54 protein-coding genes, 1 tRNA gene and 1 riboswitch (2 of these 56 only partly in view) are annotated in these 57094 nt (G+C 57.8%); of the genes, 34 read left to right on the plus strand and 21 right to left on the minus strand.

Translation table 11 applies throughout. The features are described from left to right. On the plus strand, positions 1-1720 hold the 3' portion of the coding sequence (gene ligA / locus LG294_RS04035) for an NAD-dependent DNA ligase LigA (protein WP_404291637.1). Its footprint begins 524 nt before the window's first position; 1720 of the gene's 2244 nt are visible here — the last part of the coding sequence; the start codon falls outside the window, past its left edge; its stop codon occupies positions 1718-1720. Then, positions 1721-2518: an inositol monophosphatase family protein gene (locus tag LG294_RS04040; RefSeq protein WP_404289745.1), complete on the plus strand. Its 798-nt coding sequence runs from the start codon at positions 1721-1723 to the stop codon at positions 2516-2518. A gap of 105 nt (positions 2519-2623) precedes the next feature. Here the strand turns inward: LG294_RS04040 and LG294_RS04045 are convergent, their stop codons facing one another. The 3 genes from LG294_RS04045 to LG294_RS04055 all read right to left on the minus strand — a co-directional run bounded on the left by LG294_RS04045 (position 2624) and on the right by LG294_RS04055 (position 5216). After that, on the minus strand, positions 2624-3193 hold the full coding sequence (locus LG294_RS04045; protein ID WP_404289747.1) for a hypothetical protein: 570 nt from the start codon (positions 3191-3193) through the stop codon (positions 2624-2626). Between the two features lie 724 nt (positions 3194-3917). Beyond that, complete coding sequence (locus LG294_RS04050; protein WP_404289749.1) at positions 3918-4361, minus strand: SRPBCC family protein; 444 nt, start codon at positions 4359-4361, stop codon at positions 3918-3920. 48 nt (positions 4362-4409) lie between these two features. Continuing rightward, positions 4410-5216, minus strand: a complete 807-nt coding sequence (locus tag LG294_RS04055) for a glucosamine-6-phosphate deaminase (RefSeq protein ID WP_404289751.1) — start codon at positions 5214-5216, stop codon at positions 4410-4412. A 565-nt stretch (positions 5217-5781) separates the two neighbouring features. Here LG294_RS04055 and LG294_RS04060 point away from each other — a divergent pair. Further along, positions 5782-6318, plus strand: coding sequence for a GNAT family N-acetyltransferase (locus LG294_RS04060; protein ID WP_404289753.1), 537 nt, complete (start codon positions 5782-5784; stop codon positions 6316-6318). A 72-nt stretch (positions 6319-6390) separates the two neighbouring features. Beyond that, on the plus strand, positions 6391-8304 hold the full coding sequence (locus LG294_RS04065) for a penicillin-binding transpeptidase domain-containing protein (RefSeq protein WP_404289754.1): 1914 nt from the start codon (positions 6391-6393) through the stop codon (positions 8302-8304). Between the two features lie 13 nt (positions 8305-8317). On the opposite strand, the gene LG294_RS04070 is transcribed toward LG294_RS04065, so the two are convergent. Further along, positions 8318-8920 carry a GNAT family N-acetyltransferase gene (locus LG294_RS04070; RefSeq protein WP_404289756.1) on the minus strand — a complete coding sequence of 201 codons (603 nt, stop codon included), beginning with the start codon at positions 8918-8920 and terminating at the stop codon, positions 8318-8320. Between the two features lie 129 nt (positions 8921-9049). Between LG294_RS04070 and LG294_RS04075 the strand changes: the two genes are divergently transcribed. The 4 genes from LG294_RS04075 to gatB all read left to right on the plus strand — a co-directional run bounded on the left by LG294_RS04075 (position 9050) and on the right by gatB (position 13045). Further along, entirely contained in the window at positions 9050-9601 is a 552-nt protein-coding gene (locus LG294_RS04075; RefSeq protein WP_404289758.1) for a hypothetical protein, read from the plus strand. 86 nt (positions 9602-9687) lie between these two features. Then, positions 9688-9984, plus strand: coding sequence for an Asp-tRNA(Asn)/Glu-tRNA(Gln) amidotransferase subunit GatC (gene gatC, locus LG294_RS04080; protein ID WP_404289760.1), 297 nt, complete (start codon positions 9688-9690; stop codon positions 9982-9984). Further along, the gene (gatA, locus tag LG294_RS04085) at positions 9974-11527 is read left to right on the plus strand and encodes an Asp-tRNA(Asn)/Glu-tRNA(Gln) amidotransferase subunit GatA (RefSeq protein ID WP_404289762.1); all 1554 of its coding nucleotides are present in this window, start codon (positions 9974-9976) and stop codon (positions 11525-11527) included. Before gatC ends, gatA begins: the two co-directional genes overlap by 11 nt. A gap of 9 nt (positions 11528-11536) precedes the next feature. Further along, a complete protein-coding gene (gene gatB, locus LG294_RS04090) occupies positions 11537-13045 on the plus strand; it encodes an Asp-tRNA(Asn)/Glu-tRNA(Gln) amidotransferase subunit GatB (RefSeq protein ID WP_404289764.1) in 1509 nt (502 codons plus the stop codon). A gap of 73 nt (positions 13046-13118) precedes the next feature. On the opposite strand, the gene LG294_RS04095 is transcribed toward gatB, so the two are convergent. After that, positions 13119-13340, minus strand: coding sequence for a hypothetical protein (locus tag LG294_RS04095; protein ID WP_404289766.1), 222 nt, complete (start codon positions 13338-13340; stop codon positions 13119-13121). Positions 13341-13595: 255 nt separating this feature from the next. Here LG294_RS04095 and LG294_RS04100 point away from each other — a divergent pair, with 255 nt between their 5' ends. Beyond that, on the plus strand, positions 13596-14519 hold the full coding sequence (locus LG294_RS04100; RefSeq protein WP_404289768.1) for an aminoglycoside phosphotransferase family protein: 924 nt from the start codon (positions 13596-13598) through the stop codon (positions 14517-14519). Here the strand turns inward: LG294_RS04100 and LG294_RS04105 are convergent. Then, positions 14516-14962, minus strand: coding sequence for a MarR family winged helix-turn-helix transcriptional regulator (locus LG294_RS04105; RefSeq protein ID WP_404289770.1), 447 nt, complete (start codon positions 14960-14962; stop codon positions 14516-14518). The genes LG294_RS04100 and LG294_RS04105 overlap by 4 nt on opposite strands. 114 nt (positions 14963-15076) lie before the next feature. On the opposite strand from LG294_RS04105, the gene LG294_RS04110 reads away from it, so the two are divergent. Both LG294_RS04110 and LG294_RS04115 read left to right on the plus strand, forming a co-directional pair. Continuing rightward, a complete protein-coding gene (locus LG294_RS04110; protein WP_404289772.1) occupies positions 15077-16267 on the plus strand; it encodes an MFS transporter in 1191 nt (396 codons plus the stop codon). Positions 16268-16309: 42 nt separating this feature from the next. Next, positions 16310-17140: an aldo/keto reductase gene (locus LG294_RS04115; RefSeq protein ID WP_404289774.1), complete on the plus strand. Its 831-nt coding sequence runs from the start codon at positions 16310-16312 to the stop codon at positions 17138-17140. A gap of 92 nt (positions 17141-17232) precedes the next feature. Here LG294_RS04115 and LG294_RS04120 read toward each other — a convergent pair whose 3' ends face one another. Next, on the minus strand, positions 17233-18138 hold the full coding sequence (locus tag LG294_RS04120; RefSeq protein ID WP_404289776.1) for a LysR family transcriptional regulator: 906 nt from the start codon (positions 18136-18138) through the stop codon (positions 17233-17235). 134 nt (positions 18139-18272) lie between these two features. Here LG294_RS04120 and tdh point away from each other — a divergent pair, with 134 nt between their 5' ends. From tdh to hutI, 3 genes are all read left to right on the plus strand, one after another. Then, a complete protein-coding gene (gene tdh, locus LG294_RS04125) occupies positions 18273-19319 on the plus strand; it encodes an L-threonine 3-dehydrogenase (RefSeq protein ID WP_404289778.1) in 1047 nt (348 codons plus the stop codon). A gap of 10 nt (positions 19320-19329) precedes the next feature. Further along, the gene (locus LG294_RS04130; RefSeq protein WP_404289780.1) at positions 19330-20529 is read left to right on the plus strand and encodes a glycine C-acetyltransferase; all 1200 of its coding nucleotides are present in this window, start codon (positions 19330-19332) and stop codon (positions 20527-20529) included. Positions 20530-20851: 322 nt separating this feature from the next. After that, positions 20852-22051 carry an imidazolonepropionase gene (hutI, locus tag LG294_RS04135; RefSeq protein WP_404289782.1) on the plus strand — a complete coding sequence of 400 codons (1200 nt, stop codon included), beginning with the start codon at positions 20852-20854 and terminating at the stop codon, positions 22049-22051. Here hutI and LG294_RS04140 read toward each other — a convergent pair. After that, a complete protein-coding gene (locus tag LG294_RS04140; protein ID WP_404289784.1) occupies positions 22035-22667 on the minus strand; it encodes a class I SAM-dependent methyltransferase in 633 nt (210 codons plus the stop codon). The genes hutI and LG294_RS04140 overlap by 17 nt on opposite strands. Before the next feature lie 132 nt (positions 22668-22799). Between LG294_RS04140 and tpx the strand changes: the two genes are divergently transcribed. The 3 genes from tpx to LG294_RS04155 all read left to right on the plus strand — a co-directional run bounded on the left by tpx (position 22800) and on the right by LG294_RS04155 (position 24811). Further along, positions 22800-23300, plus strand: coding sequence for a thiol peroxidase (tpx, locus tag LG294_RS04145; protein ID WP_404289786.1), 501 nt, complete (start codon positions 22800-22802; stop codon positions 23298-23300). A gap of 294 nt (positions 23301-23594) precedes the next feature. Then, positions 23595-24347: a CPBP family intramembrane glutamic endopeptidase gene (locus LG294_RS04150; protein ID WP_404291639.1), complete on the plus strand. Its 753-nt coding sequence runs from the start codon at positions 23595-23597 to the stop codon at positions 24345-24347. A gap of 56 nt (positions 24348-24403) precedes the next feature. After that, positions 24404-24811 (plus strand): GNAT family acetyltransferase, encoded by a 408-nt coding sequence (locus LG294_RS04155; protein ID WP_404289788.1) that lies wholly within the window; start codon positions 24404-24406, stop codon positions 24809-24811. A gap of 96 nt (positions 24812-24907) precedes the next feature. On the opposite strand, the gene LG294_RS04160 is transcribed toward LG294_RS04155, so the two are convergent. Further along, positions 24908-25552: a VOC family protein gene (locus tag LG294_RS04160; RefSeq protein ID WP_404289790.1), complete on the minus strand. Its 645-nt coding sequence runs from the start codon at positions 25550-25552 to the stop codon at positions 24908-24910. 173 nt (positions 25553-25725) lie between these two features. Continuing rightward, a riboswitch (SAM riboswitch) is annotated at positions 25726-25843 on the plus strand. 90 nt (positions 25844-25933) lie between these two features. On the opposite strand from LG294_RS04160, the gene LG294_RS04165 reads away from it, so the two are divergent. Together LG294_RS04165 and LG294_RS04170 are read left to right on the plus strand one after the other, a co-directional pair. Then, positions 25934-27277 carry a bifunctional o-acetylhomoserine/o-acetylserine sulfhydrylase gene (locus LG294_RS04165; RefSeq protein ID WP_404289792.1) on the plus strand — a complete coding sequence of 448 codons (1344 nt, stop codon included), beginning with the start codon at positions 25934-25936 and terminating at the stop codon, positions 27275-27277. Positions 27278-27279: 2 nt separating this feature from the next. Then, positions 27280-28425 (plus strand): homoserine O-acetyltransferase, encoded by a 1146-nt coding sequence (locus tag LG294_RS04170; RefSeq protein WP_404289794.1) that lies wholly within the window; start codon positions 27280-27282, stop codon positions 28423-28425. A 96-nt stretch (positions 28426-28521) separates the two neighbouring features. On the opposite strand, the gene LG294_RS04175 is transcribed toward LG294_RS04170, so the two are convergent. Beyond that, entirely contained in the window at positions 28522-29391 is an 870-nt protein-coding gene (locus tag LG294_RS04175; protein WP_404289795.1) for an SGNH/GDSL hydrolase family protein, read from the minus strand. A gap of 51 nt (positions 29392-29442) precedes the next feature. Further along, entirely contained in the window at positions 29443-29847 is a 405-nt protein-coding gene (locus LG294_RS04180; protein WP_404289797.1) for an SHOCT domain-containing protein, read from the minus strand. Between the two features lie 222 nt (positions 29848-30069). Between LG294_RS04180 and LG294_RS04185 the strand changes: the two genes are divergently transcribed. The 3 genes from LG294_RS04185 to LG294_RS04195 all read left to right on the plus strand — a co-directional run bounded on the left by LG294_RS04185 (position 30070) and on the right by LG294_RS04195 (position 32240). Next, entirely contained in the window at positions 30070-30726 is a 657-nt protein-coding gene (locus LG294_RS04185) for an alpha/beta hydrolase (RefSeq protein WP_404289799.1), read from the plus strand. Between the two features lie 105 nt (positions 30727-30831). Beyond that, the gene (locus tag LG294_RS04190; RefSeq protein WP_404289801.1) at positions 30832-31893 is read left to right on the plus strand and encodes a hypothetical protein; all 1062 of its coding nucleotides are present in this window, start codon (positions 30832-30834) and stop codon (positions 31891-31893) included. Next, positions 31890-32240, plus strand: coding sequence for a GntR family transcriptional regulator (locus LG294_RS04195; RefSeq protein WP_404289803.1), 351 nt, complete (start codon positions 31890-31892; stop codon positions 32238-32240). The genes LG294_RS04190 and LG294_RS04195 overlap by 4 nt, the downstream gene beginning before the upstream one ends. A gap of 33 nt (positions 32241-32273) precedes the next feature. On the opposite strand, the gene LG294_RS04200 is transcribed toward LG294_RS04195, so the two are convergent. After that, positions 32274-32501: an RNA-binding S4 domain-containing protein gene (locus LG294_RS04200; RefSeq protein WP_404289805.1), complete on the minus strand. Its 228-nt coding sequence runs from the start codon at positions 32499-32501 to the stop codon at positions 32274-32276. Positions 32502-32775: 274 nt separating this feature from the next. On the opposite strand from LG294_RS04200, the gene LG294_RS04205 reads away from it, so the two are divergent. From LG294_RS04205 to LG294_RS04215, 3 genes are all read left to right on the plus strand, one after another. Beyond that, on the plus strand, positions 32776-34161 hold the full coding sequence (locus LG294_RS04205; protein ID WP_404289807.1) for a glycine--tRNA ligase: 1386 nt from the start codon (positions 32776-32778) through the stop codon (positions 34159-34161). A gap of 5 nt (positions 34162-34166) precedes the next feature. Further along, positions 34167-35093 (plus strand): GNAT family N-acetyltransferase, encoded by a 927-nt coding sequence (locus LG294_RS04210; RefSeq protein WP_404289809.1) that lies wholly within the window; start codon positions 34167-34169, stop codon positions 35091-35093. Positions 35094-35175: 82 nt separating this feature from the next. Beyond that, on the plus strand, positions 35176-36162 hold the full coding sequence (locus LG294_RS04215; RefSeq protein WP_404289811.1) for a DMT family transporter: 987 nt from the start codon (positions 35176-35178) through the stop codon (positions 36160-36162). Positions 36163-36531: 369 nt separating this feature from the next. Here the strand turns inward: LG294_RS04215 and LG294_RS04220 are convergent, their stop codons facing one another. From LG294_RS04220 to LG294_RS04245, 6 genes are all read right to left on the minus strand, one after another. Then, entirely contained in the window at positions 36532-37521 is a 990-nt protein-coding gene (locus LG294_RS04220; RefSeq protein WP_404289813.1) for an ABC transporter substrate-binding protein, read from the minus strand. Positions 37522-37603: 82 nt separating this feature from the next. Next, positions 37604-38470 carry an ABC transporter ATP-binding protein gene (locus tag LG294_RS04225; RefSeq protein ID WP_404289815.1) on the minus strand — a complete coding sequence of 289 codons (867 nt, stop codon included), beginning with the start codon at positions 38468-38470 and terminating at the stop codon, positions 37604-37606. A gap of 17 nt (positions 38471-38487) precedes the next feature. Further along, positions 38488-39570: an iron-enterobactin ABC transporter permease gene (gene fepG, locus LG294_RS04230; protein WP_404289817.1), complete on the minus strand. Its 1083-nt coding sequence runs from the start codon at positions 39568-39570 to the stop codon at positions 38488-38490. Further along, positions 39567-40712 carry an iron chelate uptake ABC transporter family permease subunit gene (locus tag LG294_RS04235; RefSeq protein WP_404289819.1) on the minus strand — a complete coding sequence of 382 codons (1146 nt, stop codon included), beginning with the start codon at positions 40710-40712 and terminating at the stop codon, positions 39567-39569. Before LG294_RS04235 ends, fepG begins: the two co-directional genes overlap by 4 nt. A gap of 395 nt (positions 40713-41107) precedes the next feature. Then, on the minus strand, positions 41108-42760 hold the full coding sequence (locus LG294_RS04240; protein ID WP_404289821.1) for a DUF5671 domain-containing protein: 1653 nt from the start codon (positions 42758-42760) through the stop codon (positions 41108-41110). 2 nt (positions 42761-42762) lie between these two features. After that, positions 42763-43233, minus strand: a complete 471-nt coding sequence (locus LG294_RS04245; RefSeq protein ID WP_404289823.1) for a hypothetical protein — start codon at positions 43231-43233, stop codon at positions 42763-42765. A gap of 102 nt (positions 43234-43335) precedes the next feature. On the opposite strand from LG294_RS04245, the gene dusB reads away from it, so the two are divergent. The 4 genes from dusB (at position 43336) to LG294_RS04265 (ending at position 47929) form a co-directional block, all read left to right on the plus strand. Further along, a complete protein-coding gene (gene dusB, locus LG294_RS04250; protein WP_404289825.1) occupies positions 43336-44532 on the plus strand; it encodes a tRNA dihydrouridine synthase DusB in 1197 nt (398 codons plus the stop codon). Positions 44533-44569: 37 nt separating this feature from the next. Beyond that, a complete protein-coding gene (locus LG294_RS04255) occupies positions 44570-45853 on the plus strand; it encodes a deoxyguanosinetriphosphate triphosphohydrolase (protein ID WP_404289827.1) in 1284 nt (427 codons plus the stop codon). Positions 45854-45921: 68 nt separating this feature from the next. Continuing rightward, entirely contained in the window at positions 45922-47802 is a 1881-nt protein-coding gene (gene dnaG, locus LG294_RS04260) for a DNA primase (protein ID WP_404289829.1), read from the plus strand. A gap of 54 nt (positions 47803-47856) precedes the next feature. Further along, positions 47857-47929 (plus strand) — tRNA-Asn (locus tag LG294_RS04265). Positions 47930-48009: 80 nt separating this feature from the next. Here LG294_RS04265 and LG294_RS04270 read toward each other — a convergent pair. Both LG294_RS04270 and LG294_RS04275 read right to left on the minus strand, forming a co-directional pair. Further along, positions 48010-48882 (minus strand): hypothetical protein, encoded by an 873-nt coding sequence (locus tag LG294_RS04270; RefSeq protein WP_404289831.1) that lies wholly within the window; start codon positions 48880-48882, stop codon positions 48010-48012. 315 nt (positions 48883-49197) lie between these two features. Continuing rightward, positions 49198-50430, minus strand: coding sequence for an ROK family protein (locus LG294_RS04275; RefSeq protein ID WP_404289833.1), 1233 nt, complete (start codon positions 50428-50430; stop codon positions 49198-49200). A gap of 486 nt (positions 50431-50916) precedes the next feature. Between LG294_RS04275 and xylA the strand changes: the two genes are divergently transcribed. Then, positions 50917-52104: a xylose isomerase gene (gene xylA, locus LG294_RS04280; RefSeq protein WP_404289835.1), complete on the plus strand. Its 1188-nt coding sequence runs from the start codon at positions 50917-50919 to the stop codon at positions 52102-52104. A gap of 101 nt (positions 52105-52205) precedes the next feature. Then, positions 52206-53597, plus strand: a complete 1392-nt coding sequence (gene xylB / locus LG294_RS04285; RefSeq protein WP_404289837.1) for a xylulokinase — start codon at positions 52206-52208, stop codon at positions 53595-53597. 98 nt (positions 53598-53695) lie between these two features. Here xylB and LG294_RS04290 read toward each other — a convergent pair whose 3' ends face one another. Next, entirely contained in the window at positions 53696-54268 is a 573-nt protein-coding gene (locus LG294_RS04290) for an NADPH-dependent F420 reductase (protein ID WP_404289838.1), read from the minus strand. Between the two features lie 304 nt (positions 54269-54572). On the opposite strand from LG294_RS04290, the gene LG294_RS04295 reads away from it, so the two are divergent. The 3 genes from LG294_RS04295 to LG294_RS04305 all read left to right on the plus strand — a co-directional run. Next, a complete protein-coding gene (locus LG294_RS04295) occupies positions 54573-55382 on the plus strand; it encodes a DUF4190 domain-containing protein (protein ID WP_404289840.1) in 810 nt (269 codons plus the stop codon). Between the two features lie 254 nt (positions 55383-55636). Then, positions 55637-55828: a hypothetical protein gene (locus LG294_RS04300; RefSeq protein WP_404289842.1), complete on the plus strand. Its 192-nt coding sequence runs from the start codon at positions 55637-55639 to the stop codon at positions 55826-55828. Beyond that, positions 55821-57094: the 5' portion of an ATP-binding protein gene (locus LG294_RS04305; protein ID WP_404289844.1), read on the plus strand. The gene runs 253 nt beyond the window's last position; the window shows 1274 of its 1527 coding nt (coding positions 1-1274); it begins with the start codon at positions 55821-55823; its stop codon lies beyond the right edge, outside the window. The genes LG294_RS04300 and LG294_RS04305 overlap by 8 nt, the downstream gene beginning before the upstream one ends.

Raw genomic sequence — 57094 nt, forward strand, 5'->3', positions numbered from 1 at the left:
TGAAGTTCGCGGTGAGGTATACATTGCCACCAAGGACTTCAACGCCTACAACGAGATGCTGATCGCCGAAGGCAAAGCACCATTGGCGAACCCAAGAAATGCGGCTGCGGGCTCACTGCGGCAAAAAGATCCGCAGCAGACCGCAAAGCGTCCGCTGCGCATGTTCGTGCACGGGCTGGGGCGCAGCCGAGACTTCGCGATGACGCACCAGTCCGAAGCCTACGAACTGATGCGCGATTGGGGACTTCCGGTTTCGCCTTATGGCCGTGTAGTCACCTCGCGTGCGGAGGTTACTGAGTTCATTGCCGAGAATGGCGCAAAGCGACATGAACTGATCCATGATATCGACGGGATTGTCATCAAAGTTGATGACCTGGTCACTCAGGAACAGCTTGGTTATACCTCCCGCGTTCCACGCTGGGCGGTCGCCTATAAATACCCGCCCGAAGAGGTGCACACCAAACTACTCGACATCCAGGTGCAGGTCGGACGTACCGGACGGGTGACCCCCTTCGGCGTCATGGAACCGGTGCTCGTGGCCGGCTCCACCGTAGCCCGGGCAACCTTGCACAACCAGGAAGTTGTAAAGGCAAAAAACGTGCAGATCGGTGACACGGTCATTCTGCGCAAAGCCGGTGACGTCATCCCAGAAATCGTCGGCCCAGTCCTCGCATTGCGTGAAGGCGATGCTGACCTGCGAGACTTCGTTATGCCGACCGAATGCCCGTCATGCGGCCAGCCGCTGGCTCCGGCCAAAGAGGGCGATGTGGACATCCGTTGCCTCAATGCCGAATCTTGCCCGGCTCAGCTCACCGAACGCGTGGCCTACCTAGGAGGGCGCAGCGCCCTGGACATTGAAGCGCTCGGCTACGAAGCCGCCGCTGCATTGACCAGCGGCCCCGGAGAAGACCCAGCCACCCAGGGCGGTGTCATCCTCCCGGCAGGGCCCGGCCCGCTGCGCAATGAAGCAGGGCTTTTTGACTTGAAGGACAAGCTTGAGCAGCTGTCCGAGGTTAAAGTGTGGCGCGAGAAGCGCGCCAAGGGTGAGGGCACCGGGAAATTTGAACTGGTCCCTTATTTCTTCACTAAGGCCACCGCCAAGAAGCCGTCCGTTGCCACCAAAAGCACCGAGAAGCTCTTTGACGAACTGGAAAAAGCCAAGAGCAATCCGCTCTGGCGCGTACTGGTCGCTTTGTCGATCCGTCATGTGGGGCCCAACGCTTCGCGCGCCATCGCTACCCGTTATGGATCCATGGACGCGGTTCTTGAAGCGCTCGACTCCACTAATGCGGTGGAGGAACTTAGCCAGATCGACTCAGTGGGTTCAATTATCGCCGAGGCGCTGGTGGAGTGGTTCAAGGTTGACTGGCACCGTGACATTGTCACCAGTTGGCAGGCCGCCGGAGTGAAGATGTTCGACGAACAAGATGAGAACGTCATCAAGCACCTAGAAGGTCTGGCCATCGTGGTCACCGGAACGCTGGAGAACTTCTCAAGGGACACCGCCAAGGAAGGCATTATCATCCGCGGCGGCAAGGCGACCGGAAGTGTGTCAAAAAAGACCGATTTCCTCGTGGCCGGTGAAGCCGCCGGATCAAAGCTAGATAAGGCGCAGTCGCTCGGGGTGCCAGTATTGGACGAATCAGGTTTTGTAGTCCTGCTCGAACGGGGCCCGGACGCGGCACGCGAAGTTGCGCTGACACCAAATGAAGGAGCCTAGGTGGAGAACAATAAGGCCGCGCACGACCCACTGGTGCTCGTAGCCCGCCGCGCAGCGGCAGCCGGTGCTGAGGTGCTATCCAAACGTGACGTGGAAAAGTTCAACGTTGACGAAAAATCTGCGGCGGGGGACTGGGTCACCGATTTTGACCGAGCCGCCGAAGAAGCTATTCGGGCCACGATTACCACCACGCGCCCCAACGACGAGCTGACCGGCGAAGAGTATCCGAGCCAGAAGCCGGCTAATCCCAGCGGCTACCGGTGGAGCATAGATCCGCTGGACGGCACGACGAACTTCGTTCGGAACATCGCCTACTATTGCTCATCGGTAGGCGTGTGCCAGAAGCAAGAGGATGGAACCGATCTGTGGTTGGCAGCGGCCATTGTCGCTCCGGCCTTGCAAGTCGAATACTTCGCAGGCCGTGGACTTGGAGCGTGGAAGCACGATCTGCGCACGAAGAAGCTCACCCGACTCACCGGGCCAGTTGAATCCGACGCTAAATTGCTGGGTACCGGTTTCGGCTACGACGCGGAACGCCGCGGTTTCCAAATTGGGGTTCTGCAGGAACTGCTGCCAGATTTCGTGAATATCCGTCGAATTGGCTCCGCAGCTTTGGATCTGTGTTTGGTCGCCGAGGGCTCCTTAGACGCGTACGCGGAATTCGGCACCCAGGAATATGATTGGGCGGCTGGCGCTTTGATTGCAGAAGAAACGGGCACCCCGGTGGGTCGTCCCGAGGGATATCCGGGGTGGCAGTACGCCGGACTTGTAGATACCGATAAGCTAGTCAACCCCTAGCGCATCGCTCACCACGCGATCCTCTCGATTCATTCAGCTCAAACTGGCTTGGTTTACCGCTCATAAAATGGGCGGCAGACCGAGCCAGTAGCATCATGCGGTCAACTATCCGAGCAGAGCTAACTGGCTACTGACGAAGCTGATCACCACACCCACAATGACTCCACCGCACACCTGAGAAGCAGTGTGCTGATTGCTTCGGATGCGCGACCAAGATAACAAGGCAATGAACAATATCGCCGGGGCGAGGAAAGCATCGCTTGTGGAAATGTGAAGCACCACGTAGCAACCCACGGCCAGATGTACCGAGACTTTCCACCACAGGTTGATCAAGGCCACTGTGAGTAGCCCCGCCAAAATGGACAGCACCTCGATAAACATTGTGGAGCTTGCCCCTAACCAGCCGAGCAGAGCCAGTCCACAAAGGATCGACACGGCGGTCAGAGCGAAGATCTTGTGCCGTTGATGGCGTTGGGTGACGTGCAGATCGCTTACGCCGCCGCGGAACTTCGACAATAAAAGAAATAGCCAAGGAATAATCACAGTGAACGCCGCGGCGACTACCGCGTCTACCCAGGAGGTCTCGTTGTGTCGCAGGGGAGTGCAAATCAATAGCAAGCTGACTAGCAAGACAGGTGAGAGGACATGGGATAGTCCAAGGGCAACTCTTCCCATCAGTGAATCTGTGGCCGCTGGCGCTTGAGCTCTGGTAGTAATGAGGAAAATCCTTGATCATTGCATCTGACGAGTTAGTCGCAGGCGGTCAGCCTTTTGACCTCTTCAAGCCTAGCGAGCTGCGGAAAGAAAATCTTCTCGCGTCGGTGTTGAATAGATCTTTGTTGCTAATAATTAGTCGAAGCCAGGCGCTAGTCCCATTCTTTATTCCTATGGTGATCTTAGGTAGGCATCGTTGCGGAACTGGCTCAGGGTAATATTTTCGTCCGCTGAAACTAGTTTTCTGGGTGTGGTTGAGACGGTGACTAGTACTATCGAGGAAAGGTCGTGTGAAAAGCTCTGTCCTCAGATCAAAGTTCTTGCACTGCTGAATCCAATGCTAAGCAGTACGAGCAGAGCCACACGGCAAACTCAATGATTCCCAGCGCCCTTGTCGGTTTCTTCTCAAGTGATCAAACTGGGGGAAAATCCAAGTACCCGGCGACAGTGCCAAAGGCGGTTCGCTTCCAATTGAAATCGAGGTTCCTTCGACATTTTCTGCGGGTATGACAACGATTCTTGCTTTGAGCAACCGTATGGACGAGTGCCATGACCCGTACGCATGTGCAAGTTATGGACTTCCCTTCAAAGTAGGAAAGTCCATGCACGATTCAGTGCAGTGAGACAAGGCTGAAGGCGCTGGTAGCGTGTGCGAATTATTTATTCACTCAGCATCAATAGAGAACTATCCGTGCAGGAGAAATTTATTACGCTGCCGGATGAGCCGGGGCATGTACCAGCCTAGGACCAACCGCTCGGCCAACCATCCAAGCGGGCCGAACGGTGCCGCGAAACTAACCCGATCAATCATCAACGTCTGACCGCCGAGATCATAGAACTCATGAACGTGATGAAAAGATTTAAACGGACCACGGAGCTGTTCATCTATGAACATCTCCGAGGGTTTCATCTCGGTAATTTGCGTCGTGAGGCGAAACGAGAGCCCGAAATGTCGGGCCTTCCACGTAACTTGCTCGCCGAGCGAGATGAGTCCACTCGTCACACCGGCTATCGCTTGTTCTTGAGAGCTAGCCATAGAGTCGCGATGAACGTCGATGCTCCTCGAACGGTCAAAAATTTCGACTCGATCCATCGGGGTGCGAGTTACGCATTCAAAGTAGACAGCCATATTTCCCAGTATCGCAGTTCGGATTTCGAGAAGCTGTAGTGGAATTGCTTAGTGCACCCGTAGGTTCTCCAAGCTGATTCCTTCGGCTGCATCGTCATAGTACGAACGCTTCTTCAAACCGGCCGCCGCTGCCTCGTCGAGGATCACCACAACGTCCTGATGCAGCTGCAACACCGAGCCAGGACACGATGCCGACACCGGTCCTTCCACGGCTAAAGCAATCGCTTCGGTCTTCGATTCACCGGTAGCCACCAGCACCAAACGACCGGATTCCAACACCGTGCCAAGGCCTTGGGTGACGCAGTGGGTTGGGACATGCTCGATTCCGTCGAAGAATCGCGCATTGTCGATGCGAGTCTGTGCAGCCAGACGCTTGATCCGGGTACGGCTACGCAAGGCGCTGCCTGGCTCGTTGAAGCCGATATGGCCGTTGCTGCCGATTCCAAGGATCTGAACCTGTATACCGCCTGCATCCTTGATCGATTGGTCATAGGCGCGTGCGTTGGCTTCGATTTCCTCTACGGAATCGGCCATTCCCTGAGGGGTGTGTAGCCCGCTGACTGGCATTCCAAAGGTATTGCAAACCTCGGTGATCAGTGTCTGGCGGTAGGACAGTTGATGGGTGTCTGGAATGCCGATGTATTCGTCGAGGGCGAAGCCCTGAGCCTTGGAAAAATCTGCGCGTCCTTCGGCTACTGCCACACTGAGCTCGCGGTACAGGCCAAGAGGCGATGAGCCGGTGGCGACTCCGAGCACAGGGTTTTTCCCTTTTCCATGGTGAGCCAGCCCCGCGAGGACGTTATCTGCAGCGATACGGGCAACATGCTCCGGGGACGAACCAATGAGAACGCGCAAGTCGTTCACTCTCCGATCTATTAGTGAAAAAGAGCCTTAGTTGGGCAGGCTGTGAGCCGTGCCCCTCATCGCTGGATGTAAACCAGCGCGCGGCCCTTTGCAATACGAATTAATGGGTATGTGGCCGAATCCTTGAGTGGAGTTCAGGATCCCGGTCGTAGCCGAAAATCATCCTGAGAACTACAGATGAAAGGAGCTGAATGGGTTCCTCGGCTGAGTCCTCGGGCTGGGCGTTCACAACACTGTGAATATCGAGGACCATTGCTAGAACTGCGGCAATTCTTGTTAGTTTACTGGTTGCCGGCCAGAGAACGCACCTGCAATATTTATTATTGCCTTGAAAATCGGATTGATTCCCTTATCAGCTTGCGAGAATTGAGTTGTCGACTTTATTCAGTATTCGGCTCGTCATTCACGATCTGAGGCAGCTGGTACGAGGCAAAGTAGCAGGTCAAAATCTTCACGATTTAGCTTTCACAAGGCGATAGAGCGAACTCGGTGAAAATTCGGCGTACGACTCACAGACTTATCGCGGGCAGGGCATCGATGGCAAACTGGTAGAACCATGTCTGAAGTTGATGATTTCCAAGTAACCAAGGGTCAGCTGCGCATCGAACCAGCGACCGCCGCCGACTACGAGCGAATCGGTGACCTCACCGTTGATGCGTACCTGCAGGCAGGGCACTTTGAAGATCCACAACATGAATACCTCAATTTTGTGCGTCAGGTTGCGCAGCGCGATGCCCAGTGCGATATTTTCGTGGCACGCAAAGACGGCCACACCATCGCCTCGATGACCCTGACCCAAGCGGGTAACGAATACGCTGACATTGCCCTCGAAGGTGAACTCGAAATCCGTATGCTCAGTGTGGATCCAGCCGTGCAACGCTCTGGCGCGGGTCGAGCCATGGTGCTGGCGGCAATCGAATATGCCCGGCAGCTACCGGAGATACACACCGTGTCCCTCACCACGGGTGGTCACTGGAGCGCAGCCCGTAAGCTGTATGAATCTCTGGGCTTTATCCATCGACCCGAACGAGACTGGGTTGTTCCGGATACCGACATTCGCCTCGTGGTTTACACGCTACTGCTAGATGGTTAGCGAATCTGCCTAATGCAGACTTGTGGCGAGCCATTCTGGCTTGCCGCACTCGCATTTGAATAGACTGGCGCCATGCGTCGTTTCCCTCGAAGTGTTGTTGCCCTGTCCGTTGCCGCACTGGTTGCTGGTTCTTTGACCGCTTGCAGCGCAGCGACACCTGACCCAATGCCCTCGGCCGAAGCTCTCGCCGCCGCGCTTAGCTCCGGCGACTTCTCCGCGGTGCCACTAGCCGGAGGCGACCCGGGCGCGGTGACGAAGAGTCTGGAAACCGCGTATGGTCCGATGGGCGACATCAAACGCAACCACACGGTGCTCAGCGCCGCCGAGGACGAAGAATCCCAAGATGGGGTGAAAACCGCCACCGCGACCTTGCAAACCACGTGGGACGTTGACTCCAGCGATACCGATCTGACCTATGACACCCGAGCGGTCATGGAATTTGATGAAGACGCTGAGCAGTGGAAGCTGCGCTTTGATCCGAAAATTCTCGCTCCTGACCTTGAATCCGGTGAATATCTCGATGCGCGCTTCAGCGAAGCTGCACGCGGGCAAATCCTTGGCGGCAACGGCAACGCGCTGGTGAAAAACCGTCCGGTGGTGCGAGTGGGAATCGATAAGACCCGAGCAGAATCCGGCGAGTGGGAAGCCTCCGCCCGTAAATTAGCCAAACTCGTGGGCATTGACGAAGATTCCTTCGCAAATCGCGTGGAAAAAACCGGCGCGAAGGCGTGGGTTCAAGCCATCGTGTTGCGCGATGATGCGGACCGCGAAGTGACCGACGAACAAATTGCGAAGATTCCAGGAGCCGTCGGGCAATCCGATGAGATGCCATTGGCTCCGACTCGAACCTTCGCTCGTCCTATCCTTGGAAGCGTCGGCCAAGCGACCGCCGAAATTATTGAAAAATCTGAAGGAAAGATTCAGGCCGGTGACCAAGTTGGCCTCTCCGGCCTTCAGTCCACACATAACAACACTCTGGCGGGTACTGCTGGAGTAACCGTGTCGCGATATAACGCGCAGGGCGAACCAGTGGCCGAATTGATGGACACCGAATCGATAGCTGGCGAAGACCTCAAGCTCTCTTTGAATGAAAAACTACAGACCATCGCGGAGTCCTTGGTCTCAGAATCCGATTCTGCCTCATCCATCGTGGCTATCCGACCTTCCGACGGGCAAGTGCTGGCGGCATCCTCCGGGCCAGAAACCAATGGGCTGAATACCGCGCTTAAGGGTCGGTACGCTCCAGGGTCCGTCTTCAAAGTAGTCAGCGCCCTTGCGATGCTTCGCGATGGGGAAACTCCGAAGAGCGAGGTGCAATGCCCGACGAGTACCGAGGTGGATGGCAAGAGCTTCAAAAACTATGATGGATACCCATCCAGTGCCCTTGGCGCGATTCCACTCGCCGAGGCCATTGCCGAATCCTGCAATACGGTGTTCGTCAATGCAGGAAATGAATTGGGCGCTAAATCCGTAGCCTCGGCTGCCAGCGCGCTGGGGCTAGTCGCCGAGGACGGCACCGGAGCCGAAGCGTTTATCGGATCTGTTCCTGAGGAATCGGAAGGAACCGAGCTGGCGGCCAACATGATCGGCCAAGGCGTGGTCGAAGCTTCCCCGCTGGGTATGGCCACCGTCATGGCCTCAATTGCCAAGGGAAGCACCGTGCAGCCAAAGCTGGTACTGAGCCCCGAGCCGAAGGAACCAGCAAAGGCGAAGGACGGACTGACCGAAACGGAAGCCGCCCAGCTGCAGGAAATGATGGCTGGGGTAGTGGACCATGGCACACTGAGCGACTTGAAGTCGGTGCCGGGTGCCAAGATTATTGGCAAGAGCGGCACCGCAGAATACGATGCGGAACGCAACGCGCACGCCTGGGTGATTGCCTCCCAAGGTGACCTTGCGGTGGCGGCCTTTGTCGAAGACGGCGACGGGGGAGCGCAGACTGCCGGTCCGCTGGTTGCCGATTTCCTCACCAACGCCGGCAAGTAAACCCGGCGGGAGACTAGGACTGCCCGGTGGCGAAGTGCTCGCGGGCAAGGATGCTCAAAACGAGCTGGTCATGGAATTGGCCTTGGTGGAAATACACCTCCCGTTCTCGGCCTTCGAGGCTGAAGCCGGCTTTCTCATAGGCACGCAGGGCGCGCGTGTTGTACGCCGCGACCTTTAATCCGATGCGGTTCAGGCCCATCTCATTGAAGCCGTAGCCGTTCATCAGCCGAACCGCACGGGTTCCGAAGCCGCGGTTTACATGCTCGCCGCCGAGCATAATGGCTAACTCCGCTGCGCGGTGCGGCAGCGCGCCGCCGGAGAGCGTGGCATGCCCAATCAGATTTCCATGCAGCTTTTCGAAGATGCTGAATCCAGCAGCTCCGCTATTCGGATTGTTCTCGCTCCACGCGGCCATCATTTCCATCACCGACAGCGCTGGCCGGGGCTTGACGATTCGTTGTTGGAGGACCGCCCACTGGGGGTCGTTCCACCACGCCGCCAGCTGAACCAGATCCTCTGGCTCCACCTCGCGCAGGCAAACCTGTTCATCCTGCAATAGGGCTTCGCCGTAGCTTTGGGCTTGGGCGGCCTGGTTCCACTGAGCATCGGTTGTCATGGAACCCATGCTAGCGATAACAAGCGGCGGCGAGAGCTGTGAAGGAAAATGAACTTTTGGTCTGCGAGCCATGCGCAACACGAGGGTTAGGCTCTTGTGCGCTCGGGGCTGACTTGGCAGACTGAGCGCATGGGAATCGTCTACAACACCTCAATGTCGCCAACCAAGAATGAGTTGGTGTCCGCTTGGTTGATCAAGCAGGACTTCTATTCCGGTCAGGGCGTTCCGAAGCTTGAACACATCGGTGGTTTCCGGCTTGAGGACCCCAACGGGAAAGTCGGGGTGGAGCTGCGCATCTATGCAGATCATGCAGACACCTCCGAGGTGATTTACCACGTACCGCTGAGCTATCGAGAAGCACCCCTAGAAGGCGGCGAAAAGTATCTGGTGGGCATCAGCGAGCACGCCATTCTGGGGCCGCGCTATGTCTACGACGCGAGCGGAGACCCGGTGTTCGAGGATCAGGCGCGCGAACTGCTCGCGGGCAAGGCCATCGCACAGCATCACACCGAATCGTTCACCGATGATGCACGGATCACGCTCACCGGCGAGACCAACGGGAAGAAGGCCGTCATTATCCGCAAGCCGGTTGCCGGCAAAGCCAACGCCGCCGGAGTCATCGGCTTCTGGGAGAATGCGCTGGGCCAAGAGCTGAGCGGTTTGGTATTGCGCACAGCATAACGTCCCGAGGACTTTTACGACCTAGTTGAGGGCGGGCAAGGGATAGACTTGTCTGTGAAACCCATCCGCCCACTTTAGGGAGATATATGTCTGCCATCAGCCGTGAGGACCTCGTGCACTTGGCACGATTGGCCCACATCGAGATGAGCGGCGCAGAGCTGGACAAGATGACCGGTGAGCTCGGCGTGATCGTCGATGCCATCGCATCCGTCAGCGAAGTCGCCTCCTCCGATATCCCAGCCACCAGCCACCCAATCCCGTTGACCAACGTATTGCGTGAAGATGTGGTGGGACAGACGCTGAGCATCGATGAAGTTCTGCTCAACGCACCTGACTCGGACTCGAACCGCTTCAAGGTCCCGGCAATTCTGGATGGTGAATAACTCAGTGTCAGATCTGATTCGTCTTTCCGCCACCGAGCTTGCAGCAAAGCTGCGCGCTGGCGAGGTAACTTCCGTAGCAGCGGTCCAGGCTCACCTGGATCGCATCGCCGAAGTTGATGGTGCATTGAACGCCTTCCTGCATGTGAACGCCGAGGAAGCGCTCGCCGTCGCCGCCGAGGTGGACGCGATCCGCGCCGCCGGCGGTGCTGAAGCCGAAGCGCTGCACCCGCTGGCCGGTGTGCCCATCGCCATCAAGGACTTGATCGTCACCAAGGGCCAGCCGACCACCGCAGCATCGAAGATGCTCGAAGGCTGGATGAGCCCATATGACGCAACCGTCATCGAGAAGATCCGCGCCGCGAAACTTCCCATGCTGGGCAAGACCAACCTGGATGAGTTCGCCATGGGTTCCTCCACCGAGCACTCCGCCTACGGCGTGACCCGCAACCCGTGGAACCTGAACCGCATTCCCGGAGGATCCGGCGGCGGCTCGGCCGCGGCCGTAGCCTCCTTCGAAGCGCCACTGGCTCTGGGAACCGACACCGGTGGCTCGATCCGCCAGCCCGGTGCCGTCACCGGCACCGTAGGCGTGAAGCCGACCTACGGCGGCGTCTCGCGCTACGGTGCGATCGCCATGGCTTCCTCGCTGGATCAGATCGGCCCGGTTTCCCGGACCGTGCTCGACTCGGCACATCTGCAGGAACTGATCGGTGGCCACGATCCAAAGGATTCCACCTCCCTGCCTAAAACTCTTGAAGGCCTGGTAGCTGCCGCAGAATCCGGCGCCACCGGTGACCTGAAGGGCCTGCGCATCGGTGTTATCACCGAATTGCAGGGCGAGGGCTACCAAGCTGGCGTGCAGGCACGCTTCGAGGAGTCCCTTGAGCTGCTCAAGGGTGCGGGCGCAGAAATCGTCGAAGTTTCCTGCCCTAACCTGAAGTACGCACTGGGTGCCTACTACCTGATCATGCCTTCGGAAGTTTCTTCCAACCTGGCTAAGTTCGACGGTGTCCGCTTCGGCAACCGGGTGCTTCCAGAAGACGGTGCACTGACCATCGAACGCGTTATGGGTGCTACCCGTGCCGCCGGTTTCGGCGACGAAGTCAAACGCCGCATTATCCTGGGCACTTACGCATTGAGCGCCGGTTACTACGACGCCTACTACGGTTCGGCGCAGAAGGTCCGCACGCTGATCCAGCGTGATTTCGACGCCGCGTTTGCGCAGGCCGACGTACTCATTTCGCCGACCGCGCCAACCGTTGCCTTCGAGCTGGGCGCCAATGACAACGACCCGCTGGCCATGTACCTCAACGACGTGGCCACCATCCCGGCAAACCTCGCCGGCATCCCGGGCATCACGGTGCCCGGCGGGTTGTCCGAGGATTTGCCGGTGGGCATCCAGTTCCTGGCTCCTGCTTTCGAGGACGCCCGCGTCTATCGTGCAGGCGCTGCATTGGAAGCACTGCTGGAAAAGAGCTGGGGTCACACCCTGATCTCGCAGGCACCTGCCATTGATTCCGCGTCGATCGCGCCAAAGGCCTAAGGGGAGCACATGTCTAACTACACCGATGAACTCGTCGACTTTGATGTGGCACTGGATAAGTATGATCCGGTGCTCGGCTTCGAAGTCCACGTTGAGCTGAACACCAAGACCAAGATGTTCTCGGACGCCCCGAATGCTTTCGGCGACGCCCCCAACACGAACGTCACCCCGGTGGATCTGGGTCTGCCAGGCGTGCTGCCGGTGGTCAACAAGACCGCCGTGGAGTACTCCATCCTGATCGGCCTGGCGCTGAACTGCAAGATTGCCGAGCGCTGCGGTTTTGCCCGGAAGAACTACTTCTACCCGGACACCCCGAAGAACTTCCAGACCTCCCAGTACGATGATCCGATCGCGTATGACGGTTGGATCGATATCGAGCTGGAAGACGGGGAAATCTTCCGCGTGGAGATCGAACGCGCCCACATGGAGGAAGACGCCGGAAAGCTGACCCACATGGGTGGTGCTTCCGGACGCATCCAGGGTGCGGACTACTCGCTGGTGGACTACAACCGCGCCGGTGTGCCGCTGGTTGAAATCGTCACCAAGACCATCGAGGGCGCCGGCAAGCGGGCGCCGGAGCTGGCCAAGGCCTACGTGGCCGCCATCCGTGAAATCGTGAAGAACCTCGGGGTTTCGGATGCGAAGATGGAGCGCGGCAACGTGCGTTGCGACGCAAACGTTTCGCTGATGCTCAAGGGCGCAGATAAGTTCGGTACCCGTACCGAAACCAAGAACGTCAACTCGTTGCGCGCCGTGGAGCACGCAGTGCACTTCGAAATTGAACGCCACGCAGCGGTGCTCGATTCCGGAGCGAAGATCGTTCAGGAAACCCGTCACTGGCACGAAGATACTCGCAGCACCACCTCGGGCCGCCCGAAGTCGGATGCCGATGACTACCGTTACTTCCCTGAGCCGGACCTGGTGCCGATCGTCACCACCGCCGAATGGGTTGAGGAACTGCGTTCGCGTCTTCCCGAGCCGCCGGCAGATCGCCGCAAACGACTGAAGGCCGACTGGGGTTATGCGGACAAGGAATTCCGTGACGTGGTCAATGCGGGCGTGCTCGACGAGATCGAGGCGACCATTGCCGCCGGTACTTCCGCTGCGGTAGCCCGCAAGTGGTGGATGGGCGAGATCGCCCGTCTGGCCAAGGCTGCGGACAAGGAGATCGCGGATCTGGGTGTCACCCCGGCGACCATCGTTGAGCTGAACTCGCTGATCACCTCGAAGAAGATCAATGACAAGATCGCCCGCCAGGTGCTGGAATTTGTGGTTGACGGCGAAGGAACTCCAAGCGAAATCGTTGAGAAGCGCAGTCTAGCTGTGGTCAACGACGATGATGCGTTGGGCAAGGCCGTGGATGAAGCCATGGCCGCCATGCCAGACGTGGTCGAGAAGATCAAGGGTGGCAAGATGCAGGCCATCGGCGCACTGATGGGACCGGTTATGAAGGCCACCCGCGGTCAGGCTGATGCCGGTCGCGTGCGCGAAATCGTGATCGAGAAGCTGGGTCTGTAAGATTCTCGCTTCGGTTCTAGAACAGCGAACCCCGAATTCCCGTATAGGGAATTCGGGGTTCGCTGTTTTTCAGCTAGTTGTCGACCGCGTTCGTGTTCGACGTATCCTCTTCGCCGCGGGCTAGGGCGTGTTCCGATATGAGTGAACCAATGAGAAGTGTGCCTGCGGCACATAATCCGGGCACATAGGTTGCAAAGCCGGAGCTGCCGCTCAGAAGCCAGTGAGTTAAGGCAAAAACCGCAAATGCCAGTGCTAGGCAGAGAAGCAGGGATCCCCATTTGGTTTTTTCGCTCACGCCGTTAAATGGTGCTTGCGATACTTTTTTGGACTTTCCGTCCAAGCCAAACCAAGCACGCATGTAATTCACGAAGCCCTTCAGTGAATGTCAATTAATCCAATCTGGACGAGAAACTGACTCGTATCTATTAGATCTACCATCTCTACAATACGTTGCATTGGAGACCATTGCTATCGTCAATTTGGATGAGTCAACGCTCCAGTGGCGGGGACTGTCTGCCTCCAATTCGTGGAACCCAACTAACATGACCACATGAGCCAAAATGTCCCGATGCCGACGGGTGCGCCACAAGCAGAAGTCGAAATTGACCAAGGGCTCGTTCGCAGGCTCGTGACTTCCCAATCACCAGAATTCTCGGGAATGCCGATCAGCTATCTGGCGACGGGGTGGGATAACGAGGTCTACCGATTGGGCGATGAGCTTTTGATTCGCTTACCGCGCCGTGAGCTGGCCGAAATCCTGGGTGCACGTGAACGCCAATGGCTACCTATCTTGGCTGCTGAAACTGGTCTGGATCTTGGAGTGCCAGTGTTCTGGGGGCGACGCACCGTCGAGTATCCATTTACCTTTTCAATCTGTCGCTATGTTCATGGTGTCAGCGCAGCGACACTCACCCGAGGCGAGCGTGACTGGTACGCCTCGCAGTTCGTTATCTATCTGCAACGACTGCATCGCCCAGCGCCGACGGGCGCTCCGCTCAGCGAATTCCGGGGTCTGGATTTGGCCAATCTCGACACGCGAACCAGAGGACAGATCGACCAGCTTCCACGAGGCTTTCAAGAAGCGGCACAGGTTATTTGGAATGACGCAATGGCCGCCGAAACATACGCTGGCACTCCGCTGTGGCTTCATGGAGACCCTCATCCGCACAACACCATCGCGACCGAGAAGCCAGGTGGCTGCACCCTCGCTGGCCTCGTGGACTTCGGGGACTTGTGCAGCGGGGACCCGTCGTCTGACTTGGGCATGCTCTGGTTGCACTTCACGCCAGGCATTCGCGACAGTGCCTTGCGAGTCTATGGTTCGCAGGTTGGCGACTCCACCTGGCGACGGGCGCGAGGCTGGGCGCTGCGCTACGCGATGATCATCAGCGGCCTCGGTGCAAGCGATCCGCTGGGAATCATCGGCAGGGAAACTCTGGAATTGATGTTTGCTGAATTAAATTTGAAAAATTAGAGCGCTGGCATTTGCTGCAGGATGCCAACTACCGGCGCCAGTTCAGGACGGTCGGCAGCCTCGGTCAAAACTCTCTGAAGGGTTGCATCGTGTACGGGTTTGGCTTTTTGAAAAAGCTCCATGCCTTGCTCGGTGAGTTCGGTATAAATTCCGCGACGATCATCGGCGCACAGTATTCGAGTGAGCAAGTGACGGTTCTCCAGCCGTGTCACCAGCCGTGTGGTGGCGCTTGGACTCAGTGCGGTGGCCCGCGCTAGCTGCGACATCCGCATATGCCAACCATCTTGGCGGCTCAGCGCGTCAAGCAGTGTGTACTCCACCACAGATAGATCTGCGGTCGCGGCAAGGTCTTTTTCCAGTGCAGCGTCGATAATTCCGTGCAGGGCCGCCAAAGTTCGCCAACCTTGAGCACGGATTTCAACCGCATCATCGGCAATTCCCACAGGCACCTCCAAAATAGTTGCTTGCGCTGTTTAGTTGCGTGTGCAACTATTTAACTCGCCAGCGCAATAACAAGCGTCTGCAAATACTTTCTCAAGTCTATCAGGAGCTTTCACATGCCACTAGGACTCATCGCCTTGGCCCTCGGTGCCTTCGGCATCGGGTTGACCGAATTTGTCATCATGGGGCTGCTTCCCGAAGTAGCTATGGACTTCGCCGTAAGCGAGGCAGTAGCCGGATGGCTCATCTCCGGCTACGCGCTCAGTGTTGTTGTCGGCGCGCTAGGCCTGACTGCAGCAACGGTACGTCTTCCACGTAAGCCGGTACTCGTCGGACTGATGATCCTATTCATTCTGGGCAACAGTCTGACCGCCTTGGCCCCGAACTATGAGGTAGCGATGATCGGCCGGGTTATCGCAGCCCTGTGCCACGGTGGCTTCTTCGGTATTGGTTCGGTCGTCGCCGCAGGACTAGTTCCTGCCAATAAGCAGGCGCAGGCAATCGCCATCATGTTCACAGGGCTGACCGCCGCGAATGTGCTCGGCGTTCCATTCGGCACATTTCTCGGACAGCAGGCAGGGTGGCGTTCAACCTTCTGGGCCATCTCTGGCATTGGAATCGTTGCACTGATTGGCATCATGGTGCTGGTGCCGGTACTTGCACACAAGCCCAACGAGATCTCCTTGCGTGCCGAACTCGGTGCCTTTGCATCACGCCAGGTGTGGCTGTCCTTAGGGGTGACGGTGTTGGCCTTTGGCGGCATGTTTGGTGCATTTACTTTCATTGCCTACACCTTGACCGAGGTTTCCGGTTTCAGCGCGGGCGCGGTGCCGTGGTTGCTGGTGCTTTTCGGCATTGGGTTATTTGTTGGCAACTGGCTCGGTGGCAAAATGGCTGACCGGTCGATTGACCGCACGCTACTGATCTTTATTTCCGCGCTCATCGTCGTTCTAAGCGGGTTCGCGACCTTTGCGACTTCGCAGCCAGCGACCATCGTGGCGCTGATCCTTATGGGCGGCTTTGGTTTTGGCACCGTCCCCGGCCTGCAAAGCCGAATCATGCGATATGCCGGTTCGGCTCCCACCCTGGCTTCCGGCGCAAACATCGGTGCCTTTAATCTAGGCAACGCACTCGGTGCATGGGTCGGCGGGGTAGGCATCACCGCTGGACTCGGATATACGGCACCGATCTGGATCGGGGCAGCGTTTGCGGCGGCGGCACTGGTTCTGATGCTAGTGGCGAAGGGACTGGCAGGAAAAACCGTCGCGATTCAGGCAAATGATGGACTGACCGCTTCCACTCACTAGCCACATATATTTACGCAAGTTCAATCAACGTAGGAGAATCGAATGTCATATGTAATCCCGAATATCAGCCTCAATAATGGAGTTCTGATGCCGCAACTTGGGTTTGGCGTATTCCAAGTGCCAGATGAGGAAACCGCTGCCGCGGTTGACGCTGCCCTGAAAGCCGGATATCGGAGCATTGACACCGCTTCGGTTTACGGCAATGAGAGCGGTGTTGGGAGGGCCATCGCAGCCTCGGGCATAGCTCGTGACGAACTGTTCATTACTTCTAAGGTCTGGGTCGAAGACATGGGGTATGAGCAAACCCTTGCAGCATTCGAAGTTAGCCTTGAAAAGCTTGGCGTTGGCTATTTGGATCTGTATCTCATTCATTGGCCGGCACCGGGGAAGGGGCAAGCGAGTGAAAGTTGGCGTGCCATGGAAAAACTCTACGCAGACGGCAAGGTCAGGGCCATCGGGGTCTCCAACTTCCAGCCTGAGCATCTGGCTCAGCTCATCGACGGGGCGAACATCGTGCCTGCTGTCAACCAGGTCGAGCTACACCCGGCGTTGCAAAATCGCGCGGTGGTCGAGGCGAACCGAGTTCATGGAATTATCACAGAGGCATGGAGTCCACTGGCCCAAGGGGCGATGCTCATCGAAGAATCGATAATTGCTATCGCCCGCATTCACGGCGTGAGCCCGGCCCAAGTGGTACTGCGTTGGCATCTGCAGCAAGGACGAGTGGTCATTCCGAAATCGGTATCGCCTACCCGCATTGCGGCGAACTTGGACGTCTTCGGATTTGAATTGACCGAGCTCGAACTGAGCAGCATCGATTCATTGGAGCGCGCCGGACGGACCGGCCCTGATCCAGATATCTTCAATGGCTAGGTCTGAGTACTTTATTGCGTGACGCCAAGGCACCCCCTTCATCTGAACGGGGTGCCTTAGCGTCCTAGTTCGCAGTTTCTTCCACGGCGTTCCTAGGCGAGAACCAGGCGCTGGACCGTGCTGCGAATGGCGCTGATGACATCATTGACCGGCCCGCGGTGCAGGTGCTCTGCGCGCACTAGAAGGTCGATTTGTCGACCTGAATTCAGCCCATGGATTGGTCGTAAAATCACTGACTCATCCAAGGTTTGACGCGCTGTATAGCGCGGTAGGATGCCTAGGCACTCGCTGACCTGCACCAGCGCGCCCGCCGTCGCATAGTCGTTCACGCGGTGTTCAATCCGTGGGGCGCTGCCAGCCAACGCGGCGATTGTTTCCAGTACGTCTGCCGGCGAATATCCGGCTCGTGAAACCACCCACGGCTGGTTGATGACCTGCGCAGGTGTGAGCTTTTCAAAGTGTGCCAGTGGGTGGTCGCGATGTATTGCGATATCCAAGGGTTCGAAGGCCAGAGGAATAACCGCAATGTGCTCTTCCGGCCATGGAGCCGTATGACCCATGCGGTGAGCTAACACCAAGTCGTAGCTGGATGTCAGGGCGGGGAAGTCCTGCTGCGAGACATCTTCATCGGAAAAGCGCAGCGGGGGTAGCTCGCCCTCCGGGTAGGCCAGCAGTGGAGCGAAGATGGTCTGCCCGATGGAGTGGAAACCCGCGACGCGTATAGGAACATCGCGGTCCTGATCCTGCGTGCGGATTTTCGCCGAAACCTCGGCCAAGGTCGAGGCGACCGATGCGGCAGCGGAAGCCAGCAATTTGCCCTCGGCCGTTAATACCAGTCGGCGTCCGTCCTTCTGAGTCAGCGGAGCTGGGAAGCTGCGCTGCAACTGCGCGAGGTGTTGGGACACCGCAGAAGGCGAGACATACAGGGCCTTCGCTACAGCGTTGACGCTACCTAAGTCCGCTAGTTCGCGAAGAATCCGCAACTGATGTAATTCCATGAAGTAAATACTAAATCGTTAGATCAGGAAATCGAAGTTCTTCTAAGGTTTCATACCGTCCTGTTGGGTGCGACACTTGAAGCAACGCCAAGTCTGTCGTGCGCACCTCGATGCCCGATCTCAAAGGAACCAGCATGAAAGCACTGTATAAGTCCGGCCCCCACGCCGGCCTGGAACTAGTTGACCGGCCAGAGCCGGAGGTTGGCGTCCATGACGTCAAAATCCGTGTGATGACCGCCGGTATCTGCGGCACCGATCTGCACATCGAAGCCTACGACGATGCAGCTAAAGCAATGATTAATACCCCGCTGGTTCCCGGACACGAATTCTATGGTGAAGTCGTTGAAGTTGGCTCGTTTGTCCAGGGAGTAAAGATTGGCGACCGGGTTTCCGGTGAAGGCCACATAGTGTGCGGCCTGTGCCGTAACTGCCGTGCCGGACGTCCCCACATGTGCATTAACGTCAACTCCGTTGGCGTGCAACGCGATGGAGCATTCGCCGAATATGTCGCAATCCCTGAAAGCAACGTCTACGTTCACCGCGACGAGCGCATCACCCCACTGCTCGGGGCAATTTTCGACCCATTCGGCAATGCGGTGCACACCGCGCTGCAATTTCCCATGGTCGGCGAGGACGTCCTCATCACCGGAGCGGGTCCCATCGGTTTGATGGCCGCCGCGGTAGCCCGCCATGCCGGCGCGCGCAATATCGCAATCACCGACGTATCCGAGCAGCGACTGGAGTTGGCCCGCACCATGGGCGTTGACCTCGCGATCAATGTGGCGCAGCAGCGTATCTCCGAAGCCCAGAAAGAGCTGGGAATGCGCGAGGGCTTCGACTTCGGCATGGAAATGTCCGGTCACAAGACCGCGTTGCCCGAGATGATCGAAAATATGAATCACGGCGGCAAGATCAGCATGCTCGGCTTGCCCAGCGAATCAATCGATATCAACTGGGGCAAGGTCGTGACCCACATGCTGACCTTGAAGGGCATCTACGGGCGCGAGATGTTCGAAACTTGGTACGCCATGAGCGCCATGCTCACCACCTCCGATATTCTGCGTGAACGCGTCGCCTCGGTGGTCACCGACTTCCTGCCAGCCACCGAATGGCAAGCAGGCTTCACCGCAGCCCGTGGGGGACACGGCGGCAAAGTTGTTTTGGACTGGACAGTTTTCTAGGAGATATGACATGTATACAGATATGAAAGACCAGCTGTCCGCAGAACTGGAACAGCTTAAGGAATCGGGTCTCTTCAAGGCCGAACGCCACATCGACTCGGCGCAGTCCGCATCGATTTTGGCAGGCTCGCTAGGTAGCGAATCCCGCCGCGTATTGAACTTCTGCGCAAATAATTACCTAGGGCTGGCCGACGATCAGCGCATTATCGACGCGGCCAAGAATGCCATGGACGAACGCGGCTTCGGCATGGCCTCGGTCCGCTTCATCTGCGGAACCCAGGACCTGCACCTGGAACTCGAAGCCAAGCTCTCGGGATTCCTCGGAACCGAAGACACGATCCTGTTCTCCAGCTGCTTCGATGCCAACGGCGGTGTCTTCGAATCCCTATTTGGCGCTGAAGACGCGATCATCTCCGACTCGCTGAACCACGCGTCGATCATCGACGGCATTCGCCTGTCGAAGGCGGCACGCTTCCGCTACGCCAACCAGGACATGGAAGACCTGGAAACCCAGCTGCAGGCAGCCGCTGCGATGAATGACGGCGCCGGTGCCCGGCGCACCATCGTCGTCACCGATGGCGTGTTTTCCATGGACGGATTCCTGGCTCCGCTGGAAGCGATCTGCGACCTGGCGGACAAGTACGGAGCATTGGTGATGGTCGATGATTCCCACGCCGTGGGTTTCATGGGAGCCACAGGTGCCGGAACTCCTGAGCACGCCGGCGTCTCGGACCGGGTTGATATCTACACCGGCACCTTCGGCAAGGCGTTAGGAGGTGCCTCGGGCGGATACGTTTCTGGCCGCGGCGAAATCGTGGCAATGCTTCGCCAGAAGGCACGCCCTTACCTGTTCTCCAACTCGCTGGCTCCGTCCATCGTGGCTGCCACGCTGACCGCCCTTGACCTAGTGGCAGGATCCGGTGATTTGCGTGAGAAGCTCTTCGAAAACGCGGCGCACTTCCGCCGCCGGATGACCGAGGAAGGCTTCGACCTCCTCGACGGAGAGCACGCGATCATCCCGGTCATGTTTGGCGACGCGGTCAAGGCCGCTGAAGTAGCCGGCAAAATGCTGGAGCATGGCGTCTTCGTGACAGCCTTCAGCTTCCCCGTCGTGCCGAAGGGGGCCGCGCGCATCCGTGTGCAGCTCTCCGCCGCGCACTCGGCGGAAGACGTCGAAGCTTGCGTGCAGGCATTCGTCGCTAGCCGCTAAGTCTCAGCACCGAACCACCCGTGTTTCCGTTCAAGGAAACACGGGTGGTTTGCGTTGAAGGCGTAGTTCCTTCCACCAGAGCTGGAACGGATAAAGGTTCCGCACGGCAAATTTGCTGCCCTGCGACCTGCTGCACCGCGATGCGGTGCAGCCTTCCGGGTATCGAACACAGTGGGCTCTTGTAGAGTCCGACATACCGGATTCAATTTGTACGCGACGCTACACTCACCCTCTTCTATTGAATACTCTCTGAGTAGGACCTCGTGGCACACCTCAAGGCAGGGGTGCCCACTCATGCAGTGAACTCAAGGAAATGAGATAGATGAGCACCCACTTACTGACAAACATCTCCCAACTGTCCACCGTAGATTGCGAGGGCACCGTGATCAGCGACGCAGCGGTGCTGATCCGCGATGGAATCATCGAATGGGTAGGTGCAGCCAAGAGAGCACCGAAGGCAGCCAAAGTCACGGATCTGGGCGGACGTGCGGTCCTGCCAGGATGGGTGGATTCACACAGCCACTTGATCTTCGCCGGAGATCGCGCTGATGAGTTTGTTGCCCGCATGGCGGGGGAAGACTATGCAGCCGGCGGAATTGCAGTGACGACATCGGCTACCCGCGCCACCGATGACCAGGCGCTGCGTGAACTGGTTGCCGCACGCCGGGCCGAAGCCCTGGCTATGGGCACTACCTGGATGGAAACCAAAACGGGCTACGGCCTGACCCTTGATGAAGAGGTCCGCCATGCACGGTTGGCTCGGGACCTTGTCGATCAAGTGACCTTCCTTGGGGCGCACCTCGTCCCCGCAGGACGAGACGCGGACGAGTACACCGCGGAGGTAGCCGGCCCGATGCTTGATGCAGTGGCTGGAACCGTGGATTTCGTGGACGTGTTCTGCGAACGCGGAGCCTTTACCGAAGCGCAATCGCGCCGGGTTCTCCAAGCGGCAAAGGATCGAGGGCTCGCCACCAAGATCCACGGAAACCAGCTAGGCCCGGGCGCTGGCACTCAATTGGCGGTCGAATTCGGCAGCCTCTCGGTGGACCACGTGAACTATCTGGAACTAAACGATATCGATGCGCTCGCCGGAACCTGGTCCGCGTGGGATGCCCGGCAGCGCACAGGCACCCCCGGGGTAGTCGCTACCTGCCTACCGGCCTGCGATTTGTCCACGCGCCAGCCACTGGCTCCGGGACGTGAGCTGCTCGATGCAGGGGTGGTGATCGCTTTGGCCAGCAACTGCAATCCCGGTACCAGCTACACCAGCAACATGAACTTCTGTGTGGCGACGGCGGTGCTGCAAATGGATCTCAGCCTCACCGAAGCGGTTGAGGCCGCTACCATGGGTGGCGCCATGGCGCTGGGAGTAGCAGACAAAGTCGGCTCGATTGAGGTCGGAAAGCGCGCGGATCTGCACGTACTTCAAGCACCATCCGCGGCGCATCTTGCCTATCGCCCGGGGATGCCGTTGACCCACAGCGTTTATCGGGCCGGCGAACTTGTCAGTGATCTAAGATGAATTTTCCGTCCGGAGATTGCGAGAACTCGCGTGTCCCGGTTCGGGCGAAGATGCTTACAGACCACGGGGAGTCATCTGAAAAAGGATTCAGATGCCAGTCCGCATAACGGTGAGTGAGTAGCAGTGGCGTCGACTGGGAGGCTTCGTCTTGATCCTTTGTGCCTCCGCGCATTGCACTGGTGGTTCCGAGGATTAGTGCACCTTGGGGTTTAAGTAGCTCGCCGAGCATTGCAAAGCAGGAGCTAAACTCTGCCGGACTCAAGAACGTAGGAACGTTTCCCGACAGCAGAATTGCATCGTAGGCGATGGGGAGCCCTGCGCCGACTAAATTATCGAGGGAAATCTCGGTTGCACTTATTGGCCGGAACCAATCCGGTTCGTATAGTTCAGTGGCGACTTGCAGTACTGCTTCGGTGGGATCAATCCCGTAGGCGTTATGGCCGCGTAAACGTAATCCATTGACGGCGTTTCCGATTCCGCAACCGACATCTAGGATCGTTGCAGCACGCGAACAAAGCATGTCCATGAAACGTACGTCGACCTCGAAGTCAGAACCGCCTAAGGTGAGCGCGCGCATTTTGGATGCGTAAGTGTTCAGGTCCGGAGCCGTATCCATGGGCCTAGTCTGCCATGGGAGCATTCGTGTGTGCCACGAAAATTAGTGGCGAATAGTGAATGAATACTTTGCTTCGTTGCGCGCTAACCGAAATATGGCAGGTATTCGGCTATCTGTGATAGACAATGAAGTATGGCTATTACTGCATTCAAAGAATCCCCTGTCCAGACTATTGGCGAGCTGCCTGCCGTTGGCACGCAGGCTCCTGCCTTCACCCTGACCGACACCAACCTTGGTGATGTCACCAGCGAATCGCTGACCGGTCGTCGTGTGGTGCTGAACATCTTCCCATCGGTTGACACCGGCGTGTGCGCTGCCAGCGTTCGTAAATTCAACGAGCTGGCTGCCGGCCTGGAAAACACCACCGTGGTGTGTGCCTCCGCCGATCTGCCATTCGCCTTGGGTCGTTTCTGCGGCGCTGAAAACATCGAAAATGTTGTGGCAGCTTCCGTCTTCCGTTCGGAATTCGGTGCGGATTATGGCCTGACCCAGGTCGATGGCCCGCTGGCTGGCCTCTTGGCCCGTGCTGTGATCGTCTTGGATGAAACCGGCAAGGTTGTTTACAACCAGATCGTCCCTGAGATCACCACCGAGCCAGACTATGATGCCGCTATCGCTGCTCTGAAGAGCTAAGTTCCGTTCTGCGCCTTCGAACCTGAAAAGGGGATGGTGCAAGAATCGTAGCAATGCGCCGCTTCCTTATGATGGGGAGCGGCGCATTTATTTTTGCTCGTGGCGTTCTCAGGGGTGGGATCTATCCCAATACTCTGAGGTCGTCACCATAACGGGATTATTTGCGACTCAGTAAAATCTTTCGGTCAATGCTCAATCGTGGTCGGGCGCTGCTGAACGAATTACTCGGTTTCTCTGCTCAGGCGCAGCACAGCAGCCGGAGTCTATGATCGATACGTGACTGGTGAAAAGACATTGACGATGAGCAGCACCCGCATCCTAAAGATTGAGGTCTTCCTCGTTCTGGGGCTCTCTCTCGGGCAGAGTGCCGTGTATTCGCTGATCAGTTTTGCCGACAAGGCGACGCGGGCACCACTGCGCGAGCAGACCACATCCCTGAATAATCCGTTGAACACACGTGAATACTTTGACCTGGCCTACCAGCTGCTGGATATTCTTTTCGCTCTGATCCCGGTGGCCCTCGCGCTATATTTCATGCATCGAACCCTCGGGCGAAGTATCAGAGATATTGGTTTCGATTTCCGTCGACCTGGCAAAGATGCGCTGCTCGGGGTGTGCATGTTCCTGATCATGGGGATCGGCACATTGGGCGTGTATGCCGCAGGTCGAGCCTTCGGCATCACCACTGCACTGGCAACGGCAAACCTCGCAGATTACTGGTGGAGCGTGCCGGTGCTGATCCTTTCAGCAGTTCGTCATGCGGTCCTGGAGGAAGTCGTGATGTTGGCCTTCCTCTTCTGCTACGGCAAGAGGCTCAACCTGGGACCATGGGTGCTGATTCTTGGTTCAGCCCTGCTGCGCGGTAGCTACCATCTGTATCAAGGCGCTGGACCGATGATCGGTAACTTCGCCATGGGAGTGGTCTTTGGGTGGCTCTACCAAAAATACGGCCGCGTCATGCCACTGGTCATCGCGCATTTCTTACTGGATGCCGTTGGTTTCGTAGGCTTCATGCTGATCGGCCCGGCCGTCGGTGTTGGTAATTGAGCGGTTTCCATATTTGCTATGGGCCGACTTCGAAGCGCTTGAATCAGGAGAGCGAAATGCAGATTAGTGAACTTCAGCTGAAAGTCATTGTCGAGGTTGTCAGTCTCTGGCAACGGGTGGAACTCACGCGGCCATGGAATGATCCGCTGGCCGATGCAAAACAAGCCCTGCACAACGAGTCATCCACAATTCTTGTGGGACGCCGTGACGGAGAGCTGCTTTCCTCAGCGATGGTTGGTTTTGATGGTCACCGCGGGTGGCTGTATTACGTTGCGGTCCAGCCCGAATCGCAGGGGCAGGGACTGGGTCAACAGATCGTTGAGGCAGCTACCCAATGGTTGCGCCAACGTTCGGTGCCCAAGATGCAGTTGATGGTTCGCTCCGAGAACTCGCAGGTCATCCGCTTCTACGAGCAACAAGGTTACGAAACTCAAGACATTGTGGTGTTGGGCAAGCGGCTATAGATAGAGTGGAGCCTTTAAGGATTGTGCGTACAGCTCACCTTAAAAAAGCAGGTGGGGACGCCATGGTCCCCACCTGCCGTTGTACATACCTTGGGCTTACAGCACCACGGTGCCGCTGTCGGTTTCGAAAGTTACCGACAAGATGCCCGGGGTTCCGTTTGGCGCTTCATATTCCATGCTCACTGCACCAAGATTCACATTTTCTGGCTGGCCTAGCCAATCTAGGACTCGGTCGCGTGAGCCGGCAATGGCAATGCTCTGGATCTGGCCTACGGGAACCAGCGCACGTGAAGGATGCAAGTCTTCGGTGCCGGCGTCCCAGCGCAATAAGTATGGAACCTGCGGGTCTGCGATCAGACCCTTGATGCCAATCTGTTGCCAAGTGAGTTCGCGGCCGTCGGGGAACTTGCGGTTACCCGGAACGGACTTGCGTCCGAGGCGCTCTTCGGCGCTTGAGAGATCCTCAACTGAAACACACCATCCCATCCAGCCGCCGCCCAGCTCGGAACGTGCGCGGACCGCTTGTCCAAACGGTGCCTTGTCGCTAGCGGGGTGGTTCAGAACTTCTACAACTTCCAGATACTGGTCATGCTTGAGCGGGAAAATTACATTGCGAGTTCCGAATCGCGGATGTACGCCTCCCTTGACGAATTCCAGGCCCAAAGCCTCGGAGATTCTTTCGGCGGTTGGCATGAGCCCATCCGGGCCACATGCGTATGTAACGTGATCTAGCCTCATCATGTTGCCATCATGTCACTATGTGATTCAAGTCTCGACTTAGGCTACCCTTACTGGCGAGGGGGTGATCGAACGCTGTGCATAAATTGCGTTATAAAACTGCAATATGACCGATTGCGTCACTTTCAGCCGCCTCGTATTGCCAAGATCTTCGGTTGTCCGGCAGACTTGAATCAGGTCATGAGTCCCAGTAACAAGCCCCGGCTTACTGGGCGGCAACCCTCCGCCGCGGTGGGGTGCCCCGGGTGAAGACCTGGCCCTCGGCACAAGATGTGTCTAGGACAAGCGCGGGTTACCCCTGGAAAGTACCTCGACGAGGAGCTTCCTGTCGGTGTGTTTTTTAGTGGTGTACCCCCATAGTCGACAAGCTATATGGAGGAAACCATGAGTAACAACTGGTCTTTTGAAACACGTCAGATCCACGCCGGGCAGCAGCCAGATCCGGTTACCGGTGCGCGTGCCCTGCCGATTTACCAAACCACGTCTTTCGTTTTCCCGAACGCCGACAGCGCAGCGGCTCGCTTCGCACTGCAGGAGCTGGAGCCGATCTACACACGCATCGGCAACCCGACGCAGGAAGCGGTCGAAAACCGGATTGCGGACCTCGAAGGCGGCGTCGGCGCACTGCTGCTTGCCTCGGGGCAGGCGGCAACCACTCTCGCAATTCTCAACTTGGCTCAGTCTGGTGACCACTTGGTGGCCAGCCCGAGCCTCTACGGTGGAACGCAGAACCTGCTCAAGCACACGCTGCGCAAGCTCGGTATCGAGGTCACCTTCGTGGCGGATCCAGACAATTTGGATCAGTGGCGTGCAGCGGTGAAGCCAAATACCAAGGCCTTCTTCGGTGAAGTCGTCTCCAACCCGCGCCAAGACATCCTGGACATCGAGGGAGTTTCCGAGATCGCCCATGAGGTCGGGGTTCCGTTGCTGGTAGACAACACCTTGGCAACCCCGTACCTGATCCGCCCGATCGAGTGGGGAGCGGATATCGTCATCCATTCGGCCACCAAGTATCTGGGTGGACACGGCACTGCGATCGCCGGCGTGATCGTGGACTCGGGCAAGTTTGACTTCGCAAAGGATCCGGAACGCTTTCCGGACTTCAACACCCCCGATGAGTCGTACAACGGTCTGGTGTTCGCTCGCGACTTGGGAGTCAATGGCATCCTTGGCGCGAACCTCGCTTACATTCTGAAGGCTCGCGTGCAGTTGCTCCGCGATCTGGGCTCGGCAGTCGCACCGTTCAATGCTTTCCTTATTGCTCAAGGTCTGGAGACTTTGTCGCTGCGTATTGAGCGTCACGTGCAAAACGCGAAGGAAGTAGCCACATGGCTTGAAAGCCAAGATCAGGTCGAGAAGGTCGCTTACGCTGGGCTGCCTTCCTCGCCGTGGTTTGAACGCGGACAGAAGTACTCGCCAAACGGTGTCGGCGCGATTATTGCCTTCGACATTGCTGGCGGAGTCGAAGCAGGCAAGGCATTTGTGGATGCTCTTGAGCTGCATTCACATGTGGCGAACCTCGGCGACGTCCGTTCGCTAGTTATCCACCCGGCGTCGACCACCCATGCGCAATTGACCGAGGCCGAACGTCTGGCCGCCGGTGTGCGTCCGGGGCTGGTCCGGTTGAGTGTGGGACTTGAAAACATCAAAGATATTCTCGCTGACTTGCAACTTGGTTTTGCTGCAACTGCGCAGCTTGCTAACCAGGAATTGCAGGAAACTCTCTAGGTATGGCATCCATAGTGACTACCGAAGAAACCCTTGACTCGAAGGACATCGCCGACGGGCGGGACGGCATTTTGCGCCGCGCGTTCGTGGGGGAGTACACCTTCGAAACCGGTGGATACCTGCCGCAGATCGAGCTGGCTTATGAATCATGGGGCAAGCTGAACGCGGACGGTTCCAACGCGGTGCTGGTAATGCACGCACTGACCGGTGATGCTCACGTATCGCAGGGGGATTCGCAGACTCCGGGCTGGTGGGAAGACTTTGTCGGCCCCGGGCTGACCGTTGATACAGACAAATATTTTGTCTTGGCCATCAACATTATCGGTGGTTGCAATGGATCTACCGGGCCTGGTTCGCTTGACGAGGAAGGCAACGCCTGGGGCTCACGATTCCCCTTCGTTACTATCAAAGACTCGGTGCGCCTCGAAGCGCGTCTGGCCGACCTGCTCGGGGTGCACACCTGGCATGCGGTCATCGGCGGTTCCATGGGCGGAGCGCGGGCACTTGAATGGGCTGTCGAATTCCCAGAACGGGTAAAGAATGCGGTCGTCATGGCCTCCAGCGCACAAGCCACGGCCGAGCAGATCGCATTTGCGCAGGTGCAGACCGAGGCAATTCGCCTCGATCCCAACTTCGCGCAAGGCGACTACTATGCCAACGGAGTGCGCCCGGATGCCGGATTGGGCCTAGCCCGCCGACTGGCCCATATTACCTACCGCTCTGAGGCCGAGCTGGAGACGCGCTTTGCGCGTAAGGCGCAGCACGGGGAACAGCCGCTGGAAACTGCGGATGGTCCCCGAGGCCGGTATCAGGTGGAGAGCTACCTGGACCACCAAGCGACAAAGCTGGTCCATCGCTTCGATGCAAATAGCTATCTGGTAATTACCGAGGCCTTGATGAGCCATGACGTTGCTCGCGGATACGATTCGCTACGCGATGCACTGAGCCGCTTGGCTAAGGTCAACGTCGTGGTTGCTGCGGTCAGCAGCGATCGACTGTACTTTCCAGCGCAGTCTGAACTGCTCGCTTCCTCGTTGCCAAAGCCAAAGCCGGTGCACTACATCGATTCTCCGATTGGCCACGATGGCTTCCTCACCGATGCCAAGCAGCTAGACCCGGTATTACGAGCCTTAGTTTTTGACGACTAGAAATGTCTTCAACTAGCTAGCCATAAGCAAATGGGACGCGGCTTGATGCACCAGTAAGCGGTGCATCAAGCCGCGTCCCATTGTGCGTTGCAGGGCTTAGCTCTGCTTGGGAGCACTATCGCCAGCGCCTAATGACTCATTCGGCGGTTGCAGGGTGAACGATGTAGGCACTGGGCGTTTAGCCGTCACTCCGTCACCGGAAGACTGGTGTCGAATGCGACGCAAAACCCATGGTGCAAAATACTCTCGGGCCCAATGCAAATCTTCAATTCGGGCTTCCCGCCAGCTTCGTGGCGCGTTGTCTAACTGAGCATTCAAAGACTGCTCGTGCGGTACGTTCAGTGCGTCTAAAGCCATCGTAGCGATGACCTGATGTCCCAGTGGCGAAAAATGCAACCGGTCGGGGTCCCACATGCGTGTTTGACGTAGTTCATTCAAAGCCCAAAGGTCGCCCACCACGGCATCGTAACGTTGCGCAATTGCCCGCACGTTTTCGTTGTATATGGCAACCTTGCCGCGAATTCCACCGAGTACGGGTGTATCCCGAATATCGGGTCCGGTCAGCAGCAAGATCGTTGCACCGGTCTTGCTGAGCTCTCTAATAGCTCGCTCTAAGCGTTCGGCGATTCTGTCCGGATCGCCGCCGGGGCGAATGACATCGTTTCCTCCGGCGCAAATGCTGATCAAATCTGGTTTGAGATCTATTGCCGGGGCCAACTGTTCTGAAATGATTTGGCCAATCAAGCGCCCACGAATGGCTAAATTTGCGTACGCAAAGTCCGGAACGGTGGTGCTCAACTGTTGTGCGAGTCGATCTGCCCAGCCGCGGTGCCGTCCCGGGTTCTGTGGGTCGGGGTCGCCGATACCTTCGGTAAAAGAGTCGCCCAGCGCCACATACCGGCGCCAAGGGTGGTTGCTGCTTGTATGAGCGGGGCTAAGCGATTCGGATGCAGAATTTTCAGACACTACAATATTGTTACTTTTCGGTAACTTGCTGTCAATGACCTTAGCGGAAGATCACTCTAGTAGGGCCTTGCTGCGAGCCTTGGAATATTCTTCACGAGTGATGAGTCCGCGAGCGAGCAGGTCATCCAACTCGGCAAGTTTCTGCGCGAGATTCTTATTTGGCGCCACGAGTTGGGAATTAGTCGTCCATATTGCTGGATCGGTTTGCGGCGGGAAGTTATTGGATACGGCTCGCCTGTCTGACTTGAAATTACGAATGATGATGTAGGTGGCAGCGGCCGCGATTACGACAAAAAGCGCGACTAAGATGCCGAAGGTAATGGGCACGGCGTCCAGGAGCGTATCTAGAAAACCAGTGCCACCGACGGAGTCGTCCTCGATATAGCCAAAAGGAACCGCATCATTGAGTTCTGCGAGCTCGGCGAGTTCTCTTGGGGAGACTTCGGTATTTTCCATTACAGGCTCATTGATTTTCGTGTCGTCCAATGCGTTCGCACTACCCATGCCGGACGGAGCCAACCGCGCCATCCGGAACACTTCAAGTGATTTTGATATTGGTAGTCAACCACGGATTTTTCTACTTTTTTCAATTTCGTCCAAACGTTACATTATTGTAATCGCAACCGCGTCGGCGAATTGATTTGACGAATCTTTGCGGGGATCTGGTTGACTTGATACGTGAGTGAAAATATCTGGAACCCCACCGTCATTTGGTCCCGACCAGAAGCTGAGAGAGCTGGCACGCCGCTATTGGTCTTGCTTCATGGTTATCTTTCCAACGAAGAAGATCTGATGGGGCTGGCCCCCATGCTTCCCGATGAGTTCACCATCGTTTCGGTGCGCGCGCCTCAGGCTTTGGGGCCTGGCTTCACCTGGTTCCCGCTCATGCAAGATCTGGATTACTCTTTCGATGAAGTGAAGTCGGCCATCTCTGGCCTGTGGAGCTGGCTGGAGCCGATTAGCAAGCAGCACTCGTCGGTGAGCCTACTCGGCTTCTCCATGGGTATGGCGGTGGCAACCTCGCTATTGCGGCACCAGCCGGAGGCGATTACGACGGTCGTTGGCCTTTCGGGGTTCGCGGTTCCCGAAGAGGGGAGCGGCTACTTCCAAGATGAAGAGCTGCGTCAGATGCGCAAGCCGCTGTTCTGGGGCCGTGACCAGGATGATCCGGTGATAACCGCCGAAAAAATCGATTACACCCATGCGTGGGTGACCAGTGACGTTCATGTCACCAAGGTGCTTTACTCGAATATGCTGCACTCGGTGAACGCGCAGGAGATGTCCCACGTGCATGAGTTCCTCAGTGCTGTGGTTCTCCAAGAGGCTTCGAACTAACTACTCTTGTGTCACCCTATTGACACAAGAACTTGCCTCCTGCTTGTATTGTCCTATTGATACAAGCGGGAGGATGGCACGCCTCTCATCAAAGGAGGAGTTCGAATGAGTAACCTCTTGCCGATCTTGGCGCTTTTAGGATTCGGTTTCGCCTTGACCTTATTGATTCGACGTGGCGTGTTGTCTCAGCGTCGGGCCGATCTGGTGCAATTAGCGCATCGCGGCACCGTTGCCGAAGCAGGAATTGCAGCGAAGGTACTGCGAACCGTGCGTGTGCGAAACTTGGCGGCATTGACAGTTGCGGTACTGGCTGGAACATCAGCAATTTACCTCTACCAAGCTTTCCCGAGGGCGAATGGATTGCAGCTTGTCGCGGCGCCAATCGGCGTCTGGATCCTGGTAGTCATTGTTTTTGTTCTCTGCCCCATTCCGTACGATCTCACCAGTGCTGAAGAAGCGGAGGGTGCACGAGTCAGCGCAGATCTCACTCCGCGATCGACAGGAATGTTTGGCCCGGCATGGGGGATTATTGTCCCTGGAGTGATGCTCGCTGCCACCATCATCGGACTGCTCGCTGCGGGTATAGCATCCTCTCCGGACGAACAGGGGCGGTATCGCATGCTTCACTTTGTTTCCGCCAGCGGTGCTCGCCTCGATGAAAACATGAAGGTCACTCAAGCCTTGAGCGGAGAAGGCCTAACAGGACCATTCCCGGGCTGGTATTACGGAATTCCCCTGTTGGTATTGCTGGTGCTGGCGGCGTTTCTGACTTTATGGGCGTTGAATATCAACGCTCGGCGGCCGAGCCTTCGAAGTACCTCGCTGCAAGGCTTCGATAACGCGGTGCGCACGCATAATGCCTACGTGTTGAGCACTGGGTTCAGCGCCATGCTTTGTGTACAGCTCCTGCCACTGCTCGTCATGGCTGCGACAGCCATCTACAACGCCGGTTACACAGAGATTTTCGTAGTTGGCGAAATCTACGCAAACGGAGCTCTCCCCGAAACTTCCACGGATCCGTGGCATGCCGCATTGGCATTGACGCTTGCGGGGCTAGGCCTGTTGCTGCTTGTTGTTGGCGTAATGCTTCTCGGCCAGCTGGCTGGTTGGATCGCCCCGACATTCAGGGCCATGGATGAGAAACTAGGGGATGGAGCCACCCGGTGATCACCCTTGAACCTTCCCACCCCAGTGGGCCCTCCGAACAAATCAGAGCTCAGCTTGCCGCGATGATTCAAGGTGGTGAACTTGCGGCCGAGACGAAGCTGCCGCCGGTGCGGCAGCTCGCGGGTGACCTGCGGGTCGCCGTGGGCACGGTGGCCAAGGCGTATAAGGAACTTGAAATCGCTGGACTGGTCCGCACCGGGAGAGCCAACGGCACCCGAGTTAATCCAGGGCAAATCCTCGCCACCACACTGCTGTCGGAGATTCGCGGGTTGGCGGGCAGCGCACGAACGATGGGGTTAAGCCTCGAAGAACTGCAAAAACTTGTGGCGACAGCTTGGAATTCCTAGCCATCGCCACAGGTGCGTGTGCATAAACGCTAATTAAGCGGTTTCGACAACTACCGATTCGCCGTTCACGGAGATCTTGTCTCCATTGCGCATCTGAGCTCCACGACGAGTTTCGATTTTGCCATTGACCAGCACCTGGCCGTCTTCAATCAGCTGTTTGGCGTGAATACCGTCTTCGGCGAGGGAAGCCAGCTTGAGCAGCTGTCCCAGCCGGATGGATTCGTCACGGATCTGGATGGGGAATACCTCGGAATTTGCCATAGGTCCATCATCGCGCATTCAAGCGAGGCTATGCATGTTTTTCATTCATGGCGTCGGTTTTTGTGTTGGATCAAACATCGGGGAACGGCCGTGAGGTCTTGAACCAGCACATTGTGCACAGCACTCCGAGCGTTTGGCAGGTCAAAAGGTCGTCCCAGACCATGCAGAACTCCGCAAAAGTGTGCGCCTGCAGAAGCAGACGCGATAGGGTTAAGCAGTATGTGTTTCCTACGGACCGCAACCAGCGGCCTCGTACTTTCCTTTGGAGTTGAAGATGGCGCCACAGTCCAAGCTTGATCAAGTTATTTCCCTCGCGAAGCGTCGCGGATTCGTTTTTCAGGCTGGTGAAATTTACGGTGGTTCCCGTTCCGCATGGGATTACGGGCCACTAGGCACCGAGCTGAAGGAAAACATCAAACGTGAATGGTGGCAGAACTTCGTGCGCGGACGCGAAGATATGGTGGGACTCGATTCCTCCATCGTCCTGCCAAGAGCCGTCTGGGAAGCCTCCGGGCACGTCAAGACGTTCACCGACCCATTGGTCGAGTGCACCCAGTGCCATAAGCGCCACCGCGAAGACCACCTGATCGAGGCATTCGTGGCCAAGAAGGGCCGTGACCCACAGGATGGCATGAGCGAGATCGCCTGCCCTGACTGCGGAACCAAGGGCCAGTTCACCGACCCGCAGCAGTTCTCCGGCCTGATGAAGACCTTCCTCGGCCCGGTAGATACCGAAGCCGGCATGGCCTACATGCGCCCAGAAACCGCGCAGGGCATCTTCGTGAACTTCGCCAACGTGCTCACCGCTAGCCGCAAGAAGCCACCATTTGGCATCGGCCAGATCGGCAAGGCCTTCCGCAACGAAATCACCCCAGGCAACTTCATCTTCCGCACCCGCGAATTCGAACAGATGGAAATCGAGTTCTTCACCGCCCCGGAAGAAGCCGACCAGTGGTTCAAGCACTGGGTCGACACCTGCTGGGCCTGGTACCTGGACCTGGGCATCAACCCGGAGAACCTGCGCCAGTTCGACGTGCCGGAAGACGACCGCGCCCACTACTCGGCTGGCACCATCGACTTCGAGTACCGCTTCGGCTTCCAGGGCTCGGAATGGGGCGAGCTCATGGGCGTCGCCAACCGTACCGACTACGACCTGACCAGCCACAAGGAAGCCTCGGGCACCGACCTGTCGTACTTCAATCAGGCCTCCGGAGAGCGCTACGTGCCGTTCGTGATCGAGCCTTCCTTCGGTCTGACTCGTTCCATGATGGCTTTCCTGGTGGATGCCTACACGGAGGACGAAGCACCGAATACCAAGGGTGGCGTGGACAAGCGCACCGTGCTGAAGCTGGACCCGCGTCTGGCACCGGTCAAGGCCGCCGTGCTGCCGCTCTCGCGCAACGAATCGCTGTCCCCGAAGGCCAAGGATTTGGCTGCCGAGCTGCGCAAGCGCTGGAACATCGATTTCGATGACGCCGGCGCCATTGGCCGCCGCTACCGCCGCCAGGATGAGATCGGCACCCCGTTCTGCATCACCGTGGACTTCGATACCCTCGAAGACCAGGCGGTCACCATCCGCTCACGCGACACCATGGCGCAGGAACGCGTGGCCCTGGACCAGGTCACGACCTACCTATCCGAGCGTCTGAACGGAGCCTAGAGCGCATGAGCGATCTAGCATTCCGAGCCTGGCGATCCGGTGACGACCTCGAATTGCTGCAGATCTTCGGGGATCCGCTCTCTCCGCAGGCCTACCAGGACCGCACCATGTTGCGGGAGGACAGTGATGCACCGTTCTCCCGCACCTTGGTCGCGACCAGCGAATCGGTAGCTATCGGCGCCGGCGTCATTTTCGCCTCTTCGCTGCACCCGCAGCGGTTGTGGCTTTACGTGGAGGTGGCACCGACCCACCGCCGCCAAGGCGTTGGAACCGAACTGGTGGCGCGGCTGCGCGCACTGATTCCAGCCGGGGAAACCACCGACCTGAAAGTGCGCTACACCGTGACCGCCGGTGACCCGGCGCTGTCAGCCATTGGTTTCTGTGCGGCATTGGGGTTGGGGGAGATCCAGGTTTCGCGTGACGTCATCCTGGAACCCGGTGCGCTTGCCGAACCGGACTTCGAGAGCAATGACCGGGTTATTGAGGATATCTCTACCGGCAGTGTTGAACTGACCAAGCTTGTCATGGACTTCTACAACGCCACCCACCAGTGGGATCCGGCGCAGATGACCGTGGGCTCGGCGCAGAAGATGCTGCTCGATGAGAACACCGGTGCCCAGGGTGCCATAGTGTTGCGTGATAAGCCGCGTAGCGAAGGTGGAAAAATTCTCGCCTTTGCGATCAGCTACATCCCAGCCCGCGAGGAATCACCCACCGATGTCTTGGTGGGGTCCAACCCGGCGTTCAGCGATGATCAAGTGGCCGAATCGGTCCGCGACCTGGTCGCCATGCTGGTTTACCAACACCCGGTGAAGCTGGAAGTCGATGCGTCGATGTTCGTGCTTTCCTCGTTAGTGGATGCGCTGGCAACCGTTGAGCAGGCGACTGTCATCTCAACGACACACATTCTGGCCAGCGATCACGCCAACTAAATAGTGCCTAAGCGGGACCCTGCAGGGTCCCGCTTTGCTCTCCGAGCAAAGCAATTGCCTAGTACCTGAGAAAGAACCACGCGTGAATAAATCGGTTAGCACGACTTTGCGTCCCGGCCTGAAGCTGGTCTACCTGCTAATCGCTGTGGCCACCGGCCTGCTCATGCCAATTCAGAGCCGCGTCAACGGTGCATTGGGGGTTCAGCTGGGTGATGCAGTTGCCGCGGCACTTGTCAGTTTTCTGGTGGGATTGGTCGCCCTGGTCATCATCCACCTTTTGCTTCCCGGCGCCCGCCGAGCGGCTCGCTCGGTACCCCGTGTCATCCGTGAACGCCAATTCCCGTGGTGGTATCTGGCCGCCGGTGCGGTGGGTGGTTCCGTGGTGGTCAGCCAATCGGCTGCGGTCCCGGTGGTCGGTGTGGCGCTGTTTACCGTGAGCCTGGTGACCGGCCAGACCGTCGGCTCGATGATAGTGGACCGGATCGGCTTCGGTCCTGCCGGGCCGAGGAAGATCAGCGCGTTGCGTTTGGCCGGGGCGGTGCTCACCGTCATTGGAGTGATCTGGGCAGTGAGCCCGCGCATTAGCACGGATATCGAGCTGACCACGCTGTTGTTGCCAATGATCTTCTCACTGGTGGTAGGCGTGCTCATGGGATTCCAATCGGCCTCCAACGGAGTGCAAGCCCACGCGTATGGCACGCCGATGACCGCTACGCTGATGAACTTCGTCGTTGGTACCTTGATGCTCGCGGCGATCTTATTGGTGCGACTGCCTTCTATTTCCCCGCTGGGGGAGCTGCCCAATCAGTGGTGGATGTACGTGGGCGGGCTGCTTGGATGCGTCTTTATCGGAGTTTCCGCATTCATGGTCAAGCACCTAGGGGTGCTATTCACTGGCTTGTGCATGATCTGCGGCCAGCTGCTCGGCTCGCTGCTGATGGATCTGCTGGTGCCTACCGAGGGTTCGCAGATTAGCTTTGCGACGGTGGCCGGCACCGTGCTGACCCTGCTTGCGGTAGCGCTCGCTTCGGTCAGCGGCACCGGAAAACTTACCCGCAAGCGCAACTAAGCAGTTTCGGTTATCAAAGGCCAACTGGCTTTTGGGGGCAGCTGAAAGCGCTCGTGGTGCGTTATGCTCCGCAGCACTCAGCCGGCTGGCCAATGCGAGGCACCGGCAATCTGCTTAGTAACGCTCGTTCATTGCTCCAGCGGCTCAGTGTGGCTATGCGCTCATAGTGCCATTAGCGGCAGCTTCTTCTTCGTAGTCGGAGGAAGCGGGATCTCACACCTAACGCGGTTGAGCCTTTGTCCTGAGATTGACCGAGCATGCAGCAGCTTTCGAGCGCAACGCAAAAATCCGGCTCCCGTGTGCGTTAGAAACGCACGGAAACCGGATCTTCTACTTGCCGGTGTCCGAGATCTCCGAGCTACTCAGGTGTTAGGCACCGACCATGTTGGCATCTTGGAGAACCTCAATGAGCTGATCGAACCACTGTACGTAGCTGGCGTAGGTGTAGGGGCGTTTGTCATCCCACTCCACGACTTGATCGGCTTGCACTGCTGGCAGCGAGGAGAACACCGGATGATCTTGGACTTGTGATGCCGTCCCCGAGTAGCTGAGCACCACGTCTGCGGGGTAATCGCCGACCTTTTCCCAACTCAGCGAGGCCCACGCAGTTTCATCGGTCGGACCGGTAATTTCGAATCCCAGGTCTTCGAGCAAGGCGAGCTGGCCGATAGTTTTCTGACCGACGTAGAGGTCATCATAACCGTTGAGCGCGATGATCTTCAGCCCGGGTTTGTTGGCAGCGATGCCCTTCAGCGTCTCGAGACGATCGGTGAAATCGGTTTTGTCTTGCACCGCTGATTCGGAGTCCGTATCACCGCCGAGTGCCTTGGCTAAGTCGGCGTAGTCTTCAATGACGTCTTGAACCGAGCGTCCACCTGATCTAATCGGTAAGTACGACGCGGTGGCGGTAGCTTCACCTTGAACTTTCTCATCCCACCAGGTCCAGCCAGTGCCTTCGGCGTTGCCATAGCCGACAATGACGTCGGGGTCCAAGGAGAGCAGCTTCTCCAAGTTGAACTCCGCGTCCTTGCCGATGATGGTCATCTGGCTGACATCCGCATTGCCTACCGAAAGTCCGCCTTCTTCGGTAAGCCCGTAACCAAAGACGCCAGTAGGGCGAACACCATAATCCCAAAGTGCAGCCGCGGAGTATGAATCCACGACGATCGATTCTGGCGCTTGTTCCAGAGTAGTTGTCTTCTTATAGAACGAGTCGGTAAATGTCCATGAGCTCTGCGGCGCTTCTGGCGAAGCGTCAGTGCTTGCATCCTCAACGTTCTGTGCTCCGCAGCTGGTGAGCGCAAAGATTGAGGCGGCACTGAGTATTGTCAGAAGCGTACGTCGGGTAGGTGCAATCATGTTCGAGTCATCTTTCATTTAGGTGCGGCGCGTCCGGATAAGGCCGGCCAAAAAATTATTCTGGTCGTGTCGAATAGGAAAGTTAGGCCCAGCTCTCCACGTCGCCCACTGGAATGACCAGTGGCGTCCGGGAAACCGGGTCGTCGATGATTCGGCAGCGAAGTCCAAAGACCTCTTGAATCAGCTCTTCGGTGACGATCTCGGACGGCGCACCCGTAGCTACAATGGCTCCGTCCTTCATGGCAATCAGATGATTGGCATAGCGGCAGGCATGATTAAGGTCGTGGAGCACCGCGACCACAGTGTGCCCGTTGCCGCGGTTGAGCTGGCGGCAGAGTTCCATGATTTCTATCTGGTGCGAAATGTCGAGGTAGGTGGTTGGTTCATCCAGAAGCAGCAGCGGAGTCTGCTGTGCAAGCACCATCGCGACCCAAATGCGTTGCCTTTGGCCTCCGGAGAGCTCATCAACTAATCTGCGCGAAAGGTTGGCGGTATTGGTTGCTCGCAGGGCTTCGAGCACCGCGCTCTCGTCTGCTGCAGACCATTGCGCCAGTAGCTTCTGATGCGGGTAGCGACCGCGAGCAACCAGATCTGCGACGGTTATGCCATCTGGGGCAATCGAGGTTTGGGGGAGCAGCCCCAAACGTTTGGCGACTTCTTTGGCAGGAAGCTTATGGATCGGTTTACCATCCAAAACAACTTGTCCCGTCATGGGTTTCAGCAGCCGCGACAGCGCGCGCAGCAAGGTTGATTTGCCGCAGGCATTTGGCCCGATAATGACGGTAAATGATCCGTCGGGGATGACAACGTTCAGCTCCTGAGAGATGGTGCGCTGTTCATAGCCCAGGGTAAGATCCTGGCCGCTTAATCGAGAGGTAGAGACCTCCCTGAGACGCTCAGGTTTTTTGGCGATCTGGTGATCACTGACCGACGGTTGGCTTGTACCCATGTGCAGCTTATTTCCCCTCAATTTCTTTTAGCCTCGCGGAGCAAGAGCCAGATCAGATAAATGCCGCCTACGCTGACCGTGACCACACCGACAGGTAGTGCAGTATCCGGAACAAGGCGCTGAGCAATCAAATCGCTGAGCAGCAAGAACACTGCACCCAGGATCGCCGATGAACCCATTCGGACTCCCGCACTTCGAGTTAGACGGCGGGCCACCTGTGGCGCGGCGAGGGCAATGAACGAAATGGGCCCGGCCGCGGCCGTGGCAAGTGCGGTGAATCCGACACCGACCACCATCAGCAGGAGCCTGGAAGGTTCAACTCGAATGCCTAACGCACTGGCAGCATCGTCTCCCATCTCCAGCATGTGCATCCTCGGGGCCAGCAGGGCGGCGGCGATGAAAAATACGGTGACTGCGAGGAGCGCAGGTTTTGCGTGCTCCCACCCCATGGCGTTGAGCGAACCAGCGCCCCACACGGCCGCGGACATCGCTTCTTCAAGCCCGGCACGTAAGATCAGCCAAGTGTTTAGGGACGCGAGAATGGCACTAAACGCAATCCCGACGATGATCAACCGAAAACCTTGTGATCCTCGGCGGTAGGCCAAGATGTATACCAACGCAGCTGTTACCATACCTCCAACTAGCGCCCCTGCTGCGATCTGAAAATAACCTCCGCCAGCAAGGAAAATTACAATCAAGGCACCGGTGTATGCTCCCGTGTTGAACCCGATAATGTCCGGGCTTCCCAGAGGATTCCGAGTCAATGACTGGAAAATCGCGCCACTGATACCCAAAGCTGCGCCAAGCGCCAGGGCCATGATTACCCGCGGCATTCGCCAGGAGAGCACCACTAGCTCGCTTGAGCTATTGCCGTTGCCGAACAGTGCATGCAGAAGTTCGTTGGCCGAAAAAGTGATTTCACCTGTTGCTAAGGCCCAGAGCGATAGAACGAGTCCGAAGGAAACAAAGACCGTGCACACAATGATGGAACGTCGCTGCAAGCGGAGGGAGAAGCGGCCGCTAGGCGAGGAGATCACCGTGTGACCCGGTCCAAAATCCACGCGTTGAACAGGCGCAATAGTGTTGTCAGTAGTGGTCATAATCCGCTGACCTGCTTTCGGCGTACTAGCCAGATCAGCACCGGAGCTCCCACAAATGCAGTCACGATGCCGACCTGCAACTCACCAGGCGGTACGACTACGCGTCCGATGACGTCTGAGACAAGAAGCAGCACCGGCCCTAATGCCAAGCTGTAGAGAACGATCCAGCGCTGATCCGCTCCGACTATCCACCGGGCAACGTGCGGAACCATCAGCCCAACGAACCCGATTGGGCCGGCAGCTGCGGTGGCGGCGCCGCACAATAATGTCACCGCAACAATTACCGCAACGCGTGTGCGCGTGACGTTGCTTCCCAATGCTCGGGCCATATCCTCGCCCAGCGACACCGCATTGAGCGAGCGTGTGCAGAAAAATGCAAGACACAATCCAGTCATAACAAAAGGCAGGATCACCCAGACCATATCTAGGGTTCGGTTGTTCAAAGTACCAGCACCCCAATACCGCATCCGGTCGAATGCATCCGGGTTTAACAACGTGATGCCGCTCGAGATCCCGCCGAGCATGGCCCCCAAGGCGACTCCCGAAAGCGTCAGCTTGATCGGTGTAGCACCGGACCGTCCACGAGAACCAATGAGATACACCAGCAGAGTGGTGATGATTGCTCCACCGAATGCGAACCATATGTAGTCGGCTATCGAGACGATGCCGAATACGGCAACTGCAATGACAACCGCAAATGCGGCCCCCGCGTTGACACCAAGGATTCCAGGGTCAGCGAGTGGGTTGCGGGTCAATGCCTGGATCAACGCCCCTCCAACGGCTAGCGCCAGTCCAGCCATGAGGCCAACCAGCGTACGAGGTACACGCAGTTCGTTGAGTATCACCAAATTTTCCTGGGTGCCCAGGCCACCTAAACCCCGGAATACATCGACGGTTGGAATCCACTTGGCGCCAACAGCGAGTGAGAGGACCACCGAAATGCATAGCGCTGCGAGGGCCAGAGCGAATCCAAAAGCACGGGTCACGTTAGTAGTGGCTAAGCCGGCACGGGTTCCATTCGAATTCGCTTCGGGGTCACCAATGCCAGGCTGAAACTCGGTGGCCTCGTCGCGCGCTGTAGTAGTTCCGGTCTCCGGGGTCACAACATTGGACTCGGTGGATATCTGCGTCGGAGATCGCATGAGGCCTTCTTGAGTTAGGTTATGCTCACCTATTTGATGGCACAAAAAGACACAGTATCATCTTCTTATTCAGTCATCGCGCAACATTACGTCGGTGACCCGGCGGACAATGAATTGAAAAACTAGTCCACGGCTAGGAAGTATGGGCCAGTAGCGTGATATTCGGGTGAGGTCTTTGAATATTGGCAACCCTTACTTTTTCTGCTGAAGAAGTTTCCTCAAACGTCTAACAAAGCGTGCTACACGCCCTGTGCATGGAATCCTCATTCGAGACTTTGGCCCGGCCAGGTGCTTAGAAGTAAAAAACGCCACCGCGCCCTGAATGGGACGCGATGGCGGGAAGAAGTGGTTATTAAACGAGGGTGAGGATTTTCCTATTCGGGTCGCTTCTGGACTCAGGCCAACGAGACGAATTGCGCTTTGCCGGAAGAATCAACATTTACCAATAGCCCAGAGGCTTCAGCGCTGATCCGGGTGGAGACTTCAGCGAGCAATTCATGCAGGTCTTCCTGCGCAGGTGCAGTGCCGGCAGAGGGCACCCAGTGGAGCTGAACGTGCTTCAATTGCCGCAGGCCTTCGAGCAGATAATCCGAGCCGTGCGGCGCAACTATCATCAAGCTGCGCGGTGGCGCTGCGGCTGCCGGCGGATCATCCGAGGTCTCAGTGGCCAGAAGTTGGCGGTCCGAACGCCACAAGAAGTAGTGATAAGTCGCTACCACAACTGTGGCGACTAGCCAGCCGAAAGGTGCTCGAATCATGTCCAAGAGGCTTCCCGACCCGGTGGTTACCAGCAGGAATTCGAAGATTCGGTAACCAACGACAAGCAGGGAGACCAGCGCAACCAGGGCGCTGCACCCGAAGAACATAACAAGATAGACGCGCCGGGATGCCGGTTTGGCCGGTGCCAAGGGGCGGAAGAAAAGCACCCACGCTAGTGCGCCGACGACGAGAAGCCCGATTCCTGCGCGGAGCACGGGCACCGAGCTATCCCCGGAGAATGGAACCGACAGGGCGGCCAGTAGCGCGTTGATGACCATACCCAAGCCGCTGGCACCGATAGCAAGAGCTACGCCGCTAACGATCTGTCGAGAAACCTCTGATGCCCAGATTCCGCGTGTGGTCAATTTAGCCTGATGGTAGATCCACACCAGTAAACCGACCAGCAGTCCGGCGATTAGCAGCGGGCTGTCGGTAGTGAAGTCCTCGGCCCAGATGCCAGAGCTTATGGGTATTGGGACCAGCATTGAGAGCAGTCCCGCCGCGCAGAGTAGCGAGATCAAAGCGGGCACTGAAATGCCGATAATGACGTAGATGAAATCGGTAAAATCATCAACCATGCTGCGCACGTGCTCCACAGTCCAATGCCACCACCAAATGATGACCGCACCAATCGCCCAGATGGCAGCCGTCAACAGTTGAGGAAGATCGGTGGACGCTCCAAGCAATGTTTCCTGCGGTGAAATGAGTTCGCTAACTGCGCGCTGGACCAAGAGAATGGCCGAAATGCCGCCCAAGACCAGTGCGTAGGCCGAACCTAATGCGGGAGCGAGCGAGGGGAGCTCAGTGGGTGCGTACTTCGGACTTTTGATCAGTCGGTATTGCCATACGAAAACTAGGCCCCAACCCAAACCGGCGCCAAGCAAAGACTGCCAGCCGGTGGCGTGACTGGGGTGGATCAGCTCGGCGAATAGCCGTAGGAAGGATGTTGAGAACATTGCCAGAGCGACCACATAAACCGCTGCGGCCTGCAATGACCATATGGCTGAGTCAACCGCGCTGGCCTGTACGACGTTTTTCCGGACCGTGCGCCACAGCAACCATGTAAGCGGGCCAGCGATCAACGTGAAGGACATTCCCACGGCAAGTTCGGTGGACCCGCTGTAGGCCGGAACGAATCCCCGCAAGAGCATGGAGAACAAGATTGAGAGTCCGGAGCCGAGGATCATCAGCAAGATGAACAACAAGCCGTGCAGGATTAACTGGCGCAGGCTGGTAACCGTTTGCCCGGCAACCGCTTGGTTGGGCCGCCGTGAGGTGGAGTTGCTCATGATTAGAACCCCAACATTTCTTCGTCGGTGCACATGTTGATCTGCCACGGGGCAACCACAATCTTCCAATCCGAACCGACTTTGGTCAGCTGGAAGGTATCTTGATACGCGGACATCCCGAAGAACGAATCGTACGCAGCGCTGCTGTCGTCGTTGAAGTTCACGTGGACCTCGGCGCTGTTGTTGGTGACCACGGTCTTGATCAGGCTCAACGCGGGGTCACGCAGCTCTGTTGACAGGGGGTCGCAGAGCTGTTTTGCCTCGGCGTTATGAACGAATTTCTTCGCGGTATCAATGTCTGCGTCAGCGACTGCCATGACGTAGCGCTGGACGACTCCCTCTGGAGTGTTCTCGGCAAGCAAAGGGGCTGCGGGGCGCAGGGCAACGGAAATCAGAGCGGCTATAACCAAGCCCACACAGAGCGCAGCGAGTGCTATCAAAGACAGCCGTACGCGCGAATAATTACTTGTCATCCTATAATTCTGCCTGTTAGATAAAAAATAATCCAGCTGAGCATGGTTGCGATTTGATATAGATCTCACCCAAGATTTGCTCACGTTTGAGATAATGGTTGTGTGACGATCCTTTCTGCTACCCAAACCACCGAGTCGGCCGACGCCCCGACCCTTGAGCTTCCCCCGCTAAAGCTGGGCAAGCACACCATCGAGACCCCAGTGATCCTGGCGCCGATGGCCGGCATAACCAACCGGGCGTTCCGTCGACTGTGCCGCGAATACGGTGGCGGCGTGTACGTGACCGAGATGGTCACCGCCCGCGCTCTGGTAGAACGAAACGCCGAATCGATGCGCATCATCTCGCATGACGCGGACGAGGACCTGCGCTCCATCCAGATTTACGGGGTGGACCCCAATACCGTGCGCGCTGCGGTACGCATGGTCATTGACGAAGACCGTGCGGACCACATCGACCTGAACTTCGGTTGCCCGGTCCCGAAGGTCACCCGCAAGGGCGGCGGCGCCGCGCTGCCGTGGAAGACAGATCTTTTCACCTCCATCATCGAAGCGGCCACCTCCGAAGCAGCCAAGGGCGAGGTGCCGCTGACCATCAAGATGCGCAAGGGAATCGACGAAGATCACCTGACCTACATCGAGTCGGCCAAAATCGCTCGAGACCATGGTGCCGCCGCGGTCACCTTGCACGGCCGCACCTCCCGCCAGTACTACGCGGGCAAGGCCGACTGGGAAGCCATCGCCACCTTGCGCGAAGCGCTGCCGGATATTCCGGTTCTGGGCAACGGAGACATCTTTAGCGCCGAAGATGCCATCGAGATGGTCGAGCAGACCGGAGTCGACGGCATTGTGGTGGGTCGTGGCTGCCAGGGGCGGCCGTGGCTTTTCGGCGATCTGCAGGCCGCCTTCGAGGGACGGTCCCAGCGTTTCCGCCCCGGGGTGCGCGAAGTGGCGGACACCGTGTACCGCCACGGCGAGCTGCTGGCCGAGTACTTCGAGGACGAGGGCAAGGGCATGCGTGATATCCGCAAGCACATCGCCTGGTACTTCAAGGGCTATCCGGTGGGCGGAGATATCCGTGCCCAGCTGGCCCAGGTGCCTTCATTGGAGCGCCTGCGCGAACTGCTCAACGAACTCGACTTGGATTTGGGCTACCCGGGCCCGGCCGCCGAGGGAACCCGAGGCCGTGCCGGAACGCCGAAGAAGACTCACCTGCCAGATGGCTGGCTGAACTCGCGTGAGATGTCCGATGAGCATCGGGTCATGATCAAGGCGGCCGAGTTGGACATCTCGGGTGGATAAGTGAACGAGTGACCCAAAAAGTCACTAGACTCTTCATATGACCGAGATCAACGGATATACCGAAGCTGATCAGGAACGTTGGGTGCCCGAACCGGCTAAGAAGTCGTATCGCACCGCGTTCGCACGTGATCGCGCCCGGGTTTTGCACTCCTCGGCGCTGCGCCGGCTAGGTGCCAAAACCCAGGTGGTCTCACCCACCCTGAACGATTTCGTGCGCACCAGGCTGACCCACTCCTTGGAAGTGGCGCAGGTGGGACGCGAGCTCGGGGCCGCTTTGGGTTGCGATCCCGATATCGTCGATACCGCCTGCTTGGCCCATGATCTGGGACATCCTCCCTTTGGGCATAACGGCGAAAAAGCGTTGAACAAACTGGCCAAAGACATTGGTGGTTTTGAAGGCAACGCGCAGACCTTGCGCTTGCTGACCCGGTTGGAAACAAAAACATTTCGTCATAACGGGCACTCTGCGGGATTGAACCTTTCGCGCGCAGCGTTGGATGCTTCGTGTAAGTACCCGTGGCTCCGCGAAGAAGCGCCGCAGCGTAACGGAAAGCAGACCAAAAAATTTGGTGTGTACACCGATGACCAGCCGGTCTTCGACTGGTTGCGCAGCGGCCCGGATGCGGTGCCAAACCAGGTGTGCATGGAAGGCCAAGTAATGGATTTGGCCGATGACATCTCCTACTCGGTCCATGACGTGGAAGATGCGATCGTCGGCGGGCGCTTTCAGCTGCGCTGGTTACTGGAATCTTCCGAGCGCGATCGTGCACTGCAAGTGACCAAGGATTGGTATCTGCCCACCACGAATGAGGCGGATATCAAGGCGGCCCTAGCTCGACTGGAAGCTTCGGCCGAATGGGTTTCGCACGCCGATGGTTCGCGCCGTGCGCGGGCGGCGCTGAAAGACATGACCAGTCAATTCATTGGCCGGTTCTGCCAGGCGGCCTTGGATGCCACACGCGATGAGTACGGGCAGGGAAATCTCACCCGGTATAACGCGCAACTGATCGTCCCGGAAGAAACCGAACATGAGATCGCGGTGATGAAGGGCATCGCCGCGAACTTCGTGATGACCAATGAGGAACGCCAGCCGTTGTATCTGGGGCAGCGGGAGATCCTGAGCGATCTGGTGGAGCTGCTATCGGATAATGAGGACAAGTACCTCGAACCGATTTTCGCCGCAGATTACAGGGACGCCGCGAACGCGAAGGGCAGATTGCGCGTGATCATCGACCAGGTGGCCTCGCTGACCGACGCCTCCGCGCTGGAATGGCATGCGTCTCTGGTCAAAGGCGAAAGTTTCGAACCAAAGCTTTTCTAGGCTGAGCTTCATGCACAGCCCGCGACGCGGTCGGCCCAGTTCGACCGCAACTTCTTAGAATGGGAAACATGGCAGGGCTGATCAAACGAGAAGACATCGACGAGGTGCGTAACCGCATCGACCTCCGCGAGGTCGTCGAATCCTATGTCACGCTCAAATCCGCGGGTGTGGGCTCCTATAAGGGCCTGTGCCCGTTCCACGACGAACGCAGTCCTTCCTTCCACATCCGTCCCCAATTGGGAACCTTCCACTGCTTTGGCTGCGGAGAGTCCGGGGACGTGATCGCATTCATTCAAAAGATGGATCACTCCTCGTTCACCGAAACCGTTGAGTCATTGGCGGCTCGAATCAACTACGAGCTGCATTATGAGGATGGCGGAACCGGACCACGCCGGGAAGAATACGGCAAGCGCCAGCGATTAGTCGACGCGCACAAGGTGGCCGAAGAATTCTTCCGCACCCAACTAGCTAGCGACGAGGCGCAAATTGCTCGTGAATTCTTGAACGGGCGCGGCTTCGAACCACAGGCGGCTGCCGACTTCGCCGTGGGCTATGCGCCCAAGGGGTGGGACGCGTTGCTCAAGCACCTGCGTTCCAAAGGTTTCGTCGATGAGGAGCTCAAGCTCACCGGCATGTTCTCCGAAGGCAACCGCGGGATCTATGACCGTTTCCGTGGCCGGCTGGTCTGGCCTATCCGTGATCTGTCCGGAGCCACCATTGGCTTCGGTGCGCGCAAGCTCTACGAGGATGATCAGGGACCTAAATACCTGAACACCCCGGAAACTCAGCTGTATAAGAAATCTCAGGTTCTCTATGGGCTGGACTTGGCTAAGAAACAAATTTCTAAGACCAGGCAGATCGTAGTCGTCGAGGGGTACACCGACGTGATGGCCTGCCACCTGGCGGGGATCACCACGGCCGTGGCAACCTGTGGCACAGCTTTCGGTACCGATCACATCAAGATCGCTAGGCGACTGTTGCAAGATGACGGCACAGGTGGTGAAGTGATCTTCACCTTTGACGGCGACGCCGCCGGTCAGAAGGCCGCATTGCGAGCCTTCGAAGAAGATCAACGTTTTATCGCTCAAACCTATGTGTGTGTTGAACCGACAGGAGCGGATCCCTGTGATCTGCGATTGCATCGTGGGGACGAAGCGGTGCGTGAACTGATCGAGCTGAAACGTCCGTTGTTCGAGTTCGCGATCCGTGCGGAGCTGAAGAAGTTCAATTTGGATACCGTGGAGGGCCGCGTGCAAGCCCTGCGGCAGACCGCACCGATTCTCGCGCAGATTCGTGACTCGTCGATCCGTCCGGCCTACGCGCGTGAACTTGCAGGCTGGTTGGGCATGAACAACGAGGATGTGAACCGTTCGGTTGCCGCTTCGATCAAGCGCGCCCGGCTACCAAAGAACACTCCGAACACCGCCGGGAACGCTCCGGGTGCGGCAGAGGCGCAAGAACAGCCAGGTAGCGCCTTCGAGCGACCAGACAAGCGCGATCCGGTAATGCGATTGGAGCGTCAAGCGCTGGAAGTTGTCATACAACAGCCTCACCGGCTCAGCGAAGAGCAGTGGCAGGCTTTTTACGAGGCTCGCTTTATGGCACCAGCGCACGCTGCAGTCCATGACGGGGTTGTGTCTGCCAGCGCGGTAGGTGCTTCGGCATCTTCGTGGGTTGAAGTGATTCGAGACGAGGTTCCCGAACAGTTGCGTTCTTTCGTCTCCGAGCTTGCAGTTACCAGCATTCCGGCCTCGGATGAGCACAACTTGTCGCTCTATTGTTCAGACATCGTCAATGGGCTGATTGAGCTTCAAATCACACATCGCAAAGCGGAGCTTATCGGCCGGCTGCAGCGGGCCGAAATGGAGCCCGAAGGTGAGGAATACACCCAGATCAACCGCGAACTTATGGAACTTGAGATGCGTCGACGGATCCTTCGCGGCACCTAAGTCGCCAGTTTTGGTTTTTGGTTGAGCGTCGGGTAAAGTTATATCTCGTTGCATTCCTCCATAGCTCAATTGGCAGAGCATTCGACTGTTAATCGAAGGGTTACTGGTTCAAGTCCAGTTGGAGGAGCTTTATAAGGCCCCGGTTCTCATTTTGAGAACCGGGGCCTTTCCTTTTCCTGTCTTGCTGTCCGAGTATTTGAGGCCTATTTACTGGCTGGGTTGCTGCGGAAATTCACGTGGGGTGCGCGGTGCGAGCGCCGGGTAGTTCCACAATCTTCGTGATTCCAGATACCAGAAATAGGTGAAGAGGCCGATCTCGTACCATTCGACGATAAATAGCGCCTGGGATATGCCCATGACGGTCAGCACGAGCCACCCGACGATGCCCAAGGCCATAAGCACTAACAAGACAGCGTAGTGAGTCGAACGTCCACCGCTGGTGTCTGTGTCGCAGAGGTCTTCTCGCCCTAAGTGGCTGGCGATGGCGACTCCCATGCTGATAATCAGCAGGAGCGCAGCGGCGTAATGCACACCGGCAAAGTCGGTGCCTTCGATGCTGCGCCACAAAAGCAAGCCGATAAATGCGATGAGCAGCACCGTACTTGCGATAGTCAGCATTTTGCTGAGCTTGCTGATGTGCAACGAGCGCGGCGACCACTTGGTAGTTTTCCATTCAAGCCAGACAAAAACCGCAGAAACTACGAGTACCGCGACCACCGATATTTGCACGGAACGGATGAGCTGTATTTGGGCGTGGGTGTCAAGCATGGAAAGTGTCTGGCCAAGCCGAGTGGGAACCAATGCAACAAATATGGCGTAGAACCCGGCGAGGTTCAGTGCGTAGTCCTCCAGAGCTGCACCTTTGTAAACAACGAGCATGACTCCGGTGGCGACAAGCATTGCGACGAAAAGGTCCCGGCTGGGTCCCAAATAGTAGGAGCTTATCGAGTCTTCAACTTTTCCGTTCAAGATCCCGTAAATTACGATCGCTACAACGAGTAATAGTGGAAGGACCAGCAGAGCCAGCCTGACGTAGCGCAGGGTATCGCGGCCATTATGGATCTCATCGCTGGTGCTCATACTTGAATTCTGCAACAGCAATACTCGCTGGCTAGGAATTGATTTCATCTCAGCGTGTCGGTGAGTGTTGAGTTTCTGCGCTGAAGATTCCAACCGCAATCAGTCCAGTGGTACCAGGGAGACGGAATCCAATAATTCTGTCTACCGGATCTTTAGCGGAGAATACCCGCGCGCATATCGAATCGCTGGTTTTCGAGGATTGTCTCAACGGCGCAGTTGCAATTAATTGGCTGGGCGCACTGCAAGTGCGCCATTTGTCGACAGCTGGCCGCAGCATTTTTTGAGCCGCGACTACTAGGGCTGGCTGGCAAACCGTTAGGGAGCCTGCATTGCGGTGCGGTACCCGGCAGGGTCCGAAAGTAGTTGGGCAAATGCTAATTCGGCTGCGCCAATGAGCAATAGATCCGAACCCAGGACGGCCTTTTTGATTTTGACCTCGCGGCCAAGCCCGGCAATAGGGCCGCTGGCGACCGCATCGGTTAACCGTTTGGGGCGCATCGCGTAGATCGTCCCTAAGAATCCGCCGAGGACGATCATTTCCGGATTGAAGATATTAACGAAATTGGTGAGTGCCACGGCGAGCAGGTCAATCTGTCGATTGATTTCGTTGCCAAGCTGCGCGCACTCATTACCGGAAATTGCCTGCTCGAGAGAGTCCAGATCAGCGCTGTCGAACTCTAGAATTTCCAAGAGTCTCTCAACCCGCACCTCGGCGTCGAGGCAACCTCGTCGTCCGCAATGGCAAAGAGCGCCGTCGGTATTCACCAAAGTATGTCCAAGCTCTCCGGCAAAGCCCGAGGCGCCACGGAGCGGGGTGCCATCGGTGAGAATGCCGCCGCCAATGCCGCTTGCACTTCCATTGAGATAGAGCACGTTGGCGTAGCCGTGTGCTGCACCGTGAATACTTTCTGCAACCGAGCCTAAAGTTGCATCGTTGCCCACCCGTACGGGCAGACCGAGCGCTGGTCCCAGCAATGATGATAATGATTCGTTCGCCCATTCTAGATGAGGGGCTAACAGGATCTTTCCGTCGCTGGCTTGCACAAGAGCCGGCACCGCTACGCCTGCGGCCACGATGTGGTCCAGCGCTTCAATATCCGCGCGCGTGCCGTCAAGAATTGCCTTGCTGATGTTGACCGTCTCCGCTGGAGTCGGTTTCGTGGCGGCCTCGTAACGAATTCTGCGATGGACCTTGCCGCCGAGTCCCACGATCCCGACATGCACTGCGTCGATGTCCGGGTTGATGGCGACGGCGGCGACCTTTTCGTTGGGATGTACAAGAGGGCTGGGTCGACCTGCCCTGCCGGCTGCCTGCGGTTCGCTTTCAAAGACCAGGTCCAGTTCGCCCAGCTCGGCGACTAGTGCGCCGACAGTGGAACGATTGAAGCCGGTGCGCTCGGTAATCTGAGCGCGGGACAGCGTGCCTTCGCGGTGCAGCAAAGTGAGAACGACAGACAGATTATTTCGCCGCATAGTTTCAGGGCTCTGCACCGACTTGGACGCACGGTGTTGGGGGATCCGCGCGTCTTCATGCGGTGAGACCGTCATCTAATTTCCTTCAATTCTTCATTCGTACGCTGACTCTGGCCGACTCAAAGATGAATGAGAGTGACCAGCGGACGATCGCCACAAATTCAACTAGTTGGCAAACGTAAGGGAGCAAGCGTACTTGTGGGGTCCTTTTGCCAGTCATTGGAACATCTTCAAGCAATTGCCATTTTATCAACCGCTTCACTGCTCCCGGAGATCGGGCCTTCGCTGGTTATGTACCCGTCGCGGAGCTTGGAACTTGTACGGCAGGGGAGCGGCTGGCAGACGTAGCACGTCAGAGAGAACAGTAGTCTGGATCGCCTTAAGTTGTAATCGTCAACTTACATGATTCGGTGTGTTGCGGCAAATTATTTTGACCGTGATTCTCAAACTGGAGAGGAGATCTGGAAGTTATTTCGTTTCCTGAGGCGGTGAGAAACCCCTTGACTCTGAAGCTCAACATGCAATAAGTTGTTGATATCCACAAATCCTTCAGGAGAACTCATGACTTTGCAACCAACGCCAGCAGACCGTTTCACCTTTGGCCTATGGACGGTGGGATGGACCGGGAACGATCCGTTTGGCATGCCAACCCGCCAGGCGCTCGACCCGGTCGAAGCGGTCAATCGACTCAGCGAGCTTGGCGCTTACGGCATAACCTTCCACGACAATGACCTGATCCCGTTTGATGCAACGGCAGCAGAACGCGAGAGTATCCTCAAGGGTTTCCGCGGCGCCTTGGAAACGACCGGTTTGAAGGTGCCAATGGTCACCACCAACCTGTTTAGCCATCCAGTCTTCAAAGATGGTGGCTTTACCTCCAACGATCGCTCCATTCGCCGCTATGCCTTGCGCAAGGTGTTGGCAAACATTGACCTCGCTGCCGAGATGGGTGCCGAAACCTTCGTCATGTGGGGCGGCCGCGAAGGCAGCGAATACGACGGATCTAAGGATCTGGCTTCTTCGCTTGATCGCATGAAGGAAGGCGTCGACACCGTTGCCGCCTACATCAAGGAAAAGAACTACGGGCTTCGCCTTGCGCTGGAACCAAAGCCAAACGAGCCGCGCGGAGACATCTTCCTGCCAACCGTAGGCCACGCGCTCGCCTTCATTGCCGAGCTTGAACACGGCGACATCGTAGGCGTAAACCCAGAGACCGGCCACGAACAGATGGCAGGACTGAACTTCACCCACGGAATTGCCCAGGCGCTTTGGGCAGACAAGCTGTTCCACATTGACCTCAACGGACAGCGCGGCATCAAGTACGACCAGGACCTCGTCTTCGGACACGGAGATCTCACCAGTGCATTCTTCACGGTCGACCTGCTTGAAAACGGTTTCCCGAACGGCGGGCCAACCTACAATGGTCCACGGCACTTCGACTACAAGCCATCGCGAACCGACGGCTACGACGGTGTCTGGGACTCCGCCAAGGCGAATATGTCCATGTACTTGTTGCTCAAGGAACGAGCTACCGCATTCCGTGCTAACCCAGAGGTGCAGGAAGCGCTGAAGACAGCGGGTGTCTTCGAGCTGGGCGAAAGTACCCTGGCCGCCGGCGAAACCACCGCGGATCTGCTGGCGGATACGTCGGCATTCGAAGACTTTGACGCAGAGTCTGCCGCTGAGCGATCCTTCGGATTCATCCGCCTGAACCAGCTGGCCTTGGAACACTTGATGGGCGCACGCTAAGCCTTAGGTATTCACGAGAAAAGTTTGACCGCGTCCCCGGTTCTGTTGCCAGATCCGGGGACGCGGCGCTGTTATTCATCCCAAGCCCGAAAGTTACCTAAATGCAGCTGGTTGCCGGAGTGGATAGCTCCACCCAATCTTGTAAGGTCGTCATTCGCGACGCCAGTTCCGGAGCCCTGATTCGACAGGGCTCCGCGCGCCATCCATCGGGCACCGAGATCGATCCAGAACACTGGTGGACGGCGCTGCAACAAGCCATCGCCGAGGCTGGCGGCTTGGAGGATGTCTCGGCTATTTCGGTGGCTGGCCAGCAACACGGCATGGTCTGCCTCGACGCGGACGGTGCGGTAATTCGTCCAGCCTTGTTGTGGAATGACACGCGCTCCGCGGGAGCAGCTCGACAGCTCGTCGAAGAGTTCGGCGCTGAGTATTGGGCGCGCACTATTGGAACAATCCCGGTGGCCTCGCTGACCGCCACCAAGCTGTTGTGGCTGGCTACGGAAGAACCAGCGAACGCTGCGCGGTCCGCTGCCGTATGCCTACCCCATGACTGGCTCACCTGGCGTCTGGCGGGATTTGGTCCAGGCAGTGGCGCCAAGGGCCTAGCCGCGTTGCGCACCGACCGCTCGGACGCCTCGGGAACCGGGTACTGGTCACCGAGCACCGGTGAGTACTTGCCTGAGGTGCTCGAACGCACCTTGGGACATGTGCCGATACTGCCCAAGGTCTTGGGCCCTTTGGAAACCGGACAGCTGACATCGGCTGGAATGGTGATCGGCCCGGGCTGCGGTGATAACGCCGGGGCGGGATTGGGGGTGAATGCCACACTGGGCACAGTAGTGATCTCAGTTGGCACCTCCGGGACGGTCTTCACCGTCGCTGAAAAGTCCACAGCGGACCGTACCGGTCTCGTAGCAGGGTTCGCGGATGCCACCGGAAATTACTTGCCACTGGCCTGCACCCTTAACGCTTCGCGGGTGTTGGATGCAACGGCCCAGCTACTGCAGGTAGATCTTCCGAAGCTTTCGGCGCTGGCATTGGCGGCACCCGCCGGCGCCGGAGGCTTAAGCCTCATCCCTTATTTCGAGGGGGAGCGAACCCCTAACCTTCCCGACGCTACGGGCTCACTGCACGGGATAACCTTGGAGAACTTCACCTCGGAGAATCTGGCCCGAGCCGCCTTTGAAGGAATTATTTGTTCATTGGCCGATGGGCTGAGGGCACTCACCGATCTGGGTGTCTTGGCCGAACGAATCGTGCTGGTAGGAGGTGCGGCGCGTTCTGCGGCCTTGCAGCAAATAGCCGCCAATATCCTCGGACTTCCGGTCAGCGTTCCAGAACCGGAGGAATATGTGGCAAACGGCGCAGCCCGACAAGCGGCCGGGGTCTTGCGCGGGGCAATGCCACAGTGGCAATTGAGCGAGAAGCCCGCCATGGCGAGTGACTCAGATGCCCCAGTGCTCCGGCGCTATCGACAGGCGACAGCCTGCTAACGGTTGTTAAAAGAGCTGCCCTTCGAACTCGTGGCTAGCACGGGTCCGAAGGGCAAAAGTATTTCTTTGGGAGCTCGGTCTGAGCCTCCGGCCTGGGCTTAGTTGATTCCGAAACCGCCGGTCCAGGAGATCTTTTCGCCCGCTGCCAAGGAAATCTGCATGAAGCCGATTCCTTCCAACTCGCGAGCGCGCTTGAGGGCTCCGGCGTCGATAGTGCGCAGGCCCCCGGCGGCGATGATGCCCGCCAGCTCGGTCTTGGCTTCGCTGTCGTCGCCTGCGATCAATACGGTGGTCACGGTCTCGCCGACGGTGCCCGAAGCGAGGGTGGCTGCGAAAGTGGTGTTGAATGCCTTCAGTACGCGGGAGCTGGGGAGGGCCGCGGCGATTTCTGCGGTAGCCGAGCTGTCTGCCGGAACTGTCAAAGAATCGAAGGTCTCGAAGTTCAGTGGGTTGGTGATGTCCACAACGATCTTGCCGGCCAGCTGCTCGCCTCGCTCAGCGATGATGCCTGCGATCGCAGGGTAGGGGACAGCGAGGATGACGATGTCGCCATTTACCTGAGTTTTGCTGTCGTCGCTACCCAGGAGCTGGACGGTGCTGCCACCCTTGCTGACAACGCCCGCAATTGCCTGGCCCATATTGCCGTTACCGAGAATGCTGATGTTTGCCATTGTCTTACTCCTTTGGATATTTACTTGAACCTTCAACTAAATTATGCGCCCGAAGGCGTGGTGATGTCAAGGGTTGTTCGCAAAACGGTCCGCTGTTCGCTGTTGGGTATTCTGAAATTAGCTGGTGGTTTGGGCGTGAGCGTGGCCCGCTGGGCATGAATTGAATCGCGAGGCTAAAGTGTCGGTGCGTTCTCGTAGTGTCGTTGATGGATCAACCAAGATCCAATCCGGATCACGACCATGGGGTATGAGCCGGGTTCACTTAGGCGCTGGCTAAGCGCCGTCATCACTTGAGGAATTATTCATGACTGCTGGAACTCCACTGGAACCTGCGCCGAACTCGCAGGTCCCACCCGCACAGACCAACGCCGGCAAGGGCCTGGGAATCGCCGCATTGGTTATCGCCATCGTTGCCCTGACAATCTGCTGGGTCCCGATTGTGAACAACTTCGCCGCAGTTCTGGGTTTTGTAGCCCTGATCCTCGGCATCATTTCGCTGGCGATCGCCTCGAAGCGTCGCGGTAGCAAGGGAATGGGCATCGCCGCTAGCGTGATCGCCATCGTCGCCATCGTGCTGGTCTTCGTCACCCAAGCTGCCTACGCCAAGGCGCTGGACGGCGTTTCGGCCGCCATCGATGACGCCGCGGACGGAGAGGTAGCGGCTCCAGAGAAGGTCATCGAGCAGGCCTCTGATGAATCTCAGGTACTCAAACTTGGAGAGGCGGCAACTATCGGTGAATACTCCGTCAACGTCAGCGCAGTGAACCTCGAGGCAGACAACATTATTGCGAAGGCCAACACGTTCAACGAAAAGGCCGAGGGTCAGTATGTCCTCGTCGATCTCTCCGTGGTGTACAACGGCGAGGAAGAAGGCGACGCGTGGATTGATCTGTCTCCCGAGCTGCTGGGCTCGGATTCTCGCATCTACAGCACCACCAGCTCCATGGCCATCGCTCCAAAGCCGGCCACCGACGTTCCAACGCTGACCAAGGGCGGCAAGGGAGCTTATCAGGTGGTCTTCGATGTTCCGGCAGATGCTCTCACCGACGCGAAGATCCGCGTCACCGAAACCCTGTCCTTTGATGACGAAGCGGGTCTGTGGGCGACTAAGTAGTCGAGCCATAACGAGGAGCACCCGCTCTTCTGCGCGGGCCGCGCGGCATAAAAACGTGCCGCGCGGCCCGCGCATTCGGCGTCTCAAGGCCGTTGAAGCCGCAAGGTCAGTTTCGATGAATTCACCGTCATCCAGGCGCTGATTGGATGCCTGCAGGGTACTTTCAAGTCCTCTCATATTCTTCTCATCGACGAATCATAAAGCTCTCACCAGTACTTAATTTGTGTCTCACAAGGGTTTTCTAATGTAGAAGCATGATCCGTCGCATACTTCTCATCCTTGTTGTCCTGGCCGTTCCTGCCGGGCTGGCAAGCGCCAGCCAAGCGCTGGCCGATACCGCCAGCCCGCCGCCACCGCACCATCAGCCGATTGTGGTTCAGCTGGATGTGCAACCGCAGGCTACGGTGCCCAGCGCAAAGCCGGAACGTGGTGGCAAGGATGACTAAGCACGCTGAACGCCAGGGGTCCACGGTCTCGGCCCGCCTGCGGATTGTCGGCTGGATCGTCCTTACTACGGCGCTGGCCTTGCTCGCGGTGACGGTCACCATGCGCTCAATCATGTCCGGGCAGGTAGCCGACGCAGCTAATGTGGGCATCACCCAGGAGATCGAGGAATTCCGGACCTTCGCCGCCGAAGGCCTGGATCCACAGACCGCGCGTCCCTTTGCCTCGATGGACGAACTACTCGAACGTTATCTCGCCCGGCAGCAGCCGATGGCGGGAGAAGCTATTGTCGGCCAAGCCAACGGACAGGTGTTCAGCGCGCACGGCGTATTGGACCAGACCGGTGCCATGCTGGTCGCGGATACGCAGCTGCTGACCCAGATCCTCGATGATTCGCGGACCTCTGCCGTGTATGAAACCGGCTACGGCACCGTGCGCTGGGCCAAGACCGTAGCGGAGGAAGCCGCTGCCTCGGAGCAGCCGGGGTCGACGCAACGAGCGCAGCTGGTCGTCGCACAGTTCACCGCCGGCGCGCAGGAAGAAGCCAACCGGCAGGCGGTGCTCCTGTTCGGCGTGGCCGCCGGCGGGCTGGCGCTGACCGCGGGGATCGCCTGGCTTGTGGCAGGGCAGATCATGCGCCCGATCCGCACCGTACGCGAAACCACCGCATCCATTACGGCGCAGGATCTATCTGCCCGCATTCCGGTGGCAGGACGCGACGATCTAGCGCAGCTGGCCCAGACGATCAACGCAATGCTCGACCGCGTCGAGGCCTCCCACCTGGCCCAACGGCACTTCATCGCCGAAGCCCGCGAGCATCTGAACGAACCGCAGCGTCGGCTTGCCGCAACGCTGCACGAATTGGTGCGCGAAGACCTGCCCGCGGCGCAACGAGCCAACATCGCTTGCGGAGCGCAGGAACTCATCGCCCAGATGGGCCAAACGCTCGCCGATCTCGACGTGCTTGCGCACAGCGGCAATCCGGATTTCGCCAGGCCGCGGCTGGTGGCCGTTGGCGAGGTCACGGCGGATATCGCCGCCGAGGCCGCACAATCGGATACCTACCTCCAACGGCATTTCCGCATCGAGCAGTCCGCTCGCGCCGACGCCTGGCTGGACCCGGAGCGCATCACCGACGCCTTGCGCCAGCTGATCCAGAACGCCGTCGCGCACACCGACCACGGCGACACCATCAGACTTGGTTCCTCCGTCGACGAACAATCCATCAGCTTCTGGGTGGCCAATGACGGCCCGGGCATGGCATCCGA

The sequence above is a fragment of the Glutamicibacter arilaitensis genome, assembly GCF_044793945.1.
Lineage (GTDB): Bacteria > Actinomycetota > Actinomycetes > Actinomycetales > Micrococcaceae > Glutamicibacter > Glutamicibacter arilaitensis_B.

Excerpts from the sequence above, each read along its gene's own strand:
- gatB (WP_404289764.1), top strand. The coding sequence starts at position 11,537 with ATGTCTAACTACACCGATGAACTCGTCGACTTTGATGTGGCACTGGAT.
- xylB (WP_404289837.1), top strand. The coding sequence starts at position 52,206 with ATGCAGCTGGTTGCCGGAGTGGATAGCTCCACCCAATCTTGTAAGGTC.
- LG294_RS04100 (WP_404289768.1), top strand. The coding sequence starts at position 13,596 with ATGAGCCAAAATGTCCCGATGCCGACGGGTGCGCCACAAGCAGAAGTC.
- LG294_RS04275 (WP_404289833.1), bottom strand. The coding sequence starts at position 50,430 with ATGACGGTCTCACCGCATGAAGACGCGCGGATCCCCCAACACCGTGCG.
- LG294_RS04070 (WP_404289756.1), bottom strand. The coding sequence starts at position 8,920 with ATGACAACCGATGCTCAGTGGAACCAGGCCGCCCAAGCCCAAAGCTAC.
- LG294_RS04060 (WP_404289753.1), top strand. The coding sequence starts at position 5,782 with ATGTCTGAAGTTGATGATTTCCAAGTAACCAAGGGTCAGCTGCGCATC.
- LG294_RS04130 (WP_404289780.1), top strand. The coding sequence starts at position 19,330 with ATGTATACAGATATGAAAGACCAGCTGTCCGCAGAACTGGAACAGCTT.
- LG294_RS04290 (WP_404289838.1), bottom strand. The coding sequence starts at position 54,268 with ATGGCAAACATCAGCATTCTCGGTAACGGCAATATGGGCCAGGCAATT.
- LG294_RS04160 (WP_404289790.1), bottom strand. The coding sequence starts at position 25,552 with ATGATGAGGCTAGATCACGTTACATACGCATGTGGCCCGGATGGGCTC.
- LG294_RS04270 (WP_404289831.1), bottom strand. The coding sequence starts at position 48,882 with ATGAGCACCAGCGATGAGATCCATAATGGCCGCGATACCCTGCGCTAC.
- LG294_RS04120 (WP_404289776.1), bottom strand. The coding sequence starts at position 18,138 with ATGGAATTACATCAGTTGCGGATTCTTCGCGAACTAGCGGACTTAGGT.
- LG294_RS04200 (WP_404289805.1), bottom strand. The coding sequence starts at position 32,501 with ATGGCAAATTCCGAGGTATTCCCCATCCAGATCCGTGACGAATCCATC.
- LG294_RS04050 (WP_404289749.1), bottom strand. The coding sequence starts at position 4,361 with ATGGCTGTCTACTTTGAATGCGTAACTCGCACCCCGATGGATCGAGTC.
- LG294_RS04065 (WP_404289754.1), top strand. The coding sequence starts at position 6,391 with ATGCGTCGTTTCCCTCGAAGTGTTGTTGCCCTGTCCGTTGCCGCACTG.
- LG294_RS04190 (WP_404289801.1), top strand. The coding sequence starts at position 30,832 with ATGAGTAACCTCTTGCCGATCTTGGCGCTTTTAGGATTCGGTTTCGCC.
- LG294_RS04170 (WP_404289794.1), top strand. The coding sequence starts at position 27,280 with ATGGCATCCATAGTGACTACCGAAGAAACCCTTGACTCGAAGGACATC.
- LG294_RS04245 (WP_404289823.1), bottom strand. The coding sequence starts at position 43,233 with ATGACAAGTAATTATTCGCGCGTACGGCTGTCTTTGATAGCACTCGCT.
- gatC (WP_404289760.1), top strand. The coding sequence starts at position 9,688 with ATGTCTGCCATCAGCCGTGAGGACCTCGTGCACTTGGCACGATTGGCC.
- LG294_RS04225 (WP_404289815.1), bottom strand. The coding sequence starts at position 38,470 with ATGGGTACAAGCCAACCGTCGGTCAGTGATCACCAGATCGCCAAAAAA.
- LG294_RS04210 (WP_404289809.1), top strand. The coding sequence starts at position 34,167 with ATGAGCGATCTAGCATTCCGAGCCTGGCGATCCGGTGACGACCTCGAA.
- LG294_RS04045 (WP_404289747.1), bottom strand. The coding sequence starts at position 3,193 with ATGGGAAGAGTTGCCCTTGGACTATCCCATGTCCTCTCACCTGTCTTG.
- LG294_RS04075 (WP_404289758.1), top strand. The coding sequence starts at position 9,050 with ATGGGAATCGTCTACAACACCTCAATGTCGCCAACCAAGAATGAGTTG.
- fepG (WP_404289817.1), bottom strand. The coding sequence starts at position 39,570 with ATGACCACTACTGACAACACTATTGCGCCTGTTCAACGCGTGGATTTT.
- LG294_RS04255 (WP_404289827.1), top strand. The coding sequence starts at position 44,570 with ATGACCGAGATCAACGGATATACCGAAGCTGATCAGGAACGTTGGGTG.
- LG294_RS04235 (WP_404289819.1), bottom strand. The coding sequence starts at position 40,712 with ATGCGATCTCCGACGCAGATATCCACCGAGTCCAATGTTGTGACCCCG.
- LG294_RS04155 (WP_404289788.1), top strand. The coding sequence starts at position 24,404 with ATGCAGATTAGTGAACTTCAGCTGAAAGTCATTGTCGAGGTTGTCAGT.
- LG294_RS04110 (WP_404289772.1), top strand. The coding sequence starts at position 15,077 with ATGCCACTAGGACTCATCGCCTTGGCCCTCGGTGCCTTCGGCATCGGG.
- tdh (WP_404289778.1), top strand. The coding sequence starts at position 18,273 with ATGAAAGCACTGTATAAGTCCGGCCCCCACGCCGGCCTGGAACTAGTT.
- LG294_RS04115 (WP_404289774.1), top strand. The coding sequence starts at position 16,310 with ATGTCATATGTAATCCCGAATATCAGCCTCAATAATGGAGTTCTGATG.
- LG294_RS04240 (WP_404289821.1), bottom strand. The coding sequence starts at position 42,760 with ATGAGCAACTCCACCTCACGGCGGCCCAACCAAGCGGTTGCCGGGCAA.
- LG294_RS04165 (WP_404289792.1), top strand. The coding sequence starts at position 25,934 with ATGAGTAACAACTGGTCTTTTGAAACACGTCAGATCCACGCCGGGCAG.
- LG294_RS04205 (WP_404289807.1), top strand. The coding sequence starts at position 32,776 with ATGGCGCCACAGTCCAAGCTTGATCAAGTTATTTCCCTCGCGAAGCGT.
- LG294_RS04180 (WP_404289797.1), bottom strand. The coding sequence starts at position 29,847 with ATGGAAAATACCGAAGTCTCCCCAAGAGAACTCGCCGAGCTCGCAGAA.
- LG294_RS04220 (WP_404289813.1), bottom strand. The coding sequence starts at position 37,521 with ATGATTGCACCTACCCGACGTACGCTTCTGACAATACTCAGTGCCGCC.
- gatA (WP_404289762.1), top strand. The coding sequence starts at position 9,974 with ATGGTGAATAACTCAGTGTCAGATCTGATTCGTCTTTCCGCCACCGAG.
- LG294_RS04295 (WP_404289840.1), top strand. The coding sequence starts at position 54,573 with ATGACTGCTGGAACTCCACTGGAACCTGCGCCGAACTCGCAGGTCCCA.
- LG294_RS04140 (WP_404289784.1), bottom strand. The coding sequence starts at position 22,667 with ATGGATACGGCTCCGGACCTGAACACTTACGCATCCAAAATGCGCGCG.
- dnaG (WP_404289829.1), top strand. The coding sequence starts at position 45,922 with ATGGCAGGGCTGATCAAACGAGAAGACATCGACGAGGTGCGTAACCGC.
- LG294_RS04300 (WP_404289842.1), top strand. The coding sequence starts at position 55,637 with ATGATCCGTCGCATACTTCTCATCCTTGTTGTCCTGGCCGTTCCTGCC.
- xylA (WP_404289835.1), top strand. The coding sequence starts at position 50,917 with ATGACTTTGCAACCAACGCCAGCAGACCGTTTCACCTTTGGCCTATGG.
- tpx (WP_404289786.1), top strand. The coding sequence starts at position 22,800 with ATGGCTATTACTGCATTCAAAGAATCCCCTGTCCAGACTATTGGCGAG.
- hutI (WP_404289782.1), top strand. The coding sequence starts at position 20,852 with ATGAGCACCCACTTACTGACAAACATCTCCCAACTGTCCACCGTAGAT.